Genomic DNA, 53,047 nt, shown 5'->3' with positions numbered 1-53,047 from the left:
CAGCCCCCTGCCCTTCGTGACGGAATATACGAGCGCGCTCGGCACGCTGGCCCTGCTTCCCTTCCTGCTCGCCCTTCTCGGCGCGGTGCCGCTGACGGCCCGGCCGCGATGGCGGGTCGCGCTGGTCCATTTCGCCGGAAGCGTGCTCTTCTCCCTCCTCCATGTCGGGCTGATGGTCCTGCTGCGCGAGATCGTCTGGCCGCTGGCGGCGGGCGGCGAATACCGCTTCTTCGGAGATGTCGGCCGCGAACTGCTCTACGAATACCGCAAGGACGCGCTGAGCTATCTCCTGATCCTGGCCGTCGCCGAGGGCGTGCGCCGGAGCATGCGAGGCGCGCCCGGGCGGCCTGCGCAGGCGCTCAACCAGACGCGGCTGCCGCTGAAGACGGGAAGCCGGACGACCTATCTCGATCCGCAGAGCTTCTCATGGGCGCGCGCGGCGGGAAATTACGTCGAGGTCGGCGGGGACGGCCCGCCCATCCTCGCGCGCGACACGCTGAAGGCGCTGGAGGCGGCGCTGATCGAAGCCGGTGTCCCGGCGGTGCGCACTCATCGCTCCTGGCTCGTGAACCTCCTGGCGGTGCGCGAAGTGCGGGCCGACGGACAGGGCGGCGCGACCGCGCTCCTCGCAGGCGGGGACGAGGTTCCCGTCAGCCGCGCCTATCGCGCAGCGGTGGAGCAGCGCCTGTCCCGGTGACGCCTTCCCGGCGGGAAAAGATGCGGGCTTGCTTTCCCGGGCCGCACGGCCCAGATCGCGGACAGCAGCAGCGTGCTGCCGGGTTTCTCCGGCGCCTGCTCACCCTTTCGAGGCTGCCCCTGCACGCGTGGCGGCCTCCCCACCGGTGCTCATCCGATGCGCCGGACATCGAAAGTTTCCATGACTCAATTTTCCGACCTCGCGCTCGCCGCGCCTCTTTCGCGCGCGCTCGACGCCGAAGGCCACACCCAGCCGACCCCGATCCAGGCGCAGGCGATTCCGCCCGCCATGAAGGGCTCCGACGTCCTCGGCATCGCGCAGACCGGCACGGGCAAGACGGCCGCCTTCGTCCTGCCGATCCTGCACCGCCTGCACGAACAGCCCGTCCGCTGGACCGCGAAGCAGCCGCGCGCGCTGATTCTCGCGCCGACGCGGGAACTCGCCGTGCAGATCCTCGAGCGGGTGCAGGCCTATGGCGGCAAGATGCGCGTGCGCACCGCGCTGATCATCGGCGGCGTGCCGGTGAACCGCCAGCGCCGCTCCATGGCGGGCGGCGTCGACGTTCTGGTCGCGACGCCGGGGCGCCTCAACGACATGATGGATCAGGGCCTCGTCGATCTTTCGGAGACGGGGATGCTCGTCCTCGACGAGGCCGACCAGATGCTCGACATGGGCTTCATCAAGCCGATCCAGCGCATCCGCCGCGCCATGCCCGAGCGCGTGCAGACCTTCCTCTTCTCGGCCACCATGCCGAAGGAGATCGTCCGCTTCGCCAATGACCTCCTGACCGATCCCGCGCGGGTCGAGGTCACGCCCGTCGCCAAGACCGCCGACCGGGTCGAGCAGTCGGTCCTGTTCGTGCCGAAAGCCGGCAAGGTCGACGCGCTCGCGAAGATCCTGTCCGACCCGGAGGTCACCAAGGCCATCGTCTTCAGCCGGACCAAGCATGGCGCCGACAAGATCGTCAAAGCCCTCGGCGCGCGCGGCATCGAGAGCGGCGCGATCCACGGCAACAAGGCCCAGAACGCGCGGCAGCGCACGCTCAAGGCCTTTTCGGGCGGCGAGCTGCCCGTCCTCGTGGCGACCGACATCGCCGCGCGCGGCATCGACGTCACGGGCGTCAGTCACGTCATCCAGCACGACCTGCCCGAAGTGGCCGAAGCCTATGTCCACCGCATCGGCCGCACGGCGCGCGCCGGGCGCTCTGGCGAGGCGGTGGCCTTCTGCTCCGCCGACGAGGTGCCGCTTCTGCGCGCCGTCGAGAAGCTGACGCGGCAGACCGTGCCCGTGGCCGAAGGCTCGGTCTCGCTCGAGGAGCTCGGTCCTCCCCAGCCCAAGGAAAAGCCTCAGCACCGCAAGGGGCAGAACCGTGCGCGGCCGCAAAGGCAGCGCAGCCGCAGCAAGTCGTCTCCGGGCGCGGGAAAGCCCGCGAAACCCGAGGGCGCCCGCCCCGGCAAGCCCCGTTCGCGCCGCAGAAGCGGCGGCGGATCGCGGTCCGTGACGAACTAGGTGGAAAACTGGCCAAAAATCGTTCCGGCCGGGTCTTGCGCGGCCGGAACGAAGGCGTCATAAGCCGCCTCCACGCACCGGTAGCTCAGCTGGATAGAGCACCAGACTACGAATCTGGGGGTCGGGGGTTCGAATCCTCCCCGGTGCGCCACTCCTCCTCCATCGGCTGATTTATCCGGGGCATCTCGCTTCGGATGGCTGCCCTGACGCCTTGCCGTTTCGCCTTCAGGTTGCTCTGCCCCGGGGGACCGGGCGTATCAGGAGGAACGAGAATGAGCACGGGCATCGCCATCCCCGAACCCGTCATCGCGCAAGTCGAGGGAAGCGGGGACGGGTTTCCCGTCCGGCGCGTCTTCTGCGTGGGGCGGAATTATGCGGACCACGCCCGGGAGATGGGCGGCGATCCCGACCGCGAGCCTCCGTTCTTCTTTACCAAATGGGCCGAGACGGTGGTTCCGAGCGGATCGGTCATCCCTTATCCGCAGGGCACGTCAGATTTTCATTTCGAGGCCGAGCTGGTCGTCGCCATCGGCAAGGGCGGACGCGACCTGACGCCCGAACAGAGCCTCGGCCATGTTCATGGCTATGCCGCCGGCCTCGACATGACGCGGCGCGACCTGCAACGCGAGGCGCGCGGCGCCGGCCGTCCCTGGGACACCGCCAAGAACGTCGAGAAGGGCTCCCCGCTCGGCGTCATCAGGCCCGCCAATGCCGCAGGCGCCATGAGCAGGGGCGATATCCGGATGCTCGTGAACGGCGAGGTGCGCCAGCACTCGGACCTCTCCTGCTTGATCTGGCCCGTGGCGGACGTCATCTCCTTCCTGTCCAGGCTGTACCGGATCGAGCCGGGGGACCTGATCTATACGGGAACCCCGTCCGGGGTGGGGCCGGTGGTCGAGGGTGACCGCCTGCGTGTCGAGATCGGCGATCTGGCGCCCTTGGACGTGACCATCGGAGGAGCGGCGGAATGATCCTGCACACCTATTTCCGTTCGACCGCCAGCTGGCGGGTGCGAATCGCCCTGGCGCTCAAGGATGTCGCCCATGAAGCGGCCTTCCAGAACCTCAAGACCGGCGAGCAGCATTCGCCGGGCTTCCTCGCGGTGAACCCGCAGGGCTTCCTTCCTGCTCTCGTCCTGGATGACGGGCAGGTCCTGACCCAGTCCCTGGCGATCGTTCAGTATCTGGACGAGGTCTATCCGGAGCCTCCGCTGATGCCGGACGCCCCGCTCGACAGGGCGCGGATCAACGCCTTCGCCCAGTCCATCGCCTGCGACATCCATCCGGTGCAGAACCTCAAAGTGCTGCAGAAGGTGCAGACGATCGGCGGCGAAGAGGCGCGGGCGCATTGGGCGCGCGAGGTGATCGAGAGCGGGCTAGCCGCCAGCGCGCAGCTCCTGACGAGCACTCAAAGCCGGTTCTGTTTCGGCGATCGCCCGAGCCTGGCCGATCTCGTGCTCGTTCCGCAGCTCTCGAATGCCCGGCGTTTCGGAGCGGCGATCCCGCAGCGCCTTCAGGATATCGAAGCGGCCTGCCTGGAGCTTCCGGCCTTTCGCGATACCCGGCCCGAGGCCCAGCCCGATGCTCCGCCCGCAGCGGGCGGGTCCTAGGGCAGCGCTGCCGGGCACGGAACATGAAAAAGGCGGCCCCTTCGGGAGCCGCCTTCTTTATTCGGAGAATTGACCACGCCGCTTACGCGTTGCCGAAGGCGTCCTGCGGGTCGATCTTGATGCCCGGGCCCATCGTGCTCGTGAGCGCGATCTTGCGGATATAAGTGCCCTTGGCGCCCGAAGGCTTGGCCTTGTTCACCGCGTCGATGAAGGTACGGACATTCTCTTCGATCTTGTCCGCGTCGAAGCTCGCCTTGCCGACGCCGGCATGGATGATGCCGTTCTTCTCGACGCGGAACTGGACCGCGCCGCCCTTGGCGTCCTCGACGGCCTTCTTCACGTTCGGCGTGACCGTGCCGACCTTGGGGTTCGGCATCAGGCCGCGCGGGCCGAGCTGTTTGCCGAGGCGGCCGACGATGGGCATCATGTCCGGCGTCGCGATGACGCGGTCGAAGTCCATCTGGCCGTTCTGGACCTGCTCCATCAGGTCTTCGGCGCCGACGATGTCGGCCCCGGCGGCGCGCGCCTCCTCGGCCTTGTCGTCCTTGGCGAAGACCGCGACGCGGACCGTGCGGCCCGTACCGTTGGGCAGGCTGACGACACCGCGGACCATCTGATCGGCGTGGCGCGGGTCGACGCCGAGATTCATCGCGATCTCGACGGTCTCGTCGAACTTGGCCGAGGCCTTGTCCTTGACGGTCTTCACCGCCTCACCGATCGAGAACAGCGCCTCGCGGTCGAGGCCCTCTTTCGCGGCGCGAATGCGTTTTCCGGATTTCGCCATGATCTCAGCCCTCCACCTTCAGGCCCATCGCGCGGGCGGAGCCGGCGATGATCTTGGTCGCCTGATCGAGGTCGTTCGCGTTCAGGTCGGCCATTTTCTGTTCTGCGATCTCGCGCAGCTGCGCCTGCGAGATCGAGCCGGCGCTTTCCTTGCCCGGCAGGGTCGAGCCCTTGGACAGGCCAGCGGCCTTCTTGATGAGATAGCTGGCCGGCGGCGTCTTGGTCTTGAAGCTGAACGACTTGTCGGAGAAGATCGTGATGATCGTGGGGATCGGCATCCCCTTCTCCATCTCCTGCGTCTGCGCGTTGAACGCCTTGCAGAATTCCATGATGTTCAGGCCGCGCTGACCGAGAGCGGGACCGATGGGCGGGGACGGGTTCGCGGCCCCCGCAGGCACCTGAAGCTTCAGGTAGCCGGCGACTTTCTTTGCCATGTTGTCCTTCCTTTTTGAGGATGGGTGCGCGGTGCGGGTGGCGCCCTCCCGCGCGGAGGAAGCGGGCTGTTAGCGCCCTGCCCGGCAAAGGGCAAGCGGGCGCGGATCAGGCCGCTCTTGCTCTTGCCCTCGCCCCGGCTCCCGCCGGCTGGGGCGCCGCCATGGGGTCGCCGCTCATGTCGTCCGTGCCGCACAAGCGGTCCCACCAGCGGAAATAGAGCCCGTAATTCCGCGCGAAGCGGGTGTGGTGGAGATTGTGGTGCCGCGCCGTGATGAGGTGCCGCCCGACGGGGCCGTCGAGGAAGCGCCTCGGATAGATCTCCCAGCCCGAGTGATTGCAGACCGCCTGCACCGTCATCACCGTCAGGAGGACGAGGAAGGCGCCGATATGGATCGGCAGCACGAAGGCGAGCGCGGGCACGAACCAGGCCGAGATCAGCGCTTCCCACGGGCTGAAGGCGAAGCTGGCCCAGGGCGTGGGCTGCTTTGAGACGTGGTGGGTCCTGTGCGTCGCCGCATAGAGGCGCGGGTGATGCATGGCCCTGTGCGTCCAGTAGAAATAGGCGTCGTGCAGGACGAGATAGGCGAGGACGCTGAGCGGCAGGTAGAGCCAGGCAAGAAGGCCCTGCGGCGTTCCGTCATAGATCATCGTGCCGCCCCGCTTCCATGCCTCGATCAGCACGGCGGCGGGCAGCGCGTAGATGAAGCTGACGAAGAAGGAGGTTCTCGCCTCGCGCCAGATCGCCTTGCGGGTCGGTCGCATCTTGGCGAGCCGCACGCCGCGCACGCGGTCCTCGGGCCGCATCCACAAAAGGCCGTGGAAGAGGCCGGCAACGAGGCCGTAGCGCAGCCAGATGATGGCCAGAAGGCCGGCATAGGTCAGGGCGAAGGCGGTCATGGGCTCCATCTAGCAGGCGGGCGGCTATTCGGCGACGTCTTCGGGCTTCCGGTCGCGGCGGGCGGCGGCGAAGGGCGAACCGATGCGCTCCTTCTGCGCATAGATGCCCTCGGCCTTCTGCGCGAGGAGGCGGTCCTGATCGCGCTCGCGGAACTCCGCCAGAACGTCGGTGACCGTGCCGTCGGAGCGGCCGAGGAAGCGCAGCGTCTCTCCCGCCGTGAGCAGCGCGGACTCGAGCGTGTCGCGGATGACGAGATCCGCCTCCGAATCCATCAGCTCCAGCGCCGCCATGCGGTCATAGGCCCGCGCGACGATGCGGACCTTGGGGCAGCGCTCGCGCACCGCGCGGATCGTCCGCTTCATGCCCGGCGTGTCCCTGATCGCGAAGACGATCGCGTCGGCCGACAGCGCGCCGGCATGCATGAGGAGGTGCAGGTCCGTGCCGTCGCCGTAATAGACCTCGTGGCCGAAGCTGCGCGCCGTGGCGATGCGGTCGGGGTCCGAATCGATGGCCGTCACCTTCACGCCCGAGCCGATCAGGACCTGCGCGATGATCTGGCCCACCCGGCCGAAGCCGACGAGGAGGACGTCCCGCCGCTCATCGCGGGGCGGATGCGGTCGTTCTGCGCTGCTGCGCCGCCCGCCGGCCAGCGCCGAGACGATCAGCGGCGTCACCATCATGGACAGGGTGACGATGGCGGAGAGAAGTGTCGCCAGCTCCGGGTCGAAGACGCCGCGCCCCGCCCCGAGGCTGAAGACGACGAAGCCGAACTCGCCGCCCTGGCAGAGCACCGCCGCGATGCGCCACGGCTCCCTGTCCCTGGCGCCGAACAGGCGCGCGAGCAAGAAGAGCACCGTCATCTTGAAGAGGATCAGGCCGGCCGTCGCGCCGAGCACGATCCACCAATAGGACCAGACCACGCCCAGATCGAGCTGCATGCCCACGCCGATGAAGAAGAGGCCGAGCAGAAGCTCCCGGAAGGGCTCGATGTCGGACTCGATCTGGTGGCGGAATTTCGACTCCGCGAGAAGCACGCCCGCCAGAAAGCCGCCGAGCGCCATGGAGAGGCCTGCCTCGGACACCAGGAGCGCGACGCCCGCCACGACGAAGAGCGCCGCCGCGGTGAAGGCTTCGCGCGATCCCGACACGGCGACGAGCCGGAAGAAGGGGTTCAGGAGGAACCGGCCCATAAGAATGAGAAGCGCGATGGCCCCGGCGGCGAAGAGGATCGCCTCCCAGTCCATCTCCATGCCTTCGGCCGCGCCCTGCTGGGCCAGCGCGACGAAGGGCACGGCCGCAAGAAGCGGGATCACGGCCAGATCCTGGAACAGGAGCACCGAGAACGCCTTGGTGCCGTAGGGCGTGTTCAGCTCGCCCCGCTCCTCGAGCAGCGACAATGCGAAGGCCGTCGAGGAGCAGGCGAGCGCGAAGCCCGCCAGCATGGCTGGACCCGGCGTCAGCAGGCCCATCATCAGGAAGGCGCCGCCGAGAACGCTGCCGGTCAGCAGCATTTGCAGCAGTCCCAGCCCGAAGATCGTGCGGCGCAGCGACCAGAGCCGCGCGAAGCTCAGCTCTAGCCCCACGACGAAGAGAAAGAGGACCACGCCGAACTCGGCGACGTGGAACATGCCCTCCTCGGCCTGCAGAAGCGCGAGCCCGGAGGGGCCGAGCGCCACGCCGGCGGCGAGGAAGCCGAGGATCGTGCCGAGCTTGAGCCGCTTGAACACCGGAACGGCGATCGCGGTCGCCCCCAGATAGGTGGCAGCCTGCACGAGGAAGGTGCTGTCGGTCGCTGTGGCCATTTACTCCGGCTCTAGCGTGTGGGGACGCGGAGGCAATGCGGATGGGCATCTGCTTCCGCCTCTGCGGAGAATGCAGTGGGGTGTGACGCGCGAGGGGCACATCCTGCCCGGTGCTGGCACCGCGAGGGGCCGATCGCGCGTCACGCCTCTCTTTCCCCCACCCCGGACGTTGGCACGGCCGCGAGGGGGCGCACAATCATTTTATGCAGTACTCTGCGAGAGTTCCGCCCCGGCCGAGCGCATGAGCGGCACGAAATCCGGGAAGGAGGTGGCGATGCTGCCCGCCTCGTCCACGGCGACTTCCCGCTTGGCGGAGAGGCCGAGGATGAGCGTCGCCATCGCGATGCGGTGATCGTGGCGCGCCTCGACAAGCCCGCCGCCCGGAACCCCGCCGGCGCGGCCATCGACCTCGAGCCAGTCTTCCCCGCTGCGGCAGGCGACGCCATTGGCCTCGAGCAGCGCGGCGGTGGCGGCGAGGCGGTCCGATTCCTTCACGCGCAGCTCGGCCAGCCCCTCCATCCGCGTGGTTCCCTCGGCGCAGGCCGCCGCGACGGCGAGTATGGGGAATTCGTCGATCATGTCCGGGGCCTCTTCGGCGCGGACCTTCGCGGCGTGGAGCGGGCCGCCGCCGACGCGCAGGTCGCAGACCCGCTCGCCGCCCTCGGTTCTGGAGGCGCGCTCCTCGATGCTGGCCCCCATGCGCCGCAGGACGGAGATGAGGCCGGTGCGGCGCGGGTTCATCAGCACACCCTCGATGTCGACTTCGGAGCCCGCGAGGGTGCAGGCCGCGACGAGCGGGAAGGCGGCGGAAGACGGATCGGCCGGCACTGTGAGTTCGGTGGCGGCGAGGCGCTGACCGCCCTCGAGCGCGAGGATGCGCCCTCCTTCCGGTGTCTCCTTGATGCTGAGGGAGGCGCCGAAGGCCGCGAGCATTCTTTCGGTATGGTCGCGCGTCGGCACGGGCTCTTCGATCACGGTCCTGCCGCTGGCGCCGAGCGCGGCGAGGAGGATGGCCGATTTCACCTGCGCCGAGGGCTTGGGCAGCCGGTAGCGGATGGCATGGAGGGTGCCGCCCGCCAGCGCGACGGGCAGGCGCCCCTCGCGCGTTTCGAACGCCGCGCCCATCTCGCCGAGCGGGTCGGTGACCCGCGCCATGGGCCGGCCGCGCAAGGAGGCATCGCCGGAAAACGAGCAGGCGATGCCCTGCCCCGCGGCCGCGCCCATCAGGAGCCGCGCGCCCGTGCCCGAATTGCCCATATAGAGCTGGCGCTCTGGGCCGCTCCAGTCGCCGCCGAGGACGCGCCAGAGCCCCTCTGCCCTCTCGACCTCGACGCCGAGCGTTCTGAGCGCCGCGGCCGTCCGCAGGACGTCATCGGCTTCGAGGAGGCCGCGGATAAGCGTCTCTCCCTCCGCCAGGGCGCCGAGGATCAGTGCGCGGTGAGAGATCGACTTGTCGCCTGGCACGCGGATGCGCCCGCGCAGAGGCCCCGAGGGGGCCGCAATGATCGTCATGACGCGTCGCTCCCGGGGAGAATGCGAATTTTGACAGCCCTATCACCCTCTGGCAACACCGCTCACTGGCTCCCTTGGGGCGCGAGGCCGCCCCTTCCCTATTCACCCTGTACGTTAGGACGATTCCGTGGCGAACGAAGAGCTTGGAACCAAACGCGACTGCCCCAATTGCGGCGCGCGCTTCTACGACCTCGGCAAGGACCCCGCCCACTGCCCCAAATGCGACGAGGAGTTCACGCCCGAGGCGCTCCTCAAGCCGCGCCGGACCCGCAAGGAAGACGAGACGGTCAAGGCGAAGGCGAAGAAGGCGGCTCCCGAGGACGAAGACGACGAGGACGAAACCGACGATGCCAGCGACGAGCGGGAAACCTCGCTCGACGAGGCGGACGACGACGAAGCCGTCGCCCAGTCCAAGCGCCGGGCGAGCCTCGACGACGAGGGCGATGACAGCGACGACGATGATGACGAGGACGACGAACTCGCCGATCTCGGTGTCGATCTCGACGATGACGACGACGACGACACGCTGCTCAACGACGATGACGACGATGAGGATCTGAGCGGCGTCGTCACGGGCGGCGGCGACGACGAGGATCGCTGACGCGGCGGGCCGGCGGCAGCGCCGCCGGCCTCCCGACCTCGTGTGCAGGCCAGCCTACGCCGCCCGCTCCTCGCCGTGCTAGCGGTTGGGAAACGGATAAAGGGAGTAGGCCCATGAAGATCGAAGCGCTGCGCACGCCGGATGAGCGGTTCGCCGACCTGCCGGACTTTCCCTACGAACCCCACTATGTCGACGACCTGCCGGGCTATCCGGGCCTGCGCATGGCCTATATCGACGAGGGGCCGAGGGACGCAGAGGTCTTTTTGTGCCTGCACGGCGAGCCGACCTGGAGCTTCCTCTACCGCAAGATGATCCCGGTGCTGCTCGAAGCGGGCAAGCGCGTGGTGGCGCCGGACATGTTCGGCTTCGGGCGCTCGGACAAGCCGGTCTCGAAGGAGACCCATACCTACAGCTTCCACCGCCAATCCCTTCTCAACCTGATCGAGCGGCTCGACCTTCGGAACATCACGCTGGTCTGCCAGGACTGGGGCGGGGTCCTGGGGCTGACCCTGCCGATCGAGCATGCGACGCGCTATGCGCGCCTCCTTGTCATGGACACGGCCCTGCCTCTCGAGCCGGAAACCACGCGGCTGGCCGAGGACGTGTTCTCGGGCGGAGAGCCCAAGACCGGCTTCGGCAAATGGCGGGCGCTGGCCGCTTCGGCGACGGACATGCCGGTCGGCCAGATCGTCAATCAGGGATCGGGCGGCGCTTTGTCGGAGGCGGAGATCGCCGCCTATGACGCGCCCTTCCCCGATGCCTCCTACAAGGTGGCGCCGCATGTCTTCCCGCTGCTCGTGCCGCTCAAGCCGGAGATGGACGGCTACATGCTGGGCCAGCGGGCCGCCGAATACTGGAACCGCTGGAACAAGCCCGCCTTCATGGCCGTGGGGCCCAACGACCAGGTCATCCCGCCAAAGGCGATGGAGCGGCTGCGCCACGAGATCAAGGGATGCTCCGCGCCCTATCACGTCGAAGGCGCGCATCATTTCGTGCAGGAGCGGGGCGAGGACGTCGCGCGCGCTGCGCTCGACTATTTCGCCGAGACCGGCTGAACGGCGCCCTCTTGGGCATCCGGCAGAACGCGGCTAGGGCGTAGCCTTCGAGGAGGGCGCCCATGTATTCGATCTTTCTGCCGGTCCTGATCCAGGTCGGCCTGACCCTGACCATTCTGGCCTTCCTGCCGATCAAGCGCAGGCGGGACCTCAAGGCCGATCCGGCGCTGATGCAGCGGGCATCGCTCGACAGCACGCTCTATTCCGAGGACAGCCGCAAGACCGCCAACAGCTATGGCAGCCAGTTCGAGCTGCCGGTGCTGTTCTATGTCGCCTGCGTCTTCGCGATCCTGTTCGGCGCGACCGGGTGGTGGACGGGCCTCCTCGCCTGGACCTTCGTCCTGTCGCGCATCGCGCATGCGGTGATCCACACGACGATCAATGTCGTCCTGTTCCGCTTCGCCGCCTTCGCGGTCGGCGTCTTCACCCTCGCCCTCCTCTGGCTGACGGTCGCCATCGCGGCGGGGGACGCCATGATCTTCGAGCTCGACGACCTGCAGGTGCTGCGCAATCAGTTCGAGAACGGAGCGGTCTATATGCAGGACGGGTTCCTGAACTGATGAAAATCGCAAGCTGGAACGTCAATTCGGTGGGCGCGCGCCTGCCCCGCGTGCTCGACTGGTTCCGCGCCGCCGAGCCCGATGTCTGCGTGTTGCAGGAAATCAAATGCGTGGACGAGAAGTTCCCGGCCGAGGCCTTCGAGGATCTCGGCTATAACTGCTATGTCTACGGACAGAAGAGCTATAACGGGGTCGCGCTCCTCTCCAAGCATCCGGCAGAAGACGTGATCCGCGGCCTGCCGGGCTTCGAGGACGAGAACAGCCGCTATATCGAGGCGCTGATCGTGCCGGAGGATGCGGAGGCCGTGCGTGTCGGCGGGCTCTACCTGCCCAATGGCAACCCGGCGCCGGGGCCGAAATATGACTACAAGCTCGCCTGGATGGAGGCGTTCGAGCGGCATGCGGCGCGCCTTCTCGAAGACGAGGAGAGCTTCGTCCTCGCCGGCGACTACAACGTCATTCCCGAGCCGAGCGGCGTCTATGCGCCGGACCGCTGGGTGGACGACGCGCTCTTCCGCCTCGAAAGCCGCCAGGCCTATCGGCGCATCCTCAATCACGGCCTGACCGATGCGCTGCCGCACCTGATCGGGCACGACTACTACACGTTCTGGGACTATCAGCGCGGGGCTTGGGGCAAGAACAACGGCTTGCGGATCGACCACCTCCTCCTCTCGCCGCAGGCGGCGGACAGGCTGGAGGGCGGCGGCGTCGATGCCGATGTGCGCGACCCCGAACAGGGAGACGGCTCGTGCAAGCCGTCGGACCATGTGCCGGTGTGGGTGGAGTTGGGGTGAAGTTCTTCCGGGTGATGCTGCGCGCGGAGGGGATCAGCCTTCCGGTTCAGGACGCTGAAGACCATGAAGCGCTCAAGGGCTACTACGCCAGCTGGATGACGAGAGGCCGTTCCCGAGGCGCAGCCGAATATCGTGCAATTGCGTTGGAGTGGGATAGCTGGGTGGCGGAGGGGTATGCAGCACTCGACAGAGGCGAACTGAGACTGTCCCTCGAAGACAGCTGCGAAGTCTCTTGGTCCGCCTATGCAAGAAGGCGAGTTCGAGATCAGCTTCAGCGCCGCGGGATGGGACGGACCTTCTGGAGCGAGGATAGCTGAGGACCGGCTTTTCGCGCCCATACCCAGCAGGGCAGCAAAAAGCCCCCGCCGGTAGCGGCGGGGGCCTTTGCAGAACCAGCAGGATCCAGACTGGATCCGGTTGTCAGGCCCGCTTGCGGCGCAGGCGCAGACCACCGCCCGCCGCAGCCGCGGTCAGGAAGAAGACCGCTGCGCCCGGAAGCGGGATGGCCTCGTTGCCGAACACGCCGACATCGTAGGACGGACGCGTGCCGGGGCCGCCAAAGGCCGTGCCGGTGAACATGAAGGTCAGCATCTCGTTGCCGCTGACGGCGAAGGATTGCAGGCTCGTCAGCAGGAGAGTGCCGGTGTCATCCGTGATCTGGAACGACACATTGGTGCCGAGATTGCCCGTCACCGTCAGGATGAAGTTCTCAATCCCGCGGGCGAGCGCTTCGTCGCGGTCAGGCTGGGCCTGAATGACGCCGAAATCGAGGAAGACGCTGTCCACGCGGCTGCCGACCTGGAAGGAGACCTCATTGGTCTCGGAATTCAGCTCGCCGAGCGGGTCGACGCGGGCATTGAGGATCTGGAACTGGTCGGGCGCATTCAGGATCCCGTCGCCGCCGGCATCAGCGGTGGTGAACAGGGCGACGGCTGCGTTTGCCGGGGTGAGTGCCAGCGGCGCCAAAGCGACGCCGGCAGCGATAGCAAGCTTCTTGAACGTCTTCATCGGGTCCCTCCTTCGATGTCGTCTCATGGCTCGGCCGCCCGGCAGGATGCAGGGGGCCGGTCGATCGACCCAATAGCAGATCGGCATTGTCCTTGGTAACCAAGAAACGCAGTTATGGTTTCCACCTGGTAACATTGCCGTTACTGCCGATGTTTACATATGTTACAAGAGGATGGAACTTATCGGCCTATCCTATATTTTCTATCCTGACTTGGAGGCCGTTCCAGACTCTTCCCGGGGCTGCATGGCGAAAAGAAATCCTCCCGCTTGTAGGAGGGCTCGGGGCTGGCCCTTTCCGCTGCGCCTGCTAGAGCGATGTTCATGAAATGGTCTCCGCAACAGGACGATGCCCTCAAGCAGGCTTCGCGATGGCTGAACAAGCGCGACAGCCAGGTTTTCCGCCTCTTCGGCTTTGCCGGAACGGGCAAGACGACGCTGGCCCAGCATCTGGCCGAAGGCGTGGACGGCGAGGTCCGATTCGCCGCCTTCACCGGCAAGGCGGCGCATGTCATGCGCCAGAAGGGCTGCCAGGGCGCGCAGACGATCCACTCCCTCATCTATCGCCCCGCCAAGGCGGATGAGGACGAGGCCGAGGACGAGCAGCCGCTCTTCACCATCCGTCGGGATGCGCCCGCGGGCGATGCCGCCCTCATCATCATCGACGAGTGTTCGATGGTGGACGAGGATCTGGGCCGCGACCTCCTCTCCTTCGGCGCGCCGGTCCTGGTGCTCGGCGACCCGGCGCAGCTGCCGCCCGTGAAGGGCGGCGGCTTCTTCACCGAAGCCGAGCCGGACGTCATGCTGACCGAGGTGCATCGCCAGGCGGCGGACAACCCCATCGTCCGACTGTCCATGCAGATCCGCGAGGGCGAGGTGCCGGACTTCGGCGATCACGGCGATGCCAAGGTGATCCGGAAGTCCGATCTCGACCCGCAGGCCGTGATGGATGCCGATCAGGTCCTGGTGGGTACGAACCGAAATCGCCGCCGCTACAACGAGCGGATGCGCGAGCGCCTGGGGTTCGACGGGGAGAGCCCCTGGGTCGGAGAACGCCTCGTCTGCCTGCGGAACAACAAGCAGAAGGGCCTTCTGAACGGCGGCATGTGGACGGTGAAGGCCCGGCATTCGAAAAAGCGCGGCATGCTGCGCCTCGACCTCTTGCCGGAGGATGGCGGGCGCAGCACGCGGGTCAATGTCCTGCCCGAATTCTTCACCGGGGAGGCCGACGCCCTGCCCTGGCCCAAGCGCCGCCGCTCCGACGAGTTCGACTATGGCTACGCCCTGACCGTGCACAAGGCGCAGGGGTCGCAATGGGACGAGGTCGTCCTTTTCGACGAGAGCTTCGCCTTCAGAGAGCACAAGATGGCCTGGCTCTATACGGGCGTGACCCGCGCGGCGGAGCGGCTGACCGTCGTCAGGTGACGGCGGCCAGCCGTCGGGGTCAGCTGATCGGCTTGCCGCCGGTCAGGCCGAGGATCTCGCCGGCCACATAGCTCGACTCGCCGGAGGCGAGATAGACATAGGCGGGCGCGATTTCCGCAGGCTGGCCCGGCCGTTTCATCGGCGTCGAACTGCCGAACTCGTGCACTTTCTCCTGGCTCTGCCCGCCCGATGGCTGGAGCGGCGTCCAGAACGGCCCCGGCGCGATGCCGTTGACGCGGATGCCCTGCTCGATCGCGGTCTGGGCGAGGGCCTCGGTGAAGCCGCGGATCGCGAATTTCGTGGTGGCGTAGTCGAGAAGCGCGGGCGACGGGCTGAAGCCCTGGATCGAGGTCGTGGTGATGATCGCGGAGCCCGGCGGCATCAGGCGCAGCGCCGCCCTCGCCATCCAGAACATGGCATAGACATTGGTCTTCATCGTCTGGTCGAACTGCTCGGCCGAGATGTCCTGCACGTCGTCCTGGCGCACCTGCTTGCCCGCATTGATGACGAGGATGTCGAGGCCGTCCATCGCATCGGCAGCCTTGGAGACGAGACCTTCGCAGAAGGCCTGGTCCATAAGATCGCCCGGCATCAGCGTGATCTCGCCGCCCTCTCCCTCGATCAGGGATTTCAGCGACTGCGCGTCCTCCTCCTCGGCTTCGAGATAGTTGACGCAGACCCTGGCGCCCTCGCGGGCATAGGCGATGGCGACGGCGCGGCCGATGCCGCTGTCCCCGCCGGTGATGAGCGCCTTGCGCCCCTTCAGGCGGCCTGAGCCGACATAGGAGTCCTCACCGTGATCGGGGGCGGGATCCATCTTGGCGATCGTGCCCGGCGCGTCCTGCGGCTGCTTGGGGAAAGGCGGTTGCGGATAGGCGGTGCGCGGGTCGCGCATGGTGAACTGGGGGTCCTTGGACTTGGCCATGGGAAAGCTCCTTCCGGAAACAAGCTTCGCCAACACGTCCGCGCCGGGCGGGTTCAGCCCCATGAAGAATGGTTATGGCATCGTTCATGCATCTTACCGCTTCGTTACCGCCGGCACGGTGTCGGCGGGGAACGATGAAGCAGGGGGTACCCATGAAAGCTCTTCTCGCAGCGGCCGCAAGCGTCGCTCTCCTCACCGGCGGCGCTCAGGCCGCGACCGTCTATGCAACGGCCATCGACTGGGAAAACAACGGCACGGTCGGCGCGCAGAACGACCGCGACGATGAAACCAACGCGCTCGGCGCGCCCGACGGTGATTTCCTGTCGCTCGGCCTGACCGAAGCGGACGGCGCCAATCCGGGCTTCGCGGTGTTCGGCTTTGGCGGCCTGACCTATGGCGAAGGCTCGGATGTCACCGCCTATGAGGTGACCTTCAACTGCACGCAGGCCGAAGACGGCAGCTGCACCTATCCCGAGAGCCTCGCCGTCTATTACGGCACCGACTATGATTTCGGCAGCCACGACTATTCGGACCTGTCCGACTTCACCCTGGCGGGCGAGATCTTCAACGGCGATGCCCAGGGCGGCGCCTCGCTCCTGATCCCGGGCAGCTTCACCTATATCGCGCTGGTCGACACCACGCTGATGAACTTCCCGAACTCGCCCAGCACGGACGGCTTCGACCTCGACGCGATCGGCGTGAACCCGGTTCCGCTGCCGGGCGCCGCGGCGCTCTTCGTGCCGGCGCTGGTCGCGGGCGGCCTCGCCCGCCGCAAGACCAAGCGGTCGTAAGAGCCGCGATCGGCGGGGCATCGTCCCCGCCGGACACTCAGGGTGCGCCGACAGCCTCTGGAGGGAGAGGCGGGCGCGCCCTTTTTCGCGTCAGCCGCAGCGGATGGAGGTGATGACGCCCTCCTTGTCCACCTCGATCGTCATGCGGCCCGCGATATATTCCATCGTGACGACGTCACCCGGCCGGATGATGCGGGTGTAGAGGTCGTCCGGCAGGGTCACCGCCGCAATCTGCCGCCCGACCATGTCCTGATATCCCGAAGCCGGACAGTTCGGTCCCGGCGCCACGCCTTCGGGCCGGGTCTCGATCGGGACGTTCTCCGCTCCGCCGCAGGCGGCAAGGGCCAGAAGAGACACATAGAGAAAAGAGCGCATGGGCACGGTCCAGGCTTGCAGCGGGGCAAGCTTGGCATGCCCGGCCCCCGGCGTCCCGCCCTCTGCGCAGAGCCGTCCCGCTGCTGCGCAAATCGCTAGCGAGCCAGCCTTCGGAGGCGTAGAATCCGACCGCTCCCATACGACGCGAAGGCGGGCTGAGAGGGGCAGTCCGCCCTGCCGGGCTCGTCGCCGAGAGCGCGTGCGAGACCTGTGACGGGCGATGCCCGTTCTTCGAGGGAGACTTCCATGACTGCCATTCATGGCCGGGCCCGCCTGTCCCGCGGCATGCTCGGCGTTCTGGCGGCGGCGTCCGCCCTGCCGCTCCTGGCTTGGGCCGACCCGGCCGCGGCCGCGACCTATACGGTCGAACGGGTTCTGATGGACGGGCTCGCGAACCCGCGCGGGCTGACCGTCGGGCCGGACGGCACGATCTGGGTCGCCGAGGCGGGCGAAGGCGGCGAGGGGCCATCCATCGTTCTCGGCGACGGCGTCACCAATTACTATGGCGCGACGGGCGTCCTCACCCGCTATTCCGGCGGGGTTCAGGAGACGGTGGCAGACGGTTTGCCCTCCCTCGCGCCCGAAGGCGGCTTCGGCGCGAGCGGGATCCACGATATCGCCTTCGGCAGCGACGGAACGCTCTACGCCCTGTTCGGCTTCGGCACGGATCCGACCCTGCGCGGCACGCTGTCCGGAGAGAGCGGCGCCGAGCTGTTCGGGCAGCTGACGGCCTGGAACGGGACGAGCTTCGTTCCAGTCGCCGACCTCGCCGCGTTCGAGCAGGCGGAGAATCCCGACGGGGCGGATCTGAACAGCAACCCCTGGGGCTTGGCGGCGAACGGGGGCGGCTTCGTCGTCACCGATGCGGGCGGGAACACCGTGCTGACGGTGGCAGGCGACGGCACCATCGAAACGCTCGCCGCCCTCCCGGAGACGGCGAACCCCCTCCCCTTCGGCCCGCCCTTCTATCAGGCCGTGCCCACGGGCGTGGCGCTCGGCGAAGACGGCGAGGCGCTGGTCGTGCAGCTGACGGGCTTTCCCTTCGTGGAGGGCGCGGCGAACGTGTTCTCCGTCGGGACTGACGGCAGTGTCGGCACGGTCGCGGGCGGCTTCACCAATCTGATCGACGTCGCCTTCGGCGAGGACGGCACGATCTTCGCGCTGGAGCTCGACAGCGACAGCCTGACCGGGCCGGAGATGATCGGTTCGCTCTACGCCATCGACGATCTGGGGATCAGAACCCTGCTGATCACCGGGCTGATCAATCCGACCAGTCTCGCGCTCGGACCGGACGGGACGATCTACGTCACGGAGAACGGGCTGTCGCCCGAACTCGGCCGCGTGCTGGAGCTGGCGCCGATCCCGCTGCCCCCGGCCCTGCCGATGATGGCGGCCGGGATCGCGCTTCTCGTTCTGGCGCGGCGGGCCGCGCCGCGCCGCATCGAGCGGACCGTCTATGGGCGGCGCAGGCACGCGCCGTCCCGCGCCGCCCTGCGGGTGCGGAGGATCTAGGAAAGGCTCCGGCGGCGGCCCTTCGGGGCGCGCTGCCGGGCGCCGCATGCAAGAAGGGGGGAGACTTGCGCATGACATCGCCACAACGGCCGCTCAGCCTCTATCTGAGGCTGGCTCTCGGCATTGCGGGGCTGAGCGCCGCAACCTGCATCGCCATCTTCATTCTCGGCTTCACCGGGACGCCGCCTTTCCGCTTCGGCGATGCCGCGCGGATGAGCCATCTCGCCGATGTCGCGACGATATCGGCGGCGGTCTCGACGCTCTTCGCACTGATGGTCGGCGCCATCGCCATCATCGCGGTCATCGTCGCCGACAGGGCCGAGACCCGCGCGATCGAGCAGATCCGCATCGATGTGGGGCGCCTGTGGATGGCGCTCCATTCGATCCGCAACCGGGCGCTTCTCTATACCGCGCCCGATCTCGTTCGCGACGACCTCTTCCTGTTCGAGGAGGAGCGCAAGACGATCGCGGGCGTGGTGCAGGGGACGACCGGCTTCCTGATCTATACCTGCCAGGACCGGTTCAGGACCGAGGAGGACGGGATCGGCACGCTGACGACCGACCTTGCCGGCCTCGTCGACTTCCTCACCCTGCGCCCGAGCGGCCATCCCTATTTCACGCAGCTCGCCCAGCGGGCCAACACGCTGAGCGCCAAGCTGTCGGTCCTGTCCGACGAGGACATGGCCGTCATGGCCCGCGCCGCGCAGAAGATGGGCCGGGGCCTCAGCCATGCGCGGGAGATCGCGGAAAAGGACGAGATCGGATCCTTCCTCAACCAGATGAAGGACGACGCGGCCGCGGCGCTGCCCGTGCCCAGCAGGGCCGAGATCGCGGCCTTCGCCGAACGCGCTCAGAAGCGCATCGGCGGACAGGCCGGCGACCTCGTCAGGCAGATGGGCGCGAATGCCCGCGATGGCGGCCCGCGCGAGGTCGAGCTGTGGCACAAGCTGAAGGCCAAGCTCGAAGAGAGCTTCACGGAGGATGAGGTGGACGGCGCCGCGCCCGATGGCAGCGACGAGCCCTCCGGGCCGGTGATGCAATGACTGGCCCGGCTGGCGGCCAAGGCGGCAAGGGCCTGGAAGTGATCGGCGCGGGCTTCGGGCGGACCGGGACGGCCTCCCTCAAGATCGCGCTCGAGCGGCTGCTCGGCGCGCCCTGTTATCACATGAGCGAGGTGCTCGGCCGGGCGGGCCACATGGATCTGTGGCTCGATGCGGCGGAGGGGCGCCCGGACTGGGACGCGATCTTCGCGGATTATGCAGCGACGGTGGATTTTCCCGCCGCGAGCTATTGGCGGGATCTTGCCGCCGCCTATCCGGAGGCGAAAGTGGTCCTGACCACGCGCGACCCAGAAACATGGTTCCGGTCGACACAGGCGACGATCTTCAGCCCGGTCCTGCATGACAGGCTGGCCGGCACGAAGTGGGAGCGGATGCTCCGCGCCACGATCGAAGAGCATCTGGGCGGGGACTATGGCGACCGCGAGGCGCTGCTCGCAACCTTTGCGCGGCACGAGGCGGCGGTGCGCGAAGCGGTGCCGCCAGACCGCCTGCTGGTCTTCAAGGTCGCCGAGGGCTGGGGGCCGCTTTGTCGCTTTCTGGGGCAGGCAGAGCCTGACGAGCCCTTCCCCCGCGTCAATGCGAGAGAAGATTTCGACACGCTCGCAGAGCTCCTCGCCTCCCCCATCGGCCCGCGCGTCATGAACGGCGAAGGCCTGCCGGAGCCGGGCAGCGTGCATGAGAAGGTCTTCGAAGACGCGGGGACGCGGGGACCGTAGAACGGATGCGCCTCAGCGGAGGATGATGACGTGCGAGCCGAGACGGTTCGGCGTGCTCTCGTGCTCGGGCACGAGGGCGTTGAGTGCGGGTTGCTCACCGGGATCGTAGACGCGCAGCCGGTTCGAAAGCTCCGACCCTTCGAGGATGCCTAGCGCATCCGTCTCCTCAGCCCCCCAGAAGGAGAGCGTCGGCATCATCGTCTTGGGATGGTCCGCAACGCGCAGGCGGCCGAGGTAGAGGACCTCGCCCGCCTCTACCTCGAAGGTGAAGTTGGCCGGAGAAAGCTCGGTGAAGACAGTGGCGACATCCATGCCGCCCATGCCCTCGCAGCCGGCGATGAGGGCGACGAGCTGGTGCTCTCCAGGCGGCACCCGCAGCTTCATCACGGTCCGCTCGCGCGGACTGTTCGTCTCCAGCAGGGCAGAGCAGGATGGAGCGCCTCGCTGCCACGAATACCTGTCCCCAGTCCGGGAGACGCGATGATTGCCCGTCACGGCGGCCTCGCCGTCCATCTCGAAAACGAGCCGGTCGTATTTCGAGACGTCGACTTCCGCGATGAGCAGCGCGGCGTCCGTGAGGTCGTCGAAAGACGCCGAGGGCTCGGAAGTCGCGCAGGCGGCGAGGAGGACCAGAGGCGCAAACGCCAGGAGCGTCCGTCGCAGGTGTCGGGTCATGAACGCGTCCTTGGTGGAGCTGCATATCCGCCTGAAGCAGAGCGATGCGTGCGGCAGTCGAATGAAAGGAACGAATTGGAGCATAGTACAGGCACGACGGCCCGGTCTACGTCGCCGTATCGGCGAAGGGTTCGGCGACGATCTGGTGGTCGTCCTCGAAGGTGACGGTGCCGGGGCGGGATGTGCGGATCACGGTAACGGGCACGCCCTCCCCTTCGAGGAGGCCCGCCAGCGCGCGGGCGTGGGTGATCGCCTCCATCGCCTCCGGCTTGAACCAGGAGAGTGCGCGTCCCGTCCGCCTGTACCAGCCCTTGGAGGTGGTGCTGGTGAAGCGGTCCGGGATGGCGAGGTTCTTCTCGAACCACTTTATCAGCTCGCGGATCGCCTCGGCGGAATAGTGCGGCGTGTCCGGATCTCGCATGACGTCGTAGGCGATGCCGAGAAACCCGGCCCTGACGCCGCTGTCCTCATCGCGCTGGGGTGTGACGAAGCGGAGACAGGTGGGCATTGGGTGGTGGCGTCCCGCTGCGGTAAGCTACCAGCCTATCGGCTGGTGCAACCAACATAATCGGCGGATGTTGTGAAACCGGCGGCCGAAATTTCGTCAGCCAGCCAGATTGCCAATTCTGCGGCGCGTTGCTTCCCGCCGAGGGGAGAGCGAGGCTCGACGCTCACCAAGAAGCGGTTCGGCGCGGGGCGTGCCTCATCGCCAAGGTCGCAAGCCTCGGCCTCGCGAGCGCTGAGCGGCACGTTCTGTCCCCATACGCGCACTCGCCTTCCCCTCCCCTGGATTGCATGGAGCGTATAGCCGCTGTCGGAAGAAGCTGACCCTGCCTCCACGCGCAGGCCGCTATCTTCCAGAACCTGTTCGAAGACAGACGGAAATTCGTCAGCAAGTTCCGATGGCGCTGCCACATAGAACTTGTCTCCGCCGCTCCCGTCCGCGCATGAGGGCAGCACGAGAAAGAATGCACACAGTCCGAAAATCCAAAGTTTCATGCTGCCGCCCGACATGGAATGAAGTTACACGACCGTGGCAACCTTACGGCGCGCTAACCTGCGGCGCTACGCTGCGAGGCAATCCGAACCAGCCCTGAGAGGTCGTGCTGGTGCAGCGGTCCGGAATGGCGAGGTTTTGCTCAAACCAGTCGATCAGATCGCGGATCGCCTCGGCGGAATAATGGGGCGTGTCCGGATCGCGCATTGCGTCTCGGGCGACGCCGAGGAACCCTGCCCTGACGCCGCTGTCCTCATGGTGTTGAGGTGTGACGAAGCGGAGATAGGTGGGCATTACGGAACGTGGTTGAGCAGTACAGGCACTTCACCGAATAGGCCGCCAGTCGCGCAAAAAGCCGACCTGCACTGCACCAGACCCATATTGTTATCTCCGGTCATTTTTTAGTATATCTACTGATTACTCCGCAGGAGTAGAGAGCGTAGCCTTGGGCATTATGGACAAAGGAGACTTAGGATCGAACGTGCCGTCTGATCCATGTTTAGTATATCCGGTGTCGTGCAACTGATAGATCGCCGCCGCTGCGAAGGAAAGAACCGAATCGCGCGCTTCCGGAGTGCCTCCGGCATCCACCAGCGTCCGGTACGTCATTAGCGCGTTCTGGCGGTGCGTGTTCACGATCTGATTGTGCCGATGCGACAGGAAGTTCCGCGCCGAGAGGAAAACGAGATAGCCGAGAACGAAAGCAAATAGAAACTTACTAGTCGTGAATTGTATGGCTCCGTATACACTATTCGCAGCAAGAAACGGAATAGAGTGGGAAAACAACATAATGAAGCTGTATAGGGCCAACGCGCCCGAGGTCCACCAAGTCACGTCTCGCCATTTTGTTGCCAGTTCTGCATGTCGATTTGCTTCGGAAGCGAAGTAAGATGCCTGTTGCGAAACCCCCTGTTCGGCCGCCGCTTCGCGAACCTCTTCCAGTATCTTCTCGGCTTCCTCGCTGGTTGACTCTAACTCTTTTTGTATGGCGGACGTCTGGTCTCTAATGCTTTGAATCGCCGCCTGCCCCTGGTGCGCGAGGGAGCTGAAATCTACCGTTCTCGCCATTGCATATGACACAATTGGATAAATGGCGTTGAAAGTCGTTTGATATTGACTGGTGATATTGGTTATTATCGACGCCCGCGCCTGCAAACTATTTGCTTGCGTTTCATCGAATGAAATAATTTGCTCGAACGTATTGTAAACAGCATTCGCCGAATCACCGACCTGCTTTAGTTGCTGGTCAGCCAGTTCCGGCAAAATTTCTGCCGGTAACTTCTTGAACAACGCCACGAGTTTCTTCGCCGGCTCGACGGCCTCGTCAAACCGGAATGATTTGCTGAGCCTGTCTTTCTGCGGCAGCATCTCGGGGTCGAACGTTTGCACCCGTTCGAGAGACTCCCGAACACCTTCCTGATCGATCATTACTACCCCCGACCAGCCTTCCAGCTATCGAACTGGTTCCAGACCCCCTCGGCCCCGTGCCATTCGCCCTTCGTCGCGCCCTTGGAATATTCCGTGGCCCGCGCTTCGAAGAAGTTGGCGTGCTCGACGCCGTTGAGGATCTCGCGCAGCCAGGGGAGCGGGTGCTTGGTGACGCCGTAGACCGCCGGAAGCCCCAGCTGGTCGAGGCGCCAGTCGGCGACATGGCGGATATAGGACTTGATGTCGTCCGGGGTCATGCCGGGCACTTCGCCCGCCTCGAAGGCGAGGTCGATGAACTTGTCCTCGAGGCCGACGACGGTCTTGCAGCAGTCGACGATGTCGTCCTTGACCGCCGGTGTCAGGCACTGCGTCTCGCGCGCGAATTCGTGGAACAGGCGCACCATGCCTTCGCAATGCAGGCTCTCGTCGCGGATCGACCAGGTGACGATCTGGCCCATGCCCTTCATCTTGTTGAGGCGCGGGAAGTTCATCAGCATGGCGAAGGACGCGAAGAGCTGGAGGCCCTCGGTGAACCCGCCGAACATGGCCATGGTGCGCGCGATGTCGGCCTCGTTGTCGACGCCGAACTTGGACATGTAGTCGTGCTTGTCCGACATCTCCTTGTAGTCGGTGAAGGCGGAGAACTCGGACTCCGGCATGCCGATCGTTTCGAGGAGGAGCGCATAGGCCGCGATATGGATCGTCTCCATGTTGGAGAAGGCCGACAGCATCATCTTCACCTCGACGGGTTTGAAGACGCGGCTGTAGCGTTCCATGTAGTTGTCGTTCACCTCCACGTCGGACTGCGTGAAGAAGCGGAAGATCTGTGTCAGGAGGTTCCGCTCGCCGTCCGAGAGGTTGTTCGCCCAGTCCTTGCAGTCCTCGCCCAAGGGCACTTCCTCGGGCATCCAGTGGACCTGCTGCTGCTTCTTCCAGAAGTCGTAGGCCCAGGGGTAGCGGAAGGGCTTGTAGCCCTTGGAGGGGGTCATGAGGCCGGGAAGCTGGGGCGCATCGTCGAACATGGGGTCTCTCCGCAGGGCTTTGTCGGGGTTGGTGGCGGGCCGATATGGTTGCCGGGTCGTTAACGGCCACAGTATGTTGTGGTGCGCCGATTCGGCGGGAAAGTTTTCCCAAATTGCGCGAAAAAGGGGCGCGGCCTTGTCGCAGCCCCCGCAGCCGCTACGCTTCGCCCATCACAAAGGGGGACGCATGAGCGGAGCGGGAGCGGCAGGCGCGACGGGCGGAGCCACGGCGGCGAGCGCCGCGGCGGCTGCGCACAGGCTGACCCGCCTCCTCCTCGTCGCGGCGGAAGCGGATATGGCAGACAGCAGGCTCGTCACCTTCAAGGAGAAATCGGGGCGCCGCCGGGCGGTGAACCTTCTGTGGATCCTCAATATCGAGGAGGCCAAGGGCGGCCTGACCAAGGTGCGCCTCGCCGTCTCGGATAGCTGGGGGCGGCAGACCATCGACGTGGACGAGCCCTTCGAGACGGTTCTGGCCCGCATCGAAGACGCGCGGCGCCGCTAGGCGGGCGGGAGCGTCCGCCCTAGATCGGCAGCAGGAGGCCCGCCCCATGTCCCTGATCAAGATCGTCTTCCTCGCCATCGCGCTCGGCGTGGTGGTTAGCCTTCTCGCCGCGGCGCTCGGCGAAGCCGCCGATATCGAGATCAGCCCCGTCCTGGTCGGCTGCGTGACGGGTTTTCTCGCCGTTCTGGTCGCGGGGCGCCGCCAGCCGATCCCGAAAAAGCGGCGCTAGGCCGCATCGGGCGATTTGCGGCTCGACGCCTCGGCCGCCCAGACCCGCGCCTGCTCGGCCTCTTCGGGCATATAGGTGCGGCATTCGATGCCGAAGAGCGACAAGAAGCGCGCCGCGCTCTGCACGCGGCGGGAGGTGTCGGTGACGATGGCGAACCGCTTGAGCTTCACCGCCCCGCGCGAGCCCTGCGCCCCCTGAAGCACGGTGCGGAAGCGGAAGCCGCCCCCCTCCCCCCGCACCACGTCCACCTCGCCGAAGGCGTCATGGCTGCGCGAGAGGCGGTCATAGGCCTCATAGACCTGCGCGATGCCCTCTTCGGTGTAATCGTCCTCGACAGTGACCTCGACCAGGCCCCGAGCTTCGTTCGCCTCGACGCGCATTCCGTCCTCTCTGTCAGCTTCGCCCCAGCCTAGCGCTTCGGCGGCGCAGCGTCGCCCCCGGCTGGCACGGATGTGTCATTGCGGCGCGGGATTCCTATCTAGGCGGCATGACCCGGATTCATCGCACCGCCCCGCTCTTCGCCCTCCTCCCCCTGCTCGCCGCCTGCGTCGGCGGTGACGAGACGCAGGACCTCTCTTCGCAGGTCGAAGGCGTGCCGGAAGGCGCGGAGAGCCTGCTGGTCGCGGGCGGATGCTTCTGGTGCGTCGAGGCCGATTTCGAGAAGAAGGAGGCGGTCTACGAAGTGGTCTCCGGCTATGCCGGCGGCGAGACGCCCGATCCGACCTACAAGACCTATGAGGCGGGCGGACACCGCGAGGTCGCGCGGATCTATTACGATCCCGAGCGGACCGATTACGAGACGCTGGTGCGGGACTTCCTGCGCACGGTGGACGTGACCGATGCGGGCGGGCAGTTCTGCGACCGCGGCTATGGCTACACCACGGCCGTCTATTACGAGAGCGAAGCGGAGCGCGAGGCGGCGCGAGCCGCGCTCGCCGAGGCGGAGCGGCAGCTCGGACAGGAGGTGGTGACGGACCTCGCCGCCGAGCCGGACTTCACCGCCGCCGAGGCCTATCACCAGGATTACTACGAGAAGAACCCGCTGGCCTATCGCTATTACCGCACGTCCTGCGGACGGGATGCGCGCCTCGAAGAGCTGTGGGGCACGGAGGCCTGAGGCGGGCCGTCATCGTGGATCACCCCGTAAGGGTCCTGATGCGTGATGACGTCGGTATCGGGAAAGATCGCCTCGATCGTCCGCTCGACCCTGTCGGCGATGGCGTGCGACTGGAGCAGCGTCATGTCGGGGTCGAGCTCCAGATGCATCTGGACATAGCGGCGGCGGCCCGCGCGCCGCGTCCTCAAGGCATGGTGGCCGAGGACGTCCGGGTCGGACTGCACGATGTCGCGGATGCGGGCGATGTCTTCGGCGGGCAGTTCCTGATCCATGATCTGCGGCAGCGCCGCCGTGCCGATCTCGCGCACCGACCAGAGGAGGAAGGCCGCCGCGAGAAGTCCCGCCAGAGCGTCCGCTCGCAGGATGCCGAATGACGAGGCCAGGAAGACGGCAAAGAGCGCGCCCAGATTGGCGATCACGTCGCCGAGGTAATGCGCCCTGTCCCCCTCGATGACGAGACTGCCCGAGCGGCGCAGCGCCAGCGTCTGGAACCCCACGAGCAGGATCGTCGCCAGCGCCGACCCGGCCAGGACCAGGACCGCGACCTCGGTGCGTTCGATCGCCTGCGGGTGCAGGAGGCGGTCGATGCTTTCCCAGGCGACGAAGACCGCCGAAGCGGTGATCACGATGGACTGGAAGAGCGCGGAGAGGGCCTCGGCCTTCTGGTGGCCGAAGGTGTGATCGGCATCGGCGGGCAGCGCTGCGTAGCGGACCGCCATGAAGGCGACGAGAGAGCCCAGAACGTCGAGCCCCGAATCCGCGGCCGCGCCGAGGACGGCTGCCGAATCGGTCGCCCGCCACGCCCAGATCTTGAGCGCGAGGAGCGACAGGGCGACGAGAAGCGAGGCCGCCGTCCCGAGCCGGGCCCAGCCATCCTCTGCCTTTGTGCGATGCATCGTGTCGTCGGCCATATCGGGCGATAGTCGCAAATGACCGGACCGGTCAAAGCTCTTTCAATCTGGACGGGCCGCAACATACGCAAAAGCGGCCCGCCCCGAAAGGGACGGGCCGCCTCGGGCGAGCCGCCGGTCCGTCTTAGTAGCCGAGGCCCGGACCGCCGAAGGTGTGCTGATAGGTCAGCGTGAACATGTCGGCATTCGCCTCGCCGAAATTATAGCGGGTGTAGTCAGCGCGGATGGCGCTCACCTCGGAGAGGTTGAAGCGGGCGGAACCGCCGAAGGCGAAACCGTCATCCGAGCCGCCGCGGGTCGTGGACAGCGTCTGGTTGCTGCCGTCGGGCAGTTGGCGGCTGACCGAGAAGGTGTTGTCGACCTCGGCCAGGGCGTAGCCGACGCGGCCGGAGACGTTGAAGCGCTCATTGACCGGGAAACCAGCGCGCACATAGGCGCCGACGAGATAGTCGAGACCGATTTCACCGTCGCCCGCGAGGACCTGGCCCAGATCGTCGGCATCGGCGTTGTCGTCGATCTGGTCGAATTCGCGCAGGTCGATCTCGTCGGAGTTCAGGTCGAAGCCGCCATCGCTGACGCCGAAGGTGCCGTCGACCTCGAAGCTGAAGACCGGCGTGAACTGATAGCCGCCCCGGACCGTCAGCGCGCTCGTCCCGTCGCCGACATCGTCGAAGCTGGCGTCGTCGCTGTCGGTCTCGATGTCCACATAGCTGTAGCCGCCGCCCAGATAGAAGCCGGACGCTTCGTCCTGATAGGGCTCGAGCTGCTGCGCGGAGGCAGTGCCGGCGCCGATGAGCGCGGCGGCGGAAGCAGCGGCGAAGAATTTGATCTTACTCATGTATTAATATCCTCGTGTACGAACGAACGCTGCTCTAACGGGCCGAAGGGGGGTGGGCGTTCCAACGCCCTCGCCCCGCTGGCGCCCCGCTGTTGCATTGCGGCCACGGAAATGGCCCGCATCGCCGGTTTCGGAAGAGCGGGTCGCGCCAGTGTGACCGTACACGGCCTAATGCGACGGATTGTTTCAGAAGCCTGTCGGAGCCTTCACGCGGGCGTGATCACATGGGGCAGGAACATCGCCTCATCGTCGGTGATCGCCCCGCCTTCCCGGATGCCGAGCGCGCAGGGCGCATCGCCGACGACCCAGACGCCGAGGACGGGGCGGTGGCCGCCGAAATCGGGCAAGGGCGCATAGGCCTGGCAGACCCAGCCCTCCTTGCCGTAGCCCTGGGAAGGCGCGCTGATCCCTTCGCCGATCACCGAGATATCCGCGCCTTCCCGACCATAGAGCGGCTTTCGCACGTAAGGATCGCCAAGGGCCTCGTGCTCGGCGCCGAAATAGGCGGGCAGCAGGTTCTCGTGGTCCGGCCAGCCTTCCCACAAGAGAGCGAGCAGGCCCTTATTGGAGAGGATCGCTTTCCAGGGCGGCTCGATCCATTGCGTGTCGCTGTCCGGGAGGTCCGCGCCGAAGGGTTCGCGGTGCATGAACTCCCAAGGATAGAGCTTGAAGGCCTGCTCGATCAGCAGGCTGCCCTCATCCGCATAGCGGCCCGCCAGATCGACGCCGACCTCGCGGATGTCGGTGTAGCGGGTATCGAAGCCCGCCTGCCGCGCCGTGTCCTCGAGATAGAGCGTCGTCGCGCGGTCCTCGAAGCCGTCATCCACCGAGAGGAAGTGCAGGAGCCGCCCCCGGTCCGCCACCGCGTCCCAACGCGCGACGAGCGCCTCGTGCAGGCTCGTGAACTGGTCCGTGCCCTCCGGCACATCGCCGCGGGCCAGCCTGTCCTCGAGCCACATCCACTGAAAGGCCGCAGCCTCGAAGACCGAGGTCGGGGTATCGGCATTGTATTCGTAGAGCTTCGCGGGTCCCTCGCCGTCATAGCGGAAGTCGAACCGGCCATAGAGATGCGGCGCCCGGTCCTGCCAGCTCTGCCTGATCCAGTCGTGGAAGCGCTCGGGGATGGCGAGCCGGTCCATGACGGAGGGCGTCGAGACGGCATGATCGACCACTTCGAGGCACATGGCGTGGAGGCGTTCGGCCGGGTCTTCGAGATCCTCCTCGATCTCGCGCAGGGAGAAGGCATAGGCCGCGGCATCCTCCCAATAGGGCGCGCCCGAGAATGTGTGGTGGATGAACCCCACGGCGTCGGCCCGCTCCCGCCAATCGGACCGTTCGGGAAGAGTTATCCGCTCCATCATGCCGCTCCGCTCGTCGCGAAACCTGATTGCCAGAGCGGGCTGCGCGCGGAAAGCCGGGGCGGCAGGTAAAGATTGGCTTAAGACTTGCAACGCCCCGGTGCGACGGTCCCGGGGGGCCGCCATAGCCAATGGAAATGAGGGGCGAGAATGAAGAGATACCTGTTAGCCGGCCTGAGCGCCGCCACACTGCTCATTGCGCCTGCCGCATCCGCAGGCGTGCTGACGCTCGATTTCGGCGAAAGCAGCCTGAGCTCGAACGAAACGGCGACCGGCGCCTCCGCGGAGGTGACGATGGGGTTCGAGAACGAGGACGGGGAGGTCCGCCTGACCGTCACCGTCGACAACACGACGGACGAGACGGATTTCGGCCTCGGCGCGATGGAAGGGCAGCTGACGGGCTTCGCCTTCGATCTTCCGGGCGGCGCCAGCTATGTCGATGAGAGCTTCACGACCACGGGCTATCTCGACACGCTGATCGTCGATGCGAGCCTGCCGCCCTTCGGCTCGTTCGACCTCGCCTTCGCCGACAACAAGAACTTCGCCGGCGGCAACGCCAAGGGCGCGCTGCCGGAAGGCCAGTCGGCCACGATGAGCGTCCTCCTGGCGACGACGGCCGATGCCGACATGCTGATGCAAGCCTTCAGCACGGCGCTGTTCTCCGGCGAGATCCGCGCCGCTCTGCGGTTCCAGTCGGTCGGCGCGGACGGAGAGCTCAGCGACAAGCTTCTGTTCGACGACCTCAACCCCGTCCCGGTGCCCGGCGCAGCCGCGCTGATGCTGACGGGCCTGATCGGCGGCGCGGGCGCGCGCAGGCTGCGCCGCCGCTAGACCTCCGAGGGGGGCCGGAGGAGGGAAAGGCTCCGCTTCGGCGGGGCCTTTCTTCGTTCCGGGATCAGCTCGACCCGAGCTTCTTGGGCTCGCCGGCGCGGGCGAGCGCCAGGATATCGTCCGTATCCGTCGACTGGTCGGTGATGCCCGCGGCCTTGAGCCGGCTGTCGAGGTCGCCGCCATCCTCCGCGATCTCGTTCGCCGCTTCGAGGCGGGCGCGGGTCGCGGCCTGGCGCTCCTTGATGCGCTGAAGGCTTTCCGCCGCGCTGCCGAGCGAGGAGTTCGAGCCCGCATGGGAGTTGGCGACGGCGGACTGCGCCTTCACGAGGGCATCGTTCGCGCGCACCGTTTCGACTTCGCGCTTGAGCGCCTCGATCTTGCGGTCGTTCTCGCGGATGGCCGAGCGCAGGTCGTTGCAGGTGGCCTCGTAATTGTCGATCACCTCGCGCTCGGTCCGCCCCTGCTCCTCGATCTGCTTGACGGCGGCGGCGACGTCGCGGGCGAGCGCCTCGTCGCCCTTGTCAAGCGCGGCGCGGACCTGTCCCATGCGGCGCTCATAGTCCGCCTGCAGACCGTCGAGCTTCTGCTCGGCGACCTTCTTCTTGCCCATGATGGTCGCGAGGCTGTCCTTGGCGCGGCCATTGGCGGTCTCGGCGTCTCGCAGTTCCTGGTCGAGGATCCGCAGCGCGTTCTTGTCGACGGCGGCCTCGCCCGCTTCGTTGATCGCGCCGCGGGCGCCGGTGAAGAGCTTTGAGAGGAAACCCATCGAACTACTCCTGTCCCGCGCCGGCATCGCCGCGCGCCTCGGCCATGTCTACGGCATTGGTGGCGAGGAAGCGAAGCTCGCGCACCACGTCATCCAGCGTCGAACGCGCGGAGAGCGCGCCGAACAGCTCGTACCAGTCGCGCCCGCCCAGCGTCGTGATGCCGAAGGTCGAAAGCGGCAGGAGCTTGTGGATGCGCAGCGCATGCTCCTCGAAGCGGTGCGGTTCGTCCTGCTCGTCGCGCGGCCAGAGCAGGGTCGAGGCGAGGATCTGCTCGCCCGACACGGTCATGGCGACGTTCAGCCCACCCGCATCGGGAAAGGTGACGATCAGCGTCTCCCCCTCCCCCGAGAGCGTGATTTCGCCCTCCATCGCGCTCGGCAGCTGCTCCCGCAGCGCCGCCACCGTCCACGCTTCCGCCATCGCGCGCCTCCCTTGGATGTCGGCTATCACCTGTTGTTGATGTGACAGGGTGTCAAGGCTAGCACGGGTCCGGGAACTGCCGGAGGGGACGAGGCGTGCCGATCATTCTGCGCCGCCTGGTGATCGCGACCATCGAAGCGAAATGGTGGGTCATCGCGCTCGCCGCTGTCCTGCACATCGCCGTCACCTGGATCGGGCTCGTCCTGCTTGGCGAAGAGGCGCTGACGGGCGAGGCCTTCGGCTACTACTACCTGACGACGGTGACGACGGTCGGTTATGGTGACCTGTCGCCGGTCAGCGAGGCCGGGCGCTGGTTCGCGGCCGTGTGGCTGATGGTCGGGGGCATCGCGCTGTTCACCACGGTGCTCGCCAAGGTTCTGGGCGCGGTCAGCGCGGCATGGAGGAGACGCGTGGAAGGATATGGCGACTATACGAAGCTCAGGGGCCACACCATCCTGGTCGGCCATGAGGAAGGGCGGACCGAACGCCTGATCGCCGAGCTGCGTGCCGATGACGGCCGCGCCGGCGGCACGGACGAGGCCGATATCGTGCTCGTCACCGCCCGCGAGGCGAAGCCGCTCGAAGACGTGCGCATGGTCCGTACGCAGCGCCTCGCGGATGCTGCCGCTCTGCGCAGGGCCGGCATCGAGGGCGCGGAACGGGTGCTCGTCTATGCCGAGGACGACGACGTCACCCTCGCCGCCTGCCTCGCCGTGGCGAGCCTGAACCCAGAAGCGCATGCGGTCGCCTATTTCGACGATGCCGAGACCGCCGCCCTCGCCCGCCACCACTGCCCCCGGCTCGAGACCGTCTTCTCGCCGGCAGAGGACCTGGTGGTCCGGGCCACGCGGGACCCCGGCGCGTCCTCCGTCCTCAGCGCGCTCGTTTCTGCGACCGACGAGGCGGGCTCGCTCTACTCCGCCCCGGGCGAGGCGCTCGGCGCCCCCTGCTCGGTCGGCGCGGCGCAGGAGCATTTGCGGGCGCAGCGGGCCACCCTCCTCGCCATCAGCCGCAGGGGCGAGGCGCCGATCCTCTGCATGGGCGGGGACGAATCGATCAGGCCCGAGGACACGGTGTTCTACGTCGCCAGGAAGAGGATCGCCTGATGGTCCTCTCCAAGCTCTTCAGGAGCCTCGGCGGCGAGCCGCCGAAGCCGAAGGCCCTGCCACAGGTGGGCGAGGCGACGCTCGGCCGGGCGCTGCGCCTCGATGCGTCCATGCTGGAAGCCATGGAGGCGGCGCTCGGCGAGAGCGTGTCGCCCGACCTCGTCATCACGGGGCAGGGCCTCGTCGAGATGGCGGACGAGACCGGCACTTCCTGGCTGCACCGCTTCTATGACGACGAGGACCGGATGCTCCAGGCGATCACGGGCAGCAAGGATGGCGGCGATGCGGAGGAATGGTCCTTCTACGTACCCGCAGGCTCGGAGCACCTGCCGCAGGACGGGCGCATCGGCGACTGGATCGACCGCCTCTCCCGGCCCGAGATCGAACATGGCGGCGAGCGCTTCGACCGCCTCTGGTATGAAGGCGACGACCGGACCCAGCCGCCCGTGCGCTTCGTCGAGACCGTCTATGAGCGCGCCGACATGACGGAGGGCCGCGAGATCGTGCAGGAATGCATGGTCTATGGCCGCGAAGCGCCGCAGGGAGAACTTCTGCTTCTCGCCCTCGTCATGGGACAGGGGCGCGAGGCGACCTTCGAGCGCATGCTCGGCACGGGGCTGCGGCCCCATCAGGTGACGATCTAGGAGGGTGGAGAAGGAATGTTCGATCTCGGAGTGGGACTGGAGTCCCTTGCGGCAGGCTTCCTGCCCTTTCTCGTCTATTTCATCGTCGGACTGGCGCTGACGGCGGGCTTCGCCGCGCTCTATGCGGCCGTGACGCCGCATGAAGAGCTCAAGCTCATCCGCGCGAACACCCATGGCGCGGCGATCAGCTTTTCGGGCGCCCTGCTGGGGTTCGCCCTGCCCATGGCGCATCTCATCGCCCAGGCCGTCACCGTGTTCGAATTCGTCTTCTGGGGCATCGCCGCGGGCCTCGTGCAGCTCGCCGCCTTCTTCCTCTTCCGCCTGGTCTTTCCTCGGATCAGCACGCGGATCCATGAGGGAGAGATCGCCGCGCCGACCTTTCTCGGCGCCGTCCACGTCGTGATCGGGCTGATCAACGCGGCGTCTCTGACCTATTAGAGCAGCATCGCCGCCGGCTCTTCGATGTACTGCTTGAAGACCGAGAGGAAGGTCGCGCCGACCGCGCCGTCCACCACGCGGTGGTCGCAGGTCAGCGTGACCGTCATCATCATGCGCGGCACGATCTGGCCGTCGCGGACCACGGCCCGCTCCTCGCCGGCGCCGACCGACATGATCGCGCCCTGCGGCTGGTTCACGATGGACGAGAAGCTGGTGATGCCGAACATGCCGAGATTGGACACCGAGAAGGTGCCGCCCTGGTATTCCTCGGGCTTGAGCTTCTTGTTGCGCGCGCGGCCCGCCAGATCGCGCACCTCTTCGGCGATCTGCTTGAGGCCCTTGGTCTCGGCCTTCCAGACGATGGGCGTGATCAGCCCGCCATCGATGGCCACCGCGACGCCGATATCAGCATGCTTGTGCTGGAGGATCGCCTGCTCGGTATAGGTCGCGTTCGCCGCCGGGACCGCCATCAGCGCCTGCGCGGCGGCCTTCACGATGAAGTCGTTGACCGAGACCTTGTAGAAGCCTTCCTCGCCCTTGGGCGGAGAGGCGGCGTTGAGCTTGGCGCGTGCGCTGAGGAGCGCCGTCAGCTCGCAATCGACGTTGAGCGGGAAGTGCGGAACCTCCTGGAAGCTCTGCGTCAGGCGCTTGGCGATGGTCTTGCGCATGCCGTCATTGCGCAGAGCCTCGTAGCTTTCCGCCGGATAGAGGCGCTCGTCGACGCCGGCGGCGGGCGAGGGCGCGGGCGGCACGTCGGCGGTGGCCGCGCCGGCCTTGCCGGTGCCGTCCTTGAGCGCCTTCTCGATGTCGCGCTTGACGATCCGGCCCTTGGGACCCGTGCCGCTGAGCGCGGACAGCTCGAGGCCTTCCTGCTTCGCGATGCGGCGCGCAAGCGGCGAGGCCTTGATGCGGCCGCCGTCCTGCGCCGCCTTATCGCCGCCGACGGAGCTGTGGGAGGCCGCGTCATTGCCGCCGCCCGAGCCGTATGAGGAGCGGACGGCCTCTTGCGAACGCGCATCCGTCGTCACCGGCCCTGACGCCGTGCCGCTGTCGGGCGTGCCCGCCGAGGCGGCGGCCATTTCCTCTTCGGCGCCCTTGCCGGTCTTGGCTTCATCGGAGGGTTTGGGTTCGGGCTGCGCGCTCTGCCCGCCGGACAGGGCCGCCTCGTCGATATCGTCCGCGCTTTCGCCCTCTTCGAGGATCACGGCGATCGGCGCGTTCACCTTCACGCCCTCGGTCCCCTCGGCGATCAGGATCTTGCCGAGCGTGCCCTCCTCGACCGCCTCGACCTCCATCGTCGCCTTGTCGGTCTCGATCTCGGCGATCACGTCGCCCGATGAAATCTCGTCCCCCTCGGAGACCAGCCACTTGGCAAGCGTCCCCTCCTCCATCGTCGGCGACAGGGCGGGCATCAGGACTGGAATGGGCATGCAGCGTCACTACTCTTCGAATTGGGCCAACGAACCGGGACCATAGTCATTCGGGCCCCGCTTGCCAGGGATGAAATACAACCAGGCGATCTGGATAGGCAGGAAGATGAGCACCGTCGAGAACCCGCCCATGCCCGAGGCCGTCAGGTCCTGGCTGGTCGTCTCCGCCGGCACGCCGTCGAACAGGGCGCCCCAGCCGCCTTCCGCGGAGACATATTCGCTCAGGAAGAAGGCGAAGCCGATCGCGTAGAAGAGGTAGAAGACGAGGTTCCATCGCCCCGTCCTTCCCATGTCGTGCATGCGCTTCCACGGCGTCGCGACGAAGACCGGCCACGCGCTCGCGAGCCAGAAGGCGAGCGACAGGGCCGCGCTGTCGAAAGCGTCGACGATCGCGGCGAGCAGGAGGAAGGGTAGGAACAGCCCGACGAAGAGCTGCCTCCGCCCGATGCGCCCGCGCGGATCGAACAGGAACCGGACGGCCCCCATCAATCCGCGAGACCGCGGCCGTCCGCCTGCGGATCGCGGCCATAGCGATTGTCGGCCCGCTCTCCCGGCACGACGTAGAGATAGACGAAGAAGAACAGGACGAGCGCGATGATCGCGACCGTCGATAGGAGGCCGAGTCCGGTGCGCAGGACTTGGGGATAGTGCTCGACGAAGAGAGCCCGTTGCTCGGTCGGCGTCATCACCCCTTCGGCGCTGACGCCGGCATCGCGCAGCACCTGGCCGAACTCGATGCCGACGAAGACGGTGAGCACCAGCGTGACGGCGTAATAGCCGAGCAGCCACCGGCCGCTCTTGCCGTGGTCATGCAGCCGCTTCATCGGAACGGCGATCGTGCTCGGCCAGAGATAGAAGATGCCGACCACGGTGCTCAGAACGCCGAAGACGGGAGCCGCCTCTCCCAATGCGCCAAGGCCGACGCTGATCAGGAAATAGGGCAGGAAGAAGCCCAGCCACATGCCCTTGCGGCTGATCCGCCCCCTCGGGTTGAACAGGAAGTCGAACATCGGCGCCCCCTCCCGGCCCTTACGGCCTAGAGGTACATCACCTTGCGCACCGCCTCGACGACGCGGGCCGCGTCGGGAAGGCTGAGCGCTTCGAGATTGGCGGCATAGGGCAGCGGGACGTCTTCCTGCGTGACGCGGGCGGGCGGGGCGTCGAGATAGTCGAAGGCGACCTCGGTCACCTTCGCGCCGACTTCCGCGCCGATGCCCATGGGCGACCAGCTCTCCTCGACCGTGACCAGGCGATTGGTCTTCTTCACGCTCTCGACGACCGTGTCGGTGTCCATCGGACGGATCGTGCGCAGATCGATGACCTCAGCCTCGATGCCGTCGCCCGCCAGCTGCTCGGCCGCGGCGAGCGCGAACATCATGCCGCGCGCATAGGAGACGATGGTCACGTCCTTGCCCTCGCGCGCGACCTTGGCCTTGCCGATCGGCAGGGTGAAGTCGTCGAGTTCGGGCACGTCCATCTTCTCCCCGTAGAGAAGCTCGTGCTCGAGGAAGACGACGGGGTTCGGATTGCGGATCGCCGCCTTCAGGAGGCCCTTGGCGTCGGACGCGCTGTAGGGCGCGATGACGATCAGGCCCGGCACGTGACCGTACCAGGGGGCGTAATCCTGGCTGTGCTGCGCCGCGACGCGGCTGGCCGCGGCGTTCGGGCCGCGGAAGACGATGGGGCAGCCCATCTGGCCGCCCGACATGTAGCGCGTCTTGGCCGCCGAGTTGATGATGTGATCGATCGCCTGCATCGCGAAGTTGAAGGTCATGAACTCGACGATGGGGCGAAGGCCGGCAAAGGCCGCGCCGACGCCGAGGCCCGCAAAGCCGTATTCGGTGATCGGCGTGTCGACGACCCGCTTGTCGCCGAATTCCTGCAGGAGCTCCCGCGTCACCTTGTAGGCGCCCTGATATTCGGCGACCTCCTCGCCCATGACGAAGACGTTCTCGTCGCGGCGCATCTCCTCGGCCATGGCATCGCGCAGCGCGTCGCGCACGGTCGTCTCGACCATGTTCGTGCCCTCGGGCACTTCCGGCCCGGCGGCGGGCTTGGGCGCGGCCTCGGGCTCGTCCGCTTCGGTCCCGCCGGCTTCCGGCTTCTCGTCGCCCTCGCCTTCCTCGTCCTGCGCGGGAGCGGCGGCCTCGCCGGACAGGGCCGCCTCGTCGATATCGTCCGCGCTTTCGCCCTCTTCGAGGATCACGGCGATCGGCGCGTTCACCTTCACGCCCTCGGTCCCCTCGGCGATCAGGATCTTGCCGAGCGTGCCCTCCTCGACCGCCTCGACCTCCATCGTCGCCTTGTCGGTCTCGATCTCGGCGATCACGTCGCCCGATGAAATCTCGTCCCCCTCGGAGACCAGCCACTTGGCAAGCGTCCCCTCCTCCATCGTCGGCGACAGGGCGGGCATCAGGACTGGAATGGGCAAAGCGTCTCTCCGGGAGGAACGGAACAGGAGCGCCTAGCTACCATAGAGCGCGCGCCGGGCAACGCCTTCTGAGAGGGCCGTTCTGACGCCGGTTTGATTTCCCCCTCGCATTTATGTTATCGTGATATGTATTGTTTAGACGGATAGAGAAATAGGAGATTTCATGGATAAGGCATTTGCAACAGCCGCAGCCGCGCTAGCCGCGACCTTCATGTTGGCGATGCATGTTGCCACGGGAGAGAGTGTGGTCGCCGCCGAAGCAGTTCAAGATCAGGTCGAAGAACTTCCCATCAATATTTCCGAATTGAACTAATTTTGAGATTTTACTGATTCTTCATTTTATCGGCAGCCTTCCTGCCTGAACTGGCAAACAGCACGTTCCGCTGAAGGGAGTTCGCACAGCGAACGCAGTTGGCGGCGAAAACGCTTCCGGCCGGCCGCGATGAGATCATGATCGGAATCGGACCGCCCAATGGCCGGCGCCGCACCGCCCCGGGTCTGCTGGGGAGGGCTGGGCGCGGCAGGTGACGGAACCCTCCGCATTCGACATACTGCGGGGCGTGTCACGTCCCCTTCCCCCATCCCGGCTGACGCCGGACCTTCTGCTCCAGGCCTATGCCATCGGCTATTTCCCGATGGCCGAGGACCGCTATGCCAAGGACGTGTTCTGGGTCCGCCCAGACCTGCGCGGCGTCCTTCCGATCAAGGGCCTGCACATCAGCAAGACGCTGCGGCGCACCGTCAGGCGGGATGTCTTCGAGATCCGCACCGACACCGCGTTCAGGGCCGTGATGGAGGGCTGCGCCATGCCGCAGACCGAACGCTGGCAGACCTGGATCAACGGCCAGATCCTCTCGGCCTATGCCGAGCTGCACGAGCAGGGCTACGCCCACTCCGTCGAGGCATGGCGGGACGGCCAGCTCGTCGGCGGCCTCTACGGCGTCGCAATCGGCGGCGCCTTTTTCGGGGAAAGCATGTTCTCGGTCGTGACCGATGCCAGCAAGGTGGCGCTCGTCCACCTGACAGCGCGCCTCGCCGCGGGCGGCTACGTGCTGCACGACACCCAGTTCACGACGGACCATCTGCGGCGCTTCGGGGTCGAGGAAGTCGCGGCGGACAACTATGCGCGGCGCCTGTCGGGCGCGCTCAAGGTCGATGGCCGCTTCGACGCCCTGCCCCCTCAGATGGCGGGGTCGACCATCTTACAGTCGATCACCCAGACATCGTAGACCGGGTGCTCCAGCGCATTGAGCGAGGGAGAGGACGCGAACATCCAGCCGCGGAAGACGGGCGTGCCCTCGGGCTCCTGCCCGCCCTGCCGAGAGGCTGCCGAACGGCGCCTGCGCTCCTGGTTCGCGCTGCGGCCACCGCGCCCCTGCACGTCCAGCTCGGTCGAATAGACTTCAAGGAACACCGTCGTTTCGGGAAATTCTTCGGGCGGACGCTTGTCGCAGGTCCGCGGCAGGAGCGTCAGCGGCCCGAAGGCCGCCGGCTCGCCGATCGGCACGACGAGATCCTTATAGGTCGCGGTCACCTTGTCGAGCGCCCTCAGCGTCACGGAGACGGGCTCCAGAGGGTTGTCGGACCGGCCCGCATAGACTTCGAGGCCGAAAGTGACCCCGGAGGACGACCGTGACAGCCGGTCGAGTTCGCTCTCGTCCTCGGCCGGCTCCTCGGGAATGTCTGGCGTGAAGGTCCACCCCATCAGGGGCTCTTCATCCACCTGCGCCGAGGCGGCGAGCGGAATGGCCGCCGCGCCCAGCATGCCGAGGAAAAACCGGCCCAGGAAAATCCGGGGAGAAGCCATGATCGCGCTGCCCTTCTGCGGTTCGCCGAAGAGGAGAGCCTAGACGCTTTCAGGCGTCCAGGCCTCGTAATCCTCGTTCACCTCGGCGCCGCTGCCGATCCGGGTGAGAGAGCCCTTGGGGCGATAGGCGAGCGGCGTGCCGGTCATGTTGGGCAGGTGCTGGCGCTCGAATTTCTTGATCGGCAGCGGGGCGACCGTCGGGGGCTCTTCCCAGATGTGGTGCAGCCAGCCATGCCAGTCCGCCGGAACCCGCGAGGCTTCGGCAAAGCCGTGATAGATCACCCAGCGCCGCTTCCGCCCGGAGGGGCCCGAGCCTTCCGCGCCTTCTTCGTAGTACTTGTTGCCCTGCTGGTCCTCGCCGACGAAGCGGGCCTTGCGGTTCCGCAGCGTCAGAGACGTCCCGAGCGTCGCGTAGTGCCACCAGAGAACGGCGCGTTTGATGAATCCGAACATGCCGCGCTTATGCGACAGAGCAGGCGCCCCGTCCAGCATGATCGTGCCCGCCGCCGCCGCGTTTTGACTGCTCTGTCTCGTGCCAAGACCGCCCGCGCGGCCTAAGTCCGGGGACATGTCAGACCCGATTCTCATCACCGCCCCGCCCGATAGCGGCAATGTCGAAGTCCTGTCGGCCGACCGGCCGGGCGATATCCGCCTCGCCATGCGGCCCGACACGGCCGCGCCGAATTTCCAGTGGTTCTACTTCCGCGTCAGCGGCGCGAAGGACATGCCCCTGAAGATGACGATCGAGAATGCGGGCACCTCGTCCTATGTCGACGGCTGGAAGAACTACCGGGCGGTGGTCAGCACGGATGGCGAGCGCTGGACGCGCGTGCCGACCCGCTATGAGGACGGGACGCTGATCATCGAGCACACGCCGCCCGCCGGCGTGCTCTGGTATGCCTATTTCGCGCCCTACGACCTGCATCGCCACGACCGCCTCATCGCGCATACGCTCGGCTCCCCGCTGGTCGAGTATCTGCCCTGCGGCCAGTCGCTCGACGGCAATCCGATGGACCTCCTGCGGATCGGCACCCCCGGTGAGGGCAAGCGGGCCTTCTGGGTGATCGGGCGGCAGCACCCCGGCGAGACCATGGGCAGCTGGTGGATGGAGGGCTTCCTGCGGCGCCTGACCGATCACCGCGATCCGGCGGCGCGCGCGCTTCTCGACAAGGCGGTTTTCTATGTCGTGCCCCTGATGAACCCGGATGGCGCGCGGCGGGGGCATCTGCGCACCAATGCGGCCGGAACCGACCTCAACCGCGCCTGGGCGGAGCCTTCGCTGCAGGGAAGCCCCGAAGTCTTCTTCGTCCGCGAGATGATGGAGAAGACGGGCGTGGACTTCTTCCTCGACGTCCACGGAGACGAGGCCATCGCGAACAATTTCATCGCGGGCGCCGAGGGCATCGAGCGCTGGGGCGACCGCCTCGCCGGCCTCCAGAAGGCTTTCCAGGACGCGCTTCTGGAGGCGAGCGACGCCTTCCAGACCAAGGAGGGCTATCCCATCCCGGGCCCCGGCAAGGCGAACCCCAAGATCGCGACCAATTGGGTCTCGCAGCGTTTCGACGCGCTCGGCATGACGCTGGAGATGCCGTTCAAGGACGCCGCCATCAAACCCGATCCGACCTATGGCTGGTCTTCTGACCGCTGCGCCCAGTTCGGGCGCGACTGCCTCACGGCGATGCATGCGGTCGTGGACAAGGTGCGCTAGCCTTACAGGCTAGCGCTTCCGGTCCGCATAGGGATTGTCCTGCTTGCGCAGGTAGAGGCGGATGGGAACCGCCTGGATCTCGAAGGCGTCGCGCAGGCTGTTAACGAGATAACGCTGATAGCTGTCGGGCACTTCCTCGGCCCTCTGGCAGTGGGCGACGAAGGTCGGCGGGCGCGTCTTGATCTGCGCGACGTAGCGGATCTTGATGCGGCGCCCCCGCACGGCGGGCGGCGGGTGAGCCTGCGTCGCCGCGGCCAGCCATTCATTGAGCGCCGAGGTCTTCACCTGCGCGTTCCAGTCCAGATAGACCTTGGTGATGGCGGGCATGAGCTTGTTGAGGCCCTTGCCCGTCAGGGCCGACAGGGTGACGATCGGCACGCCCGGAAGCTGCGGCAGAAGCCGCCCCGCCGCTTCGCGCAGAGCGAGGCCCGCCTCGCTGCGGTCCTCGATCAGGTCCCACTTGTTCACCGCGAGGATGACGGCCCTGCCCTCGCGCACGGCGAGGTCGGCGATCTGGAGGTCCTGCTTCTCGTATGGCGTGGCGGCGTCCATCATCACGACCACCACTTCGGCGAAGCGGATGGCCCGGATCGTATCGGCGACCGACATCTTCTCGACGCGGTTCTGCACGCGGGAGCGTTTGCGCATGCCAGCCGTGTCGAACAGCTTGACCGGCCAGTTCCGGTCCGGCCCCTCCCACTGCCACTCGACGCCGATCGAATCGCGGGTGATCCCGGCTTCGGGCCCGACCAGGAGGCGGTCCTCCTTGAGGATCTGGTTGATCAGGGTGGATTTGCCGGCATTGGGCCGCCCCACCACGGCCACCCGGAGGGGCTTGAGCGGATCGTCCCATTCATAGGCCTCGGTCTCCTCGGCCTCCGCCTTGCCTTCGGCATGGGGACGGATGGCCTCGTAGAGGTCGGCCATGCCCTCCCCGTGTTCGGCGGAGATCGCCACGGGCTCGCCGAGGCCGAGGCGATAGGCCTCGTAGAAGCCCTCGAGCCCCCGCCCCTCGGTCTTGTTCGCGACCAGGATGACGGGCTTCGCGCCGCTGCGGAGGATCTGGGCCAGCTCCTCGTCGAAAGCGGTGATGCCGGCGCGCGCGTCGACCAGGAACAAGGTCAGATCCGCGAGCGCGATCGCCTGCTCCGTGCCCTTGCGCATCCGCGCTTCGAGCGCACCCTCCGCCGCGTCCTCGAGCCCGGCCGTGTCGATCAGCGTCAGCTCGAAATCGCCGAACCGGATCTCGTGCTCGCGCCGGTCGCGCGTGAGGCCGGGCATGTCGTCCACCAGAGCGAGCTTCTGCCCGGCGAGGCGGTTGAACAGGGTGGACTTGCCGACATTGGGACGGCCGACGATGGCGACGCGAAGAGACATGAGCGCCCGCTACACCGCAGACGACGCCTTGTCATCTCGCCTCATGCCGGACAGTGGACAGCCGGCCGCTTCGCCCGCTACGAGGGCACGGCGCCCATGCGGCGGGGCGGCCCCTTAGCTCATCAGGATAGAGCGACAGATTCCTAATCTGTAGGTAGCAGGTTCGAGTCCTGCAGGGGTCACCATAAAGCTCGGATTTTGCGGCGTTTCTGCTGTCGCGCAAAGAACCTCGTGACTGATCTCGGCTCTCGAGCCAGTCACACATGTGACTGGTGTTCCGCGAGTGCTCTCGTCAGGCGGCGGCGCCGGCTCGCTCGGCGCAGGCGAAAGGGTCAGAGCCCGCAGGGCTTCATCTCGCGAATGAGATCGATCAGGAGGCGCAGCCCCGGGGGGAGATGGCGACGCCCCGGATAATAGGCCTGGAAGCCCGGCCCCATGGAGGCCCACTCCTCCAGCACCGGCACCAGGGCGCCGCTGCGCAGATGCGGCGCGAGCAGCCGCTCGGTGCCATAGACGATGCCGGCGCCGGACAGGCCGAGATCCAGCATCATGGCGCTCGTGTCGATCGTCAGCTGCCCGGGGGTTTCCACGCTCAGCGCCGCCTCGCCCCGCTCGAACTCCCAGTCATAGATCGCGTCATTGCCGAGCTTGATGCGGATGCAGCGATGCTCGCGCAGATCGTGCGGATGGGAAGGCGCCCCGGCCCGTTCGAGATAGCTCGGCGCGGCCGCCGCCATCCAGCGCAGCGGTGTCGACAGAGGACGTCCGATCATGTCCTCGGGCACGGTGCCCGCATAGCGGATGCCAGCGTCATATCCCTCGGCGATCACGTCGACGAGGCGATTGGTGACGCTGACATCGACTTCGACATCGGGATAGCGCTCGGCGAAGACCGGCAGCACGGGCGCGAGGAGGAGCGTCGCCGCATCCTCCATGACGTTCAGCCGGATGCGTCCCGACGGAGTGTCCCGGTAGCGATTGAGGTTTTCGACCGCCCGCTCCAGACCCTCGATCGGGCGGTCGATCGCGGCGAGCAGCTCCTCGCCCGCCGCCGTCACGGTCACGCTGCGCGTCGTGCGGTTGAGGAGGCGGACCCCCAGCCGCCCCTCGAGACCGCTCATCGCGTGGCTGAGCGCCGATGCGCTGACCCCGCATTCCGTCGAAGCCCGCCGAAAGCTGCGATGCTTCGCGACCGCCATGAAGTAGAGCAGGTTGCCGAGATCGGATCGCTCAAGCGGCATGAAGGCCTCCGGAATGCGTGCGTTCGAGCGCTCCTAGCCGATTACTGAGCGCGGCTCACCGGTTCATCGCGCAGCGCGCCGCTATTCGAAGCCGCACTTGGGCCTACCTTCCGATCGCAACCTGATGGAGGTCCCCATGCCTATCGCGCTCGCGACCGCTTTGATCGGCCTCATTCCGATGAGCCAGAATCTCGAGGAAGGACAAGCCATGACCGAAATACTCCGTGAGGCCGAACAGGATGTGGTCGAAGGGCCGGAGGACTATTTCACCGGCAAGGCGACGATCCGGGCCAATTTCTCCCGCGAGGATCCCTCCCGCGTCACCGGCGCCATCGTCTCCTTCGAACCCGGTGCCAGGACGGCATGGCACAGCCATCCGCTCGGCCAGACGCTGATCGTGACCGAGGGCGTGGGCTGGACGCAGGTCGAGGGCGGCGAGAAGCTCGAATTCCATGAGGGCGACGTGCTGCTCTGCCCCAGGGACAAGAAGCACTGGCACGGCGCCACGCCCGATGCCGCGATGACCCATATCGCAATCCAGGAAGCGCTCGACGGCACGAATGTCGTCTGGGGCGAGAAGGTCACCGACGAGGAATATCTCTCTGCCGCGGCGAAGACGGACTGAAGCATGCCGCATGTCGTCGTGAAGCTCTGGCCCGGCAAGCCCAAGGAGCAGAAGACCGCCCTGTCGGAGGCGATCGTCCGGCAGGTGACGGAGATCCTGGGCTATGGCCGGGATGCCGTCTCGGTCGGTTTCGAGGAAATTCCGGCCGAGCGATGGACCGACCGCGTTGTCGAGCCGGATATCCTCGCCAAGTGGGACACGCTCGTAAAAGAGCCGGGCTACGTGCCGAAACCGAAGCCCGGTCAGAGCTGACATCTTCCCGGCTCGCCCTATCAGCTCAGGGACGTCATCGCGGGGATTCGCGATGATGCGCGCGAGCGAAGTGCATCCCGCCTGAAACTTGCGGGTCGAAGACCATCCCGAAGCCTTCATAGGAGCGCTTACCGAAGCGCTCATCGGCATCGCGTGGGGCGGAGCGGGTTCGCTCTCTCAGCGGCTCATCCCGACGCATGAAAAAAGGGAGCGCGGTGAGGCGCTCCCAGGGGAGTTGTAGCACAGAGAGGTATGCTCAACTCAAAACTCGTAGCGAAGGCCGAGCGTGAAGAGCCGGCCGAACGTTCCGCCATTGGTGTAGCCGCTGTCGGCATTGCGATAGGGCGGGTCCTCGTCGAAGATATTCTCGACGTTGAGAGTGAGGGCTGCGCCTTCGGCCAGATCCATCCGCTCGAGATCCAGCTTGAAATAAAGGTCGAGAAGGTCGAACGAGCCCACCTCGTCCTGAGACGGATCTCCCAAGATCGGATAGCCGCCGGCATGGGTCCAGGTGACCGAGGACGTCAGAGGACCGATTTCGGCCCCGACGATCGTGACCGAGTTGAAGTCGGTGTAGCCGTTTTCGAGATTGTCGACGGGATCGGCGCTCGCCGACTCCCGGGTCTCGCGTCCGAGCGTGTAGGTTCCGCCGAAATTGGCGAAGACCGCACCGAAATCGGTATCCCGGTTATAGCCGATCTGGAAATCGATCCCGTCGAGCTGGACCCCGCCCCGGTTGTAACGCCTGAGATCGTAGATGGCGAAGGGATCATTCGCCGTGAAGAAGCTTTCGAGCGACGGGAAATTGTCCGCCCGCAGGCCGTCCGTATAGGCGATGGCCTCTTCCAGCGTAGGCTCCAGGAGGAAGAAGGGCGCGTTCTCCGGCTGGGTATAAAATCCCGGCCCGCCGAAGAAGCCGCCCGTGTTCACGGAGATCTGGTTGTCGAAATCGATGTTGTAATAGGTGAAGCTCGCCCTCAGGCCCGGCAGGAATTGCGGCTCGAAATCCGTGCCGATCGACCACGTATCCGCTTCCTCCGGCTCGAGGTCGGTATTGCCTCCCGATATGTAGAGGATCGGCCGCGCCCGGTTGGCGGGATCGTAGCCTGCGGGCAGGTTGAACACGAAGGGCGCCGATGTCACCCGCGCGTCGACCGCGCCATTGGTATCGGCAAGGCTCGGCGCGTGGAACGACGAGCCCCAATTGCCGCGGACGGTGATCCAGTCGACAGGCTGATAGTTGAAGCCGATCTTGGGATTGGTCGTGTCGCCGACATCGCTGTAATCGTCGTATCGGGCGGAAGCGGTGAGGTCCAATCCGTAGATACCGGGAATGGCGTTCTGACTGCTCACGAGCGGCACCACCGCCTCGGCGAAGGCGGAAGCAATGTGGCGCGACGCCCTGACAGCATTGCCGCCCGGCCCGAACTGGATCTCGGCGTCGATCCCTTCATAGCGGTACTCGGCCCCGAGCGCGACGCGCACTTCCCCGCCCGGCGCCTCCATCAGGGGGCCGTCGAGCGCGACCCGCCCCTCGGCCAGCTCCTGATCGGCATAGGCGTAGTTCGTGTAATTCCGAATCTGCGCCAGCACCGCCGGATTGGTCTGCTCGAGATCATACGGGTTCAGCGCGCTGTCCCGGTCCGTTGCGGAAAGCGCGTTCGCCACCGCCACATTGTTGATTCCCTGTTCGTTCGTCTCGTTCGTGCTGCGGCCGGCATTGGCGGTCAGGCGGACCTGCCAACCGCTGTCGAAGTCATAAGTCAGCGTCGGGGTGATGCCGTAGGAGGCGAAGCGCGACGGGTTCGACGTCCCGTCATCGCCGAAGACCGGCACGTAGTTGAAGGCGACGGACTGCGAGGTTTCGTCACCGATCGGCATGAAGAACGGATTGGCGGAGGTGATGGTGCCGTTGGTCGTCAGCGGCTGCGTCAGGAGGTCCGTCTCCCGCAGCGAATAGTACGAGGTCAAATTGAAGGTCAGGCCTTCGGCCATGTCCTGCTCGAAGGTGCCGAAGACGGTATGCCGCGTCTCTTCGGGATAGATGTCCGCGAAGTCCGACAGGTCGCAGCGGTTCTGCGTGCCCGGAGCATAATCGGGCGCGGCATAGGTGACGCCGCCCACGGTGATGTTCGGCTCAGCGCAGGCGATCGACCGGTTGTCGATGCCGCCATTCGGACGGTAATCGTTCGTGACGTAGTCGCGGTCGCGCCCCTGGATGTTCGAGTGCCAGGCATAGGCGTAGGAGATTGCGGCCGATCCCGTGTCCCAATCCGTGCCCAGCGTCGAGTTGATCTCCGTGGTCTCGTAATCGTCGGCGACGCCGTAGCGCGCATTGAGGGCGAAGCCGTCATAGCGGTCGAGAGTGATGAAGTTGATCACGCCGCCGATGGCATCCGATCCGTAGACGGATGAGCCGCCATCGGGGATGACCTCGACCCGCTCGATCAGCCCCGGGGGAATGATCGTCGGATCGACATAGGTCTGCAGGATGCCCGATCCCACCACGCGATGGCCGTTGAGGAGGATGAGCGTCGTCGTTCCCCCCGAAGCTCCGAGGTCCCGGATATTGTTGGACGCGATCGGCTGGCCGAAGCTGGCGGAGGGCGCGGGCAGCTCGCTGAAGCTCGCAAGCTGCGGCACGGTCGCGAGCAGCTCGTTTGTGTTCGTCGCCCCGGTCGCCTCGATAGCGGAATCGTCGATCGCCAGAACGTTGGTGCCGACCGGCGCGATGCCGCGGATGGAGGTGCCGGTGGCGACGCCCTGGACGACGATGACGTCTTCCTGATCGGAGAGCGCATCGCGCTCTTCCTCTGAGGCCTGGTCCTGCGCGGCGGACGCGCCTGTCATCCCGAACGCGCTGCACGGCGCCGCAAGCGCGGCGAGACTCGCCGAGGCTAGCGCCAGACGCTTCATCATTCTTCCGGTCATGGTTCCCTCCGATGGCGTGAGCCGCCTTCCCGCAGCCCCGCGGCAGCCTTTTTTGTTCGTTCGCCGCACCGTGATGAGTCCACGAAACGAAACTTAATGCAAGCTCTCTATGCAAATAAACTTTCGTTCGAAACTTCTGACCTCCTGCGGTCGGGCAGCATGAAGGACTGGAAGGAGGGCGTTCCCTCCTTCCATTCACGCCTTTAGCGCCTCGCGGCGAGCCGGGATCGCGCGGCCGAGCTACCCTTCGTCCTCGGCTCCAAGCAGAACTTCTCGCAACTCTCCGAAAGGGTCCTGCTGAACTTCGGAGTCGAGGTTGAAGATCATGGTCGGGCGTGTGTCGACATTGTACGCCGGCCAGTCGGGAATGCCGGCATGGTTGGGATCGCCTGTATGGGCGAATGCCGCCCAGGCCGGCTGCATCTGCTCGGTCATCCTCGCCGGCCCCTCCCCCGGCCCGACAAAGTCCCGGATATAGTCGAACGTCCCGAAGACGAACGACAACTCCAGGGCGTGCGCGGCTTTGAGGAAGTTGTGCCCCCAATCCATCCTGTAGACATAGACGGGCGGGTCCTGCTCCAGCTTGCGGTCGGCGAGCTTGAGCGTGTTGAGCCAGAACCAGTCGGCCGTATCCAGGGCCGCCATCAGATATGGCGGTTCATAGTCCGGGTAAGTCGCTTTGAAGGTCTCGATGACCTCGTCCGCCGATTCCGGGTAGCGCTTGCGGACTTCGGCTTCGAAGTCCTCCATCGTGATCGCGCCGAAGCCGGGGTCGAAGGCGAGGAACAGCGTGTTCTCGTCCTTGTTCGTCCCGATCAGCAGCGGGATGTCGGCGGCCAGAGGGGATGCCTCCGGCGTGAACGGTCCGCGCGGCAGGACCTTTCCGTCCACATTCGGAACGAAGCCGCCGCTGAGGAAGCCGTCGGGTTGAAGGTCGCGGACATCCTCCGCCGCGGCCGCTTGCGCTTCGAAAATGGCCTGAGTGTCGAGCGCGGCGAGCTGCTCGACATTCCCGGGCGCGACTTCCAGCCGGTCCATCAAGGCGCCGCCGAGCGCGGCCGCATAGTCGTGGGGAGCGGCATCGAGCGCCGCCCCGCTCTGGATGATGGCCTTGTCGAACAGGCCCTTCGCGCCCGGCATGCCGAGGAGCAGCGACACCTTCGCGCCGCCGCCGCTCTCGCCGAAGATCGTGACATTGTCCGGATCGCCGCCGAACTGCTCGATATTCGCCTGCACCCATTCGAGCGCCTGCACGATGTCGAGCATGCCCGAGAGGCCGGACGATTCGTATTCGGCGCCCCAGCTTTCGGGCAGCTGCGTGTAACCGAACACGTTCAGCCGGTGATTCAAGGAGACGACGACCACGTCCTCCCGGGCGAGATCCTCTCCCCAATAAGTCGGCCTGACGGCCGCGCCGCTCGTGAAGCCGCCGCCGTGAAGCCACACCATGACGGGCTTGTCGCCCGACAGGTCGGGCGACCAGACGTTCAGGAAGAGGCAATCCTCGCTATGCGTCTCATAGGAGGGCATGTCCGGCTGACCGTCCGACTGGATGCAGGCATTGCCGAACATGTCCGCCTGGAACACTTCGCTCCAGATTTCGGGATCTGCGGGCGGCAGGAACCGGCGCTCGCCGACGGGGGCGGCGCCGTAGCGGATGCCCTTGAAAGCGGCGACGCCGTCCTGAATGCGGCCCCGGACAGGACCGCTCGCGGTTTCAACGACGGGAGTGGGCTCGAGGCCGGGGGGATTGGGATCCGGCTCCATGGCGCCGACGGATCCCGTCGTCATCAGGCTCATTCCGAGGGCAGCGCCCCCGAGCATCAACGTCTTCTTCACGGCGTTCCCTTTCTCCCGATCTTCCTGGTTTCCGGCGTCCTCAACGAAGAGGCCGGCGGTCTGTTCCCGGCTCCTGCGCAACGCGCAGCACGAAGTGGCCGTAGGTCGTGAGCTCGAGCTCCCTGTCGTCGGAGGCTTCGGCGATGACGTGGATCGTTTCCCCGGGAGCGGCGTCTTCCGGTATGGTCACCGTCGCGGCAGTGCCGTCGGTGGCGAGCGTGACGGGGCCGAGATAGGTGCCGGCATCTTCCCACTGCCACCAATCGACCTCGACGGGGTCGCCGTCAGGATCGGACACGGCCACGTCCAGCGAGACGGTCTCCCCTGGGGTAACGCTCCGGTCGAAAGGCTGACCGGGCGCGAGGACCGGATGATGGTTCGCGTCCGCATAATCGCTCGTCACCGACCATCGCAGCCTTGCGGCGAAGTCGTTCTGCGCGGCGGCCGCGAAGGGATGGGTCTTCAGCCGCTCCGGCGATTCCTGGAGCAGCGCCGCGAAATCGGTGTTGGAGATGTACTCCTCGCGCACCGCCGGCAGAGGGAAGAAGCCGCCCCATCCGCCGAGGCCGCCCTGCTGATATCCGCGCAGGCCGTTGGCGATCAGGTTGAGATAGGTCGGCGTGTCGCCTTCGCTGATGAACGTGCCCTGCGGCTGCACCGGCGCCCAGACCGTAAAGCCCTCGGCCCTCAGCTCATCGGCGGTCTTGCCCGTTTCGCCGAAATAGTCGGTGCGGTCGCCCGGCACCATCTGCCGCCCGTCGCCCCAGGTCCTATAAAGAGCGCCGAGGGGCCCTTGGCTGGTGATGTTCTCCCGCGTCCATTCCGGGCCGTAATAGACCGCGTCCTCCAGGCTGACCCGCGCATAGGCGTTGTAGGACAGGGGAACGGGATCGACGGCGTCGCGGATCTCGATGTCGGGCCAGAACTTCTCGATATAGGCGCCGATCGTGAAGTCCTGATCGCCCGAAGCGCGGATGATCGCCTTGCGGGCGACCTTCGTGTAGATTTCCGGCCACTCATCCGTGCCGCGATAGTCTTCCTGGATCGAAAGCAGGGCGCGCGCGATGGTGTTCCCGCCGCCGAAGACATGCAGGTGGAGCGGCGCGGGATCGTCGTCCAGAAGCAGGGCCCGAATCGCATCCGAGCCTTCCGTATCCGAGGAAAGGTCGCCGTCGAAGGAGACGTTCCCCCATTTGACGAGAGCGCGAACGTCCTGCGGCGCCGGATATTCCGCGTCGTGGACGACGAGGTTCGGGTAGCTCTCCGCATAGGCGTCGATGGCGTCGTCTATGAACTGCTCGCCCTCGGCCCACCGCCACGAGGTGCAGGGGCAGAGTTCGAGGCCGAAGCGCCGGTACTCGCCATAGGGCATGAACCATTGCGTACCCTCGCCGTCGCCGCGCCAGTGATACTGGCTGCTGGCATAGACGATCGCCTCCGTCTCGACATCCGGCAGGTAGAGGAGATAGCGGATCAAGGAGTTGAGGTCGTCGAGTTCCGGATCGGTCGTGACGACGACGCGCGGTTTGGGACCCTGCGCCTCTCCCTCCGATGCGGGCGCATCGCCCTGGTCCATGGCGGCGGTGCAGCCGGGGACCATCAGGAGCGCCGCCGTCGCCATGAGCGGATTGGTCAGCTTCATGTTTCCTCGCTTCGCCGCCATTGCCTCGCGGTCCGTATGGGAAGTTCCGGTCACGGTTCGCGCTCAGTCCTCTTCGCCGCCGCCGAAGAAGCGCTGGACCATTGCTTGCGCCTCCCGCTGCAATGGCGGGAAGTCGTCCGTCAGGAAGCGCTGGAGCATGGCCACGAAGACGACGTCGTTCTCGGGATCGACCCAGAAGAACGTGGCCGCCGCGCCGTCCCAGAGATAGCTTCCCTCCCCGAGCGGCACGCCGGCTTCCTCGGGGTCGGTCACGACCACGCCGTTATAGCCGAAGCCATAGCCCGGCCCGATGCGGTGGATGCCGATGCCGAAGCCGCCTTCGAGGATTTCCGGCGGCAGGTGGTTCTGCATGATCGCGCCGACTGATTGCGGCGCGAGGATCCTCACGCCGTCGAGCGCTCCGTCGCTCAGAAGCATCCGGGCGAAGCGGGAATAATCGATCGCGGTCGTCAGGAGGCCTGCGCCGCCCGAAGCGAAGCCAGGCTCCTCGAAGACGTCGCTCCCGAAAGTGCCGCCCTGCGCGGGCACGAGGCCGTCCTCATAGGCGTAAAGCGTCGCCAGCCGGTCGCGCTTGCCTTCGGGCACGGAGAATCCCGTATCTTCCATGCCGAGCGGGCCGAAGATGCGCGCCTGCATGAAATCGCCGAGGCTCATGCCGCTCATCCGCTCGATGAGGACGCCCTGGACGTCCATCGCGACGCTGTACCGCCATTCGGTGCCCGGCTGGTAGGCCAGGGGCAGCGAAGCGAGGCGCGAAACGAAGTCATCCGCACCGGCGGCATCGAAGAGGTCGGCCTCCTGGTAGCGCCTGTCGACATAGGTATCGGCGAATCCATAGGAAAACCCGGCGGTGTGGGTGAGGAGTTCCTCGATCGTCGGCGGCCGCGCGGCGTCGGTGAGAACGGGCGTCCCATCAGCGCCGATCCGTTCGACGACCTCCAGTCCTTCGAGTTCGGGAATGAACTTGGTGACCGGATCGTCCGGCGACCAAGCGCCTTCCTCATGGAGGATCATCATGGCCACTGCCGTCACCGGCTTGGTCATGGAATAGGCGCGGAAGATCGTGTCGAGCTCGGCCGGGCTCTGCGTGGCGAGGTCGCGATCGCCGAGCGCAGAGGCGTGGACGAGCATTTCGCCGTCGAACGCGACCGAGACCGCGCCCGGGATCTGCTTCTCGTCGATCGCTTTTTGGAACACCGCGTTGACTGCGCCGTTCTGGAGCCTGGGCTCGGCGAACTGGAGCGCGTCGGTGATCTCGGGGGGCGTGAGGAGATCCTGCGCAAGCGCGCCGCCGCCGAGAAAGCAGGCGAGCCCCGCAACACCGCTCAGCTTGGATATCTTCGCCATCGTTCCTCCCATGAGCCCCCATCCTTGCGGGTCGGCTTCGTTATCGTGCTGCGCGAGCGCCTCTTCCCGGATCGAAGCGCGCGCGCTGCACGGCTTCATCCCATTCCTTCACGACGGCCTCGCGCACGCTGGCCGCCATTGCCGGTTTGAACGCGGTGACCGCACCCGCCCCGGCAGGAGGCATGGCGAGCCCGGCCCCTTCCCCGGCCATGCGCGCGACGCCGAGCGCGCTGACCTCCGTTCGCTCCATGCGGTGCACGGGGCGATCGAGGAGGCCGGCCAGAAGCTCCATGAGGAAGTCGCTGGCGGCAGCGCCCCCATCGACCGAAAGAAAGGGAACGCGCCGCCCGCTATCCGCTTCCATCGCCGAGAAGACATCGCGGATCTGGAGCGCGACAGCCTCATAGGCGGCCCGGGCGAGATGAGCCGGCATTGTGGAGTGATCCATGCCGCTGATCATTCCGCGCGCATCGGTATCCCAATAGGGCGCGCCCAGGCCGGCGAGGGCCGGCACCAGCCGGACGCCGCCGCTGCCAGGAACGGTCTGGGCAAGCGCCTCGAGCTCGCGCTCCGATGCGATGCCGAGAAGGCGGCGGACAAAGGCGATCGTCTGCCCCGAAACGGTGATATTGCCTTCGAGGGCGTAAGAGAGGCGACCAGCGCGGCACCACGCCACCGTGCTCGACAGGCCGCGGAGAGAGGGGGTCCGCTCCTCCGTCAGCATCATCAGGGACGAGCCGGTTCCGCAGGTCACCTTCGCCTCGCCCGGCCGTTCGATCCCATGGCCGAACAGGGCGGCATGAGAATCGCCCATCACCGCGCGGATCGGCACGCCCGCCGGCACGGGAAGGCCGGGAGCCGTCTCTCCGAAGTCGGCATCGGACGACAGGATCTCCGGAAGCACCTTCCGGGGCACACCGAATATTTCGAGGAGCTCGTCGCTCCAGTCCGCCTCGTCGAGCGCGTAGAGCTGCGTCCGGGCCGCATTGCTGTGGTCCGTGACATGGCGCCCGCCCGTCAGCTTGTAGACGAGCCAGCTATCGAC

Annotated in this window: 58 protein-coding genes and 2 tRNA genes (1 of these 60 cut by a window edge); 27 read left to right on the top strand and 33 right to left on the bottom strand. The window is 66.5% G+C overall.

From position 1 onward, the window contains the following. The 5 genes from IE88_RS17535 to maiA all read left to right on the top strand — a co-directional run. Positions 1 to 697 carry the 3' portion of a LytR/AlgR family response regulator transcription factor gene (locus IE88_RS17535; RefSeq protein WP_051882248.1) on the top strand. The gene continues 134 nt to the left of window position 1, outside the view, so the window shows 697 of its 831 coding nt (coding positions 135-831); its start codon lies off the left edge, out of view; the stop codon is at positions 695 to 697. A 180-nt stretch (positions 698 to 877) separates the two neighbouring features. After that, positions 878 to 2,206 carry a DEAD/DEAH box helicase gene (locus tag IE88_RS0113575; protein WP_036767336.1) on the top strand — a complete coding sequence of 443 codons (1,329 nt, stop codon included), beginning with the start codon at positions 878 to 880 and terminating at the stop codon, positions 2,204 to 2,206. Positions 2,207 to 2,280: 74 nt separating this feature from the next. Then, positions 2,281 to 2,357, top strand: a tRNA-Arg gene (locus IE88_RS0113570). Positions 2,358 to 2,478: 121 nt separating this feature from the next. Further along, positions 2,479 to 3,177, top strand: a complete 699-nt coding sequence (locus IE88_RS0113565; RefSeq protein ID WP_031555390.1) for a fumarylacetoacetate hydrolase family protein — start codon at positions 2,479 to 2,481, stop codon at positions 3,175 to 3,177. After that, positions 3,174 to 3,815 carry a maleylacetoacetate isomerase gene (gene maiA, locus IE88_RS0113560; protein WP_031555388.1) on the top strand — a complete coding sequence of 214 codons (642 nt, stop codon included), beginning with the start codon at positions 3,174 to 3,176 and terminating at the stop codon, positions 3,813 to 3,815. The genes IE88_RS0113565 and maiA overlap by 4 nt, the downstream gene beginning before the upstream one ends. Positions 3,816 to 3,897: 82 nt before the next feature. On the opposite strand, the gene rplA is transcribed toward maiA, so the two are convergent. The 5 genes from rplA to aroA form a co-directional block, all read right to left on the bottom strand. Beyond that, entirely contained in the window at positions 3,898 to 4,599 is a 702-nt protein-coding gene (rplA, locus tag IE88_RS0113555; protein ID WP_031555376.1) for a 50S ribosomal protein L1, read from the bottom strand. A 4-nt stretch (positions 4,600 to 4,603) separates the two neighbouring features. Further along, positions 4,604 to 5,032, bottom strand: a complete 429-nt coding sequence (gene rplK, locus IE88_RS0113550; RefSeq protein ID WP_031555373.1) for a 50S ribosomal protein L11 — start codon at positions 5,030 to 5,032, stop codon at positions 4,604 to 4,606. A 106-nt stretch (positions 5,033 to 5,138) separates the two neighbouring features. Next, positions 5,139 to 5,930 carry a sterol desaturase family protein gene (locus IE88_RS0113545; RefSeq protein WP_156032604.1) on the bottom strand — a complete coding sequence of 264 codons (792 nt, stop codon included), beginning with the start codon at positions 5,928 to 5,930 and terminating at the stop codon, positions 5,139 to 5,141. 24 nt (positions 5,931 to 5,954) lie between these two features. Then, on the bottom strand, positions 5,955 to 7,733 hold the full coding sequence (locus IE88_RS0113540) for a monovalent cation:proton antiporter-2 (CPA2) family protein (RefSeq protein ID WP_051882232.1): 1,779 nt from the start codon (positions 7,731 to 7,733) through the stop codon (positions 5,955 to 5,957). A gap of 201 nt (positions 7,734 to 7,934) precedes the next feature. Beyond that, entirely contained in the window at positions 7,935 to 9,245 is a 1,311-nt protein-coding gene (gene aroA / locus IE88_RS0113535) for a 3-phosphoshikimate 1-carboxyvinyltransferase (RefSeq protein WP_031555364.1), read from the bottom strand. A gap of 127 nt (positions 9,246 to 9,372) precedes the next feature. On the opposite strand from aroA, the gene IE88_RS0113530 reads away from it, so the two are divergent. From IE88_RS0113530 to xth, 4 genes are all read left to right on the top strand, one after another. Beyond that, on the top strand, positions 9,373 to 9,846 hold the full coding sequence (locus tag IE88_RS0113530) for a TIGR02300 family protein (protein ID WP_031555361.1): 474 nt from the start codon (positions 9,373 to 9,375) through the stop codon (positions 9,844 to 9,846). Positions 9,847 to 9,959: 113 nt separating this feature from the next. Beyond that, positions 9,960 to 10,901 carry a haloalkane dehalogenase gene (locus IE88_RS0113525; protein WP_031555360.1) on the top strand — a complete coding sequence of 314 codons (942 nt, stop codon included), beginning with the start codon at positions 9,960 to 9,962 and terminating at the stop codon, positions 10,899 to 10,901. Between the two features lie 62 nt (positions 10,902 to 10,963). Continuing rightward, entirely contained in the window at positions 10,964 to 11,461 is a 498-nt protein-coding gene (locus tag IE88_RS0113520) for an MAPEG family protein (protein WP_051882230.1), read from the top strand. Beyond that, positions 11,461 to 12,255, top strand: coding sequence for an exodeoxyribonuclease III (xth, locus tag IE88_RS0113515; RefSeq protein ID WP_031555355.1), 795 nt, complete (start codon positions 11,461 to 11,463; stop codon positions 12,253 to 12,255). Before IE88_RS0113520 ends, xth begins: the two co-directional genes overlap by 1 nt. A gap of 420 nt (positions 12,256 to 12,675) precedes the next feature. Here xth and IE88_RS0113505 read toward each other — a convergent pair whose 3' ends face one another. Continuing rightward, positions 12,676 to 13,263: a hypothetical protein gene (locus tag IE88_RS0113505; protein WP_031555350.1), complete on the bottom strand. Its 588-nt coding sequence runs from the start codon at positions 13,261 to 13,263 to the stop codon at positions 12,676 to 12,678. Between the two features lie 321 nt (positions 13,264 to 13,584). Between IE88_RS0113505 and IE88_RS0113500 the strand changes: the two genes are divergently transcribed. Then, positions 13,585 to 14,685, top strand: coding sequence for an ATP-dependent DNA helicase (locus IE88_RS0113500; RefSeq protein WP_031555348.1), 1,101 nt, complete (start codon positions 13,585 to 13,587; stop codon positions 14,683 to 14,685). Positions 14,686 to 14,704: 19 nt separating this feature from the next. Here the strand turns inward: IE88_RS0113500 and IE88_RS0113495 are convergent, their stop codons facing one another. Next, on the bottom strand, positions 14,705 to 15,610 hold the full coding sequence (locus IE88_RS0113495) for an SDR family oxidoreductase (RefSeq protein ID WP_031555347.1): 906 nt from the start codon (positions 15,608 to 15,610) through the stop codon (positions 14,705 to 14,707). A gap of 152 nt (positions 15,611 to 15,762) precedes the next feature. Between IE88_RS0113495 and IE88_RS0113490 the strand changes: the two genes are divergently transcribed. Then, complete coding sequence (locus IE88_RS0113490) at positions 15,763 to 16,401, top strand: hypothetical protein (RefSeq protein WP_031555344.1); 639 nt, start codon at positions 15,763 to 15,765, stop codon at positions 16,399 to 16,401. Between the two features lie 90 nt (positions 16,402 to 16,491). Here the strand turns inward: IE88_RS0113490 and IE88_RS18225 are convergent, their stop codons facing one another. Further along, positions 16,492 to 16,776 (bottom strand): I78 family peptidase inhibitor, encoded by a 285-nt coding sequence (locus IE88_RS18225; protein ID WP_051882228.1) that lies wholly within the window; start codon positions 16,774 to 16,776, stop codon positions 16,492 to 16,494. A 246-nt stretch (positions 16,777 to 17,022) separates the two neighbouring features. Here IE88_RS18225 and IE88_RS18220 point away from each other — a divergent pair, with 246 nt between their 5' ends. The 3 genes from IE88_RS18220 to IE88_RS0113470 all read left to right on the top strand — a co-directional run bounded on the left by IE88_RS18220 (position 17,023) and on the right by IE88_RS0113470 (position 20,065). After that, entirely contained in the window at positions 17,023 to 18,288 is a 1,266-nt protein-coding gene (locus IE88_RS18220) for a ScyD/ScyE family protein (protein WP_051882227.1), read from the top strand. Between the two features lie 71 nt (positions 18,289 to 18,359). Continuing rightward, positions 18,360 to 19,331: a hypothetical protein gene (locus IE88_RS0113475; protein ID WP_031555336.1), complete on the top strand. Its 972-nt coding sequence runs from the start codon at positions 18,360 to 18,362 to the stop codon at positions 19,329 to 19,331. Further along, positions 19,328 to 20,065: a sulfotransferase family protein gene (locus IE88_RS0113470; RefSeq protein ID WP_162178350.1), complete on the top strand. Its 738-nt coding sequence runs from the start codon at positions 19,328 to 19,330 to the stop codon at positions 20,063 to 20,065. Before IE88_RS0113475 ends, IE88_RS0113470 begins: the two co-directional genes overlap by 4 nt. 12 nt (positions 20,066 to 20,077) lie before the next feature. Here the strand turns inward: IE88_RS0113470 and IE88_RS0113465 are convergent, their stop codons facing one another. The 6 genes from IE88_RS0113465 to IE88_RS0113445 form a co-directional block, all read right to left on the bottom strand. Beyond that, complete coding sequence (locus IE88_RS0113465; RefSeq protein ID WP_031555331.1) at positions 20,078 to 20,740, bottom strand: hypothetical protein; 663 nt, start codon at positions 20,738 to 20,740, stop codon at positions 20,078 to 20,080. Positions 20,741 to 20,846: 106 nt separating this feature from the next. Beyond that, entirely contained in the window at positions 20,847 to 21,248 is a 402-nt protein-coding gene (locus tag IE88_RS16730; RefSeq protein WP_036767332.1) for a hypothetical protein, read from the bottom strand. A 35-nt stretch (positions 21,249 to 21,283) separates the two neighbouring features. Next, positions 21,284 to 21,739 (bottom strand): hypothetical protein, encoded by a 456-nt coding sequence (locus tag IE88_RS18215; RefSeq protein ID WP_156032603.1) that lies wholly within the window; start codon positions 21,737 to 21,739, stop codon positions 21,284 to 21,286. Positions 21,740 to 21,782: 43 nt separating this feature from the next. Further along, complete coding sequence (locus tag IE88_RS0113455) at positions 21,783 to 22,031, bottom strand: hypothetical protein (RefSeq protein ID WP_031555315.1); 249 nt, start codon at positions 22,029 to 22,031, stop codon at positions 21,783 to 21,785. Positions 22,032 to 22,154: 123 nt separating this feature from the next. After that, the gene (locus IE88_RS0113450; protein ID WP_031555313.1) at positions 22,155 to 23,165 is read right to left on the bottom strand and encodes a hypothetical protein; all 1,011 of its coding nucleotides are present in this window, start codon (positions 23,163 to 23,165) and stop codon (positions 22,155 to 22,157) included. Positions 23,166 to 23,167: 2 nt separating this feature from the next. Continuing rightward, the gene (locus tag IE88_RS0113445; protein ID WP_031555309.1) at positions 23,168 to 24,187 is read right to left on the bottom strand and encodes a ribonucleotide-diphosphate reductase subunit beta; all 1,020 of its coding nucleotides are present in this window, start codon (positions 24,185 to 24,187) and stop codon (positions 23,168 to 23,170) included. 187 nt (positions 24,188 to 24,374) lie between these two features. Here IE88_RS0113445 and IE88_RS0113440 point away from each other — a divergent pair, with 187 nt between their 5' ends. Continuing rightward, positions 24,375 to 24,692, top strand: a complete 318-nt coding sequence (locus tag IE88_RS0113440) for a hypothetical protein (RefSeq protein ID WP_031555307.1) — start codon at positions 24,375 to 24,377, stop codon at positions 24,690 to 24,692. 46 nt (positions 24,693 to 24,738) lie between these two features. Then, the gene (locus IE88_RS0113435) at positions 24,739 to 24,921 is read left to right on the top strand and encodes a hypothetical protein (protein ID WP_031555304.1); all 183 of its coding nucleotides are present in this window, start codon (positions 24,739 to 24,741) and stop codon (positions 24,919 to 24,921) included. Here the strand turns inward: IE88_RS0113435 and IE88_RS0113430 are convergent. Continuing rightward, positions 24,918 to 25,301, bottom strand: a complete 384-nt coding sequence (locus tag IE88_RS0113430) for a SpoIIAA family protein (protein WP_031555303.1) — start codon at positions 25,299 to 25,301, stop codon at positions 24,918 to 24,920. The two genes, IE88_RS0113435 and IE88_RS0113430, sit on opposite strands and share 4 nt — an antisense overlap. A gap of 107 nt (positions 25,302 to 25,408) precedes the next feature. On the opposite strand from IE88_RS0113430, the gene msrA reads away from it, so the two are divergent. Further along, entirely contained in the window at positions 25,409 to 26,038 is a 630-nt protein-coding gene (gene msrA, locus IE88_RS0113425) for a peptide-methionine (S)-S-oxide reductase MsrA (RefSeq protein WP_036767329.1), read from the top strand. Here the strand turns inward: msrA and IE88_RS0113420 are convergent. From IE88_RS0113420 to IE88_RS0113410, 3 genes are all read right to left on the bottom strand, one after another. Then, the gene (locus tag IE88_RS0113420; RefSeq protein ID WP_162178349.1) at positions 25,978 to 26,934 is read right to left on the bottom strand and encodes a cation diffusion facilitator family transporter; all 957 of its coding nucleotides are present in this window, start codon (positions 26,932 to 26,934) and stop codon (positions 25,978 to 25,980) included. The two genes, msrA and IE88_RS0113420, sit on opposite strands and share 61 nt — an antisense overlap. 139 nt (positions 26,935 to 27,073) lie before the next feature. Beyond that, positions 27,074 to 27,787 (bottom strand): outer membrane beta-barrel protein, encoded by a 714-nt coding sequence (locus tag IE88_RS0113415; protein WP_031555298.1) that lies wholly within the window; start codon positions 27,785 to 27,787, stop codon positions 27,074 to 27,076. 206 nt (positions 27,788 to 27,993) lie between these two features. After that, on the bottom strand, positions 27,994 to 29,148 hold the full coding sequence (locus IE88_RS0113410) for a glutathionylspermidine synthase family protein (protein WP_202900510.1): 1,155 nt from the start codon (positions 29,146 to 29,148) through the stop codon (positions 27,994 to 27,996). Between the two features lie 147 nt (positions 29,149 to 29,295). Between IE88_RS0113410 and IE88_RS0113405 the strand changes: the two genes are divergently transcribed. Next, the gene (locus tag IE88_RS0113405; protein WP_031555295.1) at positions 29,296 to 29,976 is read left to right on the top strand and encodes a PEP-CTERM sorting domain-containing protein; all 681 of its coding nucleotides are present in this window, start codon (positions 29,296 to 29,298) and stop codon (positions 29,974 to 29,976) included. 64 nt (positions 29,977 to 30,040) lie between these two features. Here IE88_RS0113405 and IE88_RS0113400 read toward each other — a convergent pair whose 3' ends face one another. Continuing rightward, the gene (locus tag IE88_RS0113400; RefSeq protein WP_031555293.1) at positions 30,041 to 30,742 is read right to left on the bottom strand and encodes a PspA/IM30 family protein; all 702 of its coding nucleotides are present in this window, start codon (positions 30,740 to 30,742) and stop codon (positions 30,041 to 30,043) included. 4 nt (positions 30,743 to 30,746) lie between these two features. After that, positions 30,747 to 31,163: a YjfI family protein gene (locus tag IE88_RS0113395; RefSeq protein ID WP_031555292.1), complete on the bottom strand. Its 417-nt coding sequence runs from the start codon at positions 31,161 to 31,163 to the stop codon at positions 30,747 to 30,749. A 95-nt stretch (positions 31,164 to 31,258) separates the two neighbouring features. Here IE88_RS0113395 and IE88_RS0113390 point away from each other — a divergent pair, with 95 nt between their 5' ends. Genes IE88_RS0113390 through IE88_RS0113380 form a run of 3 tightly spaced genes read left to right on the top strand, consistent with a single transcriptional unit; the run spans position 31,259 to position 33,351 of the window. After that, positions 31,259 to 32,269, top strand: a complete 1,011-nt coding sequence (locus tag IE88_RS0113390) for a potassium channel family protein (protein WP_051882222.1) — start codon at positions 31,259 to 31,261, stop codon at positions 32,267 to 32,269. Beyond that, on the top strand, positions 32,269 to 32,913 hold the full coding sequence (locus tag IE88_RS0113385; protein WP_031555288.1) for a DUF2491 family protein: 645 nt from the start codon (positions 32,269 to 32,271) through the stop codon (positions 32,911 to 32,913). The genes IE88_RS0113390 and IE88_RS0113385 overlap by 1 nt, the downstream gene beginning before the upstream one ends. Before the next feature lie 15 nt (positions 32,914 to 32,928). Continuing rightward, the gene (locus tag IE88_RS0113380) at positions 32,929 to 33,351 is read left to right on the top strand and encodes a DUF350 domain-containing protein (RefSeq protein ID WP_051882221.1); all 423 of its coding nucleotides are present in this window, start codon (positions 32,929 to 32,931) and stop codon (positions 33,349 to 33,351) included. Here the strand turns inward: IE88_RS0113380 and IE88_RS0113375 are convergent. From IE88_RS0113375 to IE88_RS0113360, 4 genes are read right to left on the bottom strand one after another with little or no spacing between them, the layout of a single operon-like run. Then, the gene (locus IE88_RS0113375) at positions 33,348 to 34,781 is read right to left on the bottom strand and encodes a pyruvate dehydrogenase complex dihydrolipoamide acetyltransferase (RefSeq protein WP_031555284.1); all 1,434 of its coding nucleotides are present in this window, start codon (positions 34,779 to 34,781) and stop codon (positions 33,348 to 33,350) included. The genes IE88_RS0113380 and IE88_RS0113375 overlap by 4 nt on opposite strands. A gap of 9 nt (positions 34,782 to 34,790) precedes the next feature. Continuing rightward, a complete protein-coding gene (locus tag IE88_RS0113370; RefSeq protein ID WP_031555283.1) occupies positions 34,791 to 35,267 on the bottom strand; it encodes a DUF805 domain-containing protein in 477 nt (158 codons plus the stop codon). Beyond that, positions 35,267 to 35,791, bottom strand: coding sequence for a DUF805 domain-containing protein (locus tag IE88_RS0113365; RefSeq protein WP_031555281.1), 525 nt, complete (start codon positions 35,789 to 35,791; stop codon positions 35,267 to 35,269). Before IE88_RS0113365 ends, IE88_RS0113370 begins: the two co-directional genes overlap by 1 nt. Positions 35,792 to 35,817: 26 nt before the next feature. Next, entirely contained in the window at positions 35,818 to 37,212 is a 1,395-nt protein-coding gene (locus tag IE88_RS0113360; RefSeq protein WP_031555279.1) for a pyruvate dehydrogenase complex E1 component subunit beta, read from the bottom strand. 163 nt (positions 37,213 to 37,375) lie between these two features. Here IE88_RS0113360 and IE88_RS18210 point away from each other — a divergent pair, with 163 nt between their 5' ends. Together IE88_RS18210 and aat are read left to right on the top strand one after the other, a co-directional pair. Beyond that, on the top strand, positions 37,376 to 37,525 hold the full coding sequence (locus IE88_RS18210; protein WP_156032601.1) for a hypothetical protein: 150 nt from the start codon (positions 37,376 to 37,378) through the stop codon (positions 37,523 to 37,525). Positions 37,526 to 37,772: 247 nt separating this feature from the next. Then, positions 37,773 to 38,441 carry a leucyl/phenylalanyl-tRNA--protein transferase gene (gene aat / locus IE88_RS0113355; protein ID WP_031555278.1) on the top strand — a complete coding sequence of 223 codons (669 nt, stop codon included), beginning with the start codon at positions 37,773 to 37,775 and terminating at the stop codon, positions 38,439 to 38,441. Here the strand turns inward: aat and IE88_RS17525 are convergent. Together IE88_RS17525 and IE88_RS0113345 are read right to left on the bottom strand one after the other, a co-directional pair. Then, positions 38,393 to 39,019 (bottom strand): DUF2155 domain-containing protein, encoded by a 627-nt coding sequence (locus IE88_RS17525; protein WP_051882219.1) that lies wholly within the window; start codon positions 39,017 to 39,019, stop codon positions 38,393 to 38,395. The genes aat and IE88_RS17525 overlap by 49 nt on opposite strands. Before the next feature lie 39 nt (positions 39,020 to 39,058). Then, a complete protein-coding gene (locus tag IE88_RS0113345) occupies positions 39,059 to 39,472 on the bottom strand; it encodes an NADH:ubiquinone oxidoreductase subunit NDUFA12 (RefSeq protein ID WP_031555274.1) in 414 nt (137 codons plus the stop codon). Between the two features lie 115 nt (positions 39,473 to 39,587). On the opposite strand from IE88_RS0113345, the gene IE88_RS0113340 reads away from it, so the two are divergent. Further along, positions 39,588 to 40,727, top strand: coding sequence for a M14 family metallopeptidase (locus IE88_RS0113340; RefSeq protein WP_202900509.1), 1,140 nt, complete (start codon positions 39,588 to 39,590; stop codon positions 40,725 to 40,727). A gap of 9 nt (positions 40,728 to 40,736) precedes the next feature. Here IE88_RS0113340 and der read toward each other — a convergent pair whose 3' ends face one another. Beyond that, positions 40,737 to 42,104: a ribosome biogenesis GTPase Der gene (gene der / locus IE88_RS0113335; protein ID WP_031555271.1), complete on the bottom strand. Its 1,368-nt coding sequence runs from the start codon at positions 42,102 to 42,104 to the stop codon at positions 40,737 to 40,739. Positions 42,105 to 42,212: 108 nt separating this feature from the next. Between der and IE88_RS0113330 the strand changes: the two genes are divergently transcribed. Then, positions 42,213 to 42,289, top strand: a tRNA-Arg gene (locus tag IE88_RS0113330). A 147-nt stretch (positions 42,290 to 42,436) separates the two neighbouring features. Here the strand turns inward: IE88_RS0113330 and IE88_RS0113325 are convergent. After that, positions 42,437 to 43,345: a LysR family transcriptional regulator gene (locus IE88_RS0113325; RefSeq protein WP_031555269.1), complete on the bottom strand. Its 909-nt coding sequence runs from the start codon at positions 43,343 to 43,345 to the stop codon at positions 42,437 to 42,439. A gap of 208 nt (positions 43,346 to 43,553) precedes the next feature. Between IE88_RS0113325 and IE88_RS0113320 the strand changes: the two genes are divergently transcribed. Both IE88_RS0113320 and IE88_RS0113315 read left to right on the top strand, forming a co-directional pair. After that, positions 43,554 to 43,970 (top strand): (R)-mandelonitrile lyase, encoded by a 417-nt coding sequence (locus IE88_RS0113320; protein WP_031555267.1) that lies wholly within the window; start codon positions 43,554 to 43,556, stop codon positions 43,968 to 43,970. A 3-nt stretch (positions 43,971 to 43,973) separates the two neighbouring features. After that, positions 43,974 to 44,222: a tautomerase family protein gene (locus tag IE88_RS0113315; protein ID WP_031555265.1), complete on the top strand. Its 249-nt coding sequence runs from the start codon at positions 43,974 to 43,976 to the stop codon at positions 44,220 to 44,222. Positions 44,223 to 44,483: 261 nt separating this feature from the next. Here the strand turns inward: IE88_RS0113315 and IE88_RS18860 are convergent, their stop codons facing one another. The 5 genes from IE88_RS18860 to IE88_RS0113290 form a co-directional block, all read right to left on the bottom strand. Continuing rightward, a complete protein-coding gene (locus tag IE88_RS18860) occupies positions 44,484 to 47,153 on the bottom strand; it encodes a TonB-dependent receptor domain-containing protein (RefSeq protein ID WP_081871675.1) in 2,670 nt (889 codons plus the stop codon). 240 nt (positions 47,154 to 47,393) lie between these two features. Further along, complete coding sequence (locus IE88_RS0113305; RefSeq protein WP_156032600.1) at positions 47,394 to 48,992, bottom strand: carboxylesterase/lipase family protein; 1,599 nt, start codon at positions 48,990 to 48,992, stop codon at positions 47,394 to 47,396. 40 nt (positions 48,993 to 49,032) lie between these two features. Further along, positions 49,033 to 50,688, bottom strand: a complete 1,656-nt coding sequence (locus IE88_RS0113300; protein WP_156032599.1) for a DUF1593 domain-containing protein — start codon at positions 50,686 to 50,688, stop codon at positions 49,033 to 49,035. A 9-nt stretch (positions 50,689 to 50,697) separates the two neighbouring features. Then, the gene (locus IE88_RS0113295) at positions 50,698 to 52,014 is read right to left on the bottom strand and encodes a serine hydrolase domain-containing protein (protein WP_162178348.1); all 1,317 of its coding nucleotides are present in this window, start codon (positions 52,012 to 52,014) and stop codon (positions 50,698 to 50,700) included. 28 nt (positions 52,015 to 52,042) lie between these two features. Beyond that, a partial coding sequence (locus tag IE88_RS0113290) for an FGGY family carbohydrate kinase (protein WP_036767326.1) occupies positions 52,043 to 53,047 on the bottom strand: 1,005 nt, incomplete at its 5' end.

Origin of the sequence: Parvularcula oceani (assembly GCF_000733125.1) — a bacterium.
In the GTDB taxonomy this organism is placed as follows: Bacteria; Pseudomonadota; Alphaproteobacteria; order Caulobacterales; family Parvularculaceae; genus Parvularcula; species Parvularcula oceani.
This window is presented reverse-complemented; position numbering and strand designations above follow the sequence as displayed.

What these genes read in the sequence shown, in the direction of transcription:
- der (WP_031555271.1), bottom strand. Translation starts at nt 42,104, where the DNA reads ATGTCTCTTCGCGTCGCCATCGTCGGCCGTCCCAATGTCGGCAAGTCC.
- IE88_RS0113410 (WP_202900510.1), bottom strand. Translation starts at nt 29,148, where the DNA reads ATGATGGAGCGGATAACTCTTCCCGAACGGTCCGATTGGCGGGAGCGG.
- IE88_RS0113375 (WP_031555284.1), bottom strand. Translation starts at nt 34,781, where the DNA reads ATGCCCATTCCAGTCCTGATGCCCGCCCTGTCGCCGACGATGGAGGAG.
- IE88_RS0113465 (WP_031555331.1), bottom strand. Translation starts at nt 20,740, where the DNA reads ATGACCCGACACCTGCGACGGACGCTCCTGGCGTTTGCGCCTCTGGTC.
- IE88_RS0113380 (WP_051882221.1), top strand. Translation starts at nt 32,929, where the DNA reads ATGTTCGATCTCGGAGTGGGACTGGAGTCCCTTGCGGCAGGCTTCCTG.
- IE88_RS0113505 (WP_031555350.1), bottom strand. Translation starts at nt 13,263, where the DNA reads ATGAAGACGTTCAAGAAGCTTGCTATCGCTGCCGGCGTCGCTTTGGCG.
- IE88_RS18210 (WP_156032601.1), top strand. Translation starts at nt 37,376, where the DNA reads ATGGATAAGGCATTTGCAACAGCCGCAGCCGCGCTAGCCGCGACCTTC.
- IE88_RS0113315 (WP_031555265.1), top strand. Translation starts at nt 43,974, where the DNA reads ATGCCGCATGTCGTCGTGAAGCTCTGGCCCGGCAAGCCCAAGGAGCAG.
- IE88_RS0113405 (WP_031555295.1), top strand. Translation starts at nt 29,296, where the DNA reads ATGAAGAGATACCTGTTAGCCGGCCTGAGCGCCGCCACACTGCTCATT.
- IE88_RS18215 (WP_156032603.1), bottom strand. Translation starts at nt 21,739, where the DNA reads ATGAAACTTTGGATTTTCGGACTGTGTGCATTCTTTCTCGTGCTGCCC.
- IE88_RS0113395 (WP_031555292.1), bottom strand. Translation starts at nt 31,163, where the DNA reads ATGGCGGAAGCGTGGACGGTGGCGGCGCTGCGGGAGCAGCTGCCGAGC.
- IE88_RS18225 (WP_051882228.1), bottom strand. Translation starts at nt 16,776, where the DNA reads ATGCGCTCTTTTCTCTATGTGTCTCTTCTGGCCCTTGCCGCCTGCGGC.
- IE88_RS0113495 (WP_031555347.1), bottom strand. Translation starts at nt 15,610, where the DNA reads ATGGCCAAGTCCAAGGACCCCCAGTTCACCATGCGCGACCCGCGCACC.
- IE88_RS0113345 (WP_031555274.1), bottom strand. Translation starts at nt 39,472, where the DNA reads ATGTTCGGATTCATCAAACGCGCCGTTCTCTGGTGGCACTACGCGACG.
- IE88_RS0113435 (WP_031555304.1), top strand. Translation starts at nt 24,739, where the DNA reads ATGTCCCTGATCAAGATCGTCTTCCTCGCCATCGCGCTCGGCGTGGTG.
- aroA (WP_031555364.1), bottom strand. Translation starts at nt 9,245, where the DNA reads ATGACGATCATTGCGGCCCCCTCGGGGCCTCTGCGCGGGCGCATCCGC.
- IE88_RS0113470 (WP_162178350.1), top strand. Translation starts at nt 19,328, where the DNA reads ATGACTGGCCCGGCTGGCGGCCAAGGCGGCAAGGGCCTGGAAGTGATC.
- msrA (WP_036767329.1), top strand. Translation starts at nt 25,409, where the DNA reads ATGACCCGGATTCATCGCACCGCCCCGCTCTTCGCCCTCCTCCCCCTG.
- rplA (WP_031555376.1), bottom strand. Translation starts at nt 4,599, where the DNA reads ATGGCGAAATCCGGAAAACGCATTCGCGCCGCGAAAGAGGGCCTCGAC.
- IE88_RS0113490 (WP_031555344.1), top strand. Translation starts at nt 15,763, where the DNA reads ATGAAAGCTCTTCTCGCAGCGGCCGCAAGCGTCGCTCTCCTCACCGGC.
- IE88_RS0113365 (WP_031555281.1), bottom strand. Translation starts at nt 35,791, where the DNA reads ATGTTCGACTTCCTGTTCAACCCGAGGGGGCGGATCAGCCGCAAGGGC.
- IE88_RS0113475 (WP_031555336.1), top strand. Translation starts at nt 18,360, where the DNA reads ATGACATCGCCACAACGGCCGCTCAGCCTCTATCTGAGGCTGGCTCTC.
- IE88_RS18860 (WP_081871675.1), bottom strand. Translation starts at nt 47,153, where the DNA reads ATGACCGGAAGAATGATGAAGCGTCTGGCGCTAGCCTCGGCGAGTCTC.
- IE88_RS0113370 (WP_031555283.1), bottom strand. Translation starts at nt 35,267, where the DNA reads ATGGGGGCCGTCCGGTTCCTGTTCGATCCGCGCGGGCGCATCGGGCGG.
- IE88_RS0113325 (WP_031555269.1), bottom strand. Translation starts at nt 43,345, where the DNA reads ATGCCGCTTGAGCGATCCGATCTCGGCAACCTGCTCTACTTCATGGCG.
- IE88_RS16730 (WP_036767332.1), bottom strand. Translation starts at nt 21,248, where the DNA reads ATGCCCACCTGTCTCCGCTTCGTCACACCCCAGCGCGATGAGGACAGC.
- xth (WP_031555355.1), top strand. Translation starts at nt 11,461, where the DNA reads ATGAAAATCGCAAGCTGGAACGTCAATTCGGTGGGCGCGCGCCTGCCC.
- IE88_RS0113450 (WP_031555313.1), bottom strand. Translation starts at nt 23,165, where the DNA reads ATGATCGATCAGGAAGGTGTTCGGGAGTCTCTCGAACGGGTGCAAACG.
- IE88_RS0113545 (WP_156032604.1), bottom strand. Translation starts at nt 5,930, where the DNA reads ATGACCGCCTTCGCCCTGACCTATGCCGGCCTTCTGGCCATCATCTGG.
- IE88_RS0113525 (WP_031555360.1), top strand. Translation starts at nt 9,960, where the DNA reads ATGAAGATCGAAGCGCTGCGCACGCCGGATGAGCGGTTCGCCGACCTG.
- IE88_RS0113340 (WP_202900509.1), top strand. Translation starts at nt 39,588, where the DNA reads ATGTCAGACCCGATTCTCATCACCGCCCCGCCCGATAGCGGCAATGTC.
- IE88_RS18220 (WP_051882227.1), top strand. Translation starts at nt 17,023, where the DNA reads ATGACTGCCATTCATGGCCGGGCCCGCCTGTCCCGCGGCATGCTCGGC.
- IE88_RS0113440 (WP_031555307.1), top strand. Translation starts at nt 24,375, where the DNA reads ATGAGCGGAGCGGGAGCGGCAGGCGCGACGGGCGGAGCCACGGCGGCG.
- rplK (WP_031555373.1), bottom strand. Translation starts at nt 5,032, where the DNA reads ATGGCAAAGAAAGTCGCCGGCTACCTGAAGCTTCAGGTGCCTGCGGGG.
- IE88_RS0113385 (WP_031555288.1), top strand. Translation starts at nt 32,269, where the DNA reads ATGGTCCTCTCCAAGCTCTTCAGGAGCCTCGGCGGCGAGCCGCCGAAG.
- IE88_RS0113295 (WP_162178348.1), bottom strand. Translation starts at nt 52,014, where the DNA reads ATGGGAGGAACGATGGCGAAGATATCCAAGCTGAGCGGTGTTGCGGGG.
- IE88_RS0113455 (WP_031555315.1), bottom strand. Translation starts at nt 22,031, where the DNA reads ATGCCCACCTATCTCCGCTTCGTCACACCTCAACACCATGAGGACAGC.
- IE88_RS0113445 (WP_031555309.1), bottom strand. Translation starts at nt 24,187, where the DNA reads ATGTTCGACGATGCGCCCCAGCTTCCCGGCCTCATGACCCCCTCCAAG.
- IE88_RS0113430 (WP_031555303.1), bottom strand. Translation starts at nt 25,301, where the DNA reads ATGCGCGTCGAGGCGAACGAAGCTCGGGGCCTGGTCGAGGTCACTGTC.
- IE88_RS0113520 (WP_051882230.1), top strand. Translation starts at nt 10,964, where the DNA reads ATGTATTCGATCTTTCTGCCGGTCCTGATCCAGGTCGGCCTGACCCTG.
- IE88_RS0113565 (WP_031555390.1), top strand. Translation starts at nt 2,479, where the DNA reads ATGAGCACGGGCATCGCCATCCCCGAACCCGTCATCGCGCAAGTCGAG.
- IE88_RS0113400 (WP_031555293.1), bottom strand. Translation starts at nt 30,742, where the DNA reads ATGGGTTTCCTCTCAAAGCTCTTCACCGGCGCCCGCGGCGCGATCAAC.
- IE88_RS0113320 (WP_031555267.1), top strand. Translation starts at nt 43,554, where the DNA reads ATGACCGAAATACTCCGTGAGGCCGAACAGGATGTGGTCGAAGGGCCG.
- IE88_RS0113540 (WP_051882232.1), bottom strand. Translation starts at nt 7,733, where the DNA reads ATGGCCACAGCGACCGACAGCACCTTCCTCGTGCAGGCTGCCACCTAT.
- IE88_RS0113575 (WP_036767336.1), top strand. Translation starts at nt 878, where the DNA reads ATGACTCAATTTTCCGACCTCGCGCTCGCCGCGCCTCTTTCGCGCGCG.
- IE88_RS0113415 (WP_031555298.1), bottom strand. Translation starts at nt 27,787, where the DNA reads ATGAGTAAGATCAAATTCTTCGCCGCTGCTTCCGCCGCCGCGCTCATC.
- IE88_RS0113420 (WP_162178349.1), bottom strand. Translation starts at nt 26,934, where the DNA reads ATGCATCGCACAAAGGCAGAGGATGGCTGGGCCCGGCTCGGGACGGCG.
- IE88_RS0113500 (WP_031555348.1), top strand. Translation starts at nt 13,585, where the DNA reads ATGAAATGGTCTCCGCAACAGGACGATGCCCTCAAGCAGGCTTCGCGA.
- maiA (WP_031555388.1), top strand. Translation starts at nt 3,174, where the DNA reads ATGATCCTGCACACCTATTTCCGTTCGACCGCCAGCTGGCGGGTGCGA.
- IE88_RS17525 (WP_051882219.1), bottom strand. Translation starts at nt 39,019, where the DNA reads ATGGCTTCTCCCCGGATTTTCCTGGGCCGGTTTTTCCTCGGCATGCTG.